Source organism: Aliidiomarina halalkaliphila (assembly GCF_007096385.1).
Lineage (GTDB): Bacteria > Pseudomonadota > Gammaproteobacteria > Enterobacterales > Alteromonadaceae > Aliidiomarina > Aliidiomarina halalkaliphila.
The window spans coordinates 1-57671 of the sequence record NZ_VJWL01000002.1 but is presented as its reverse complement, the minus strand read 5'-3'; the positions used below and the strand labels follow the sequence as shown (position 1 = coordinate 57671).

Annotated in this window: 56 protein-coding genes (1 of these 56 running past the window's edge); 26 read left to right on the top strand and 30 right to left on the bottom strand. The window is 50.3% G+C overall.

Annotated features, from left to right (window positions below):
• From FM042_RS06870 to FM042_RS06855, 4 genes are all read left to right on the top strand, one after another.
• Window positions 1-442, top strand: partial view of an ABC transporter ATP-binding protein gene (locus FM042_RS06870; RefSeq protein ID WP_143235688.1) — the end only. It extends 485 nt beyond the left edge of the window; the window shows 442 of its 927 coding nt (coding positions 486-927); its start codon lies beyond the left edge, outside the window; it ends in the stop codon at window positions 440-442.
• Complete coding sequence (locus tag FM042_RS06865) at window positions 439-1200, top strand: ABC transporter permease (protein WP_143235687.1); 762 nt, start codon at window positions 439-441, stop codon at window positions 1198-1200. Before FM042_RS06870 ends, FM042_RS06865 begins: the two co-directional genes overlap by 4 nt.
• Window positions 1201-1425: 225 nt before the next feature.
• Window positions 1426-2304: a hypothetical protein gene (locus FM042_RS06860; RefSeq protein WP_143235686.1), complete on the top strand. Its 879-nt coding sequence runs from the start codon at window positions 1426-1428 to the stop codon at window positions 2302-2304.
• Complete coding sequence (locus FM042_RS06855) at window positions 2301-3356, top strand: hypothetical protein (protein WP_143235685.1); 1056 nt, start codon at window positions 2301-2303, stop codon at window positions 3354-3356. Before FM042_RS06860 ends, FM042_RS06855 begins: the two co-directional genes overlap by 4 nt.
• Window positions 3357-3414: 58 nt before the next feature.
• Here the strand turns inward: FM042_RS06855 and FM042_RS06850 are convergent, their stop codons facing one another.
• Window positions 3415-3843 carry a hypothetical protein gene (locus tag FM042_RS06850; RefSeq protein ID WP_143235684.1) on the bottom strand — a complete coding sequence of 143 codons (429 nt, stop codon included), beginning with the start codon at window positions 3841-3843 and terminating at the stop codon, window positions 3415-3417.
• A gap of 358 nt (window positions 3844-4201) precedes the next feature.
• On the opposite strand from FM042_RS06850, the gene FM042_RS06845 reads away from it, so the two are divergent.
• The 3 genes from FM042_RS06845 to FM042_RS06835 all read left to right on the top strand — a co-directional run bounded on the left by FM042_RS06845 (window position 4202) and on the right by FM042_RS06835 (window position 5753).
• Complete coding sequence (locus FM042_RS06845; RefSeq protein ID WP_143235683.1) at window positions 4202-4948, top strand: hypothetical protein; 747 nt, start codon at window positions 4202-4204, stop codon at window positions 4946-4948.
• A gap of 88 nt (window positions 4949-5036) precedes the next feature.
• Window positions 5037-5378 (top strand): hypothetical protein, encoded by a 342-nt coding sequence (locus FM042_RS06840; RefSeq protein WP_143235682.1) that lies wholly within the window; start codon window positions 5037-5039, stop codon window positions 5376-5378.
• 24 nt (window positions 5379-5402) lie between these two features.
• Window positions 5403-5753 carry a DUF2200 domain-containing protein gene (locus tag FM042_RS06835; protein WP_143235681.1) on the top strand — a complete coding sequence of 117 codons (351 nt, stop codon included), beginning with the start codon at window positions 5403-5405 and terminating at the stop codon, window positions 5751-5753.
• A gap of 4 nt (window positions 5754-5757) precedes the next feature.
• On the opposite strand, the gene FM042_RS06830 is transcribed toward FM042_RS06835, so the two are convergent.
• The 3 genes from FM042_RS06830 to yghU are packed head-to-tail and all read right to left on the bottom strand — an operon-like array spanning window position 5758 to window position 8363.
• On the bottom strand, window positions 5758-6837 hold the full coding sequence (locus FM042_RS06830) for a metal-dependent hydrolase (protein WP_143235680.1): 1080 nt from the start codon (window positions 6835-6837) through the stop codon (window positions 5758-5760).
• A 3-nt stretch (window positions 6838-6840) separates the two neighbouring features.
• Window positions 6841-7446 (bottom strand): TetR/AcrR family transcriptional regulator, encoded by a 606-nt coding sequence (locus tag FM042_RS06825; protein WP_143235679.1) that lies wholly within the window; start codon window positions 7444-7446, stop codon window positions 6841-6843.
• A gap of 53 nt (window positions 7447-7499) precedes the next feature.
• On the bottom strand, window positions 7500-8363 hold the full coding sequence (gene yghU, locus FM042_RS06820) for a glutathione-dependent disulfide-bond oxidoreductase (RefSeq protein ID WP_143235678.1): 864 nt from the start codon (window positions 8361-8363) through the stop codon (window positions 7500-7502).
• Between the two features lie 278 nt (window positions 8364-8641).
• Between yghU and FM042_RS06815 the strand changes: the two genes are divergently transcribed.
• Window positions 8642-10312 (top strand): DUF7379 domain-containing protein, encoded by a 1671-nt coding sequence (locus FM042_RS06815; RefSeq protein ID WP_143235677.1) that lies wholly within the window; start codon window positions 8642-8644, stop codon window positions 10310-10312.
• A gap of 29 nt (window positions 10313-10341) precedes the next feature.
• On the opposite strand, the gene FM042_RS06810 is transcribed toward FM042_RS06815, so the two are convergent.
• The 14 genes from FM042_RS06810 to FM042_RS06745 form a co-directional block, all read right to left on the bottom strand.
• A complete protein-coding gene (locus FM042_RS06810; protein WP_143235676.1) occupies window positions 10342-10737 on the bottom strand; it encodes a hypothetical protein in 396 nt (131 codons plus the stop codon).
• A 101-nt stretch (window positions 10738-10838) separates the two neighbouring features.
• Window positions 10839-11801 carry a vWA domain-containing protein gene (locus FM042_RS06805; protein WP_143235675.1) on the bottom strand — a complete coding sequence of 321 codons (963 nt, stop codon included), beginning with the start codon at window positions 11799-11801 and terminating at the stop codon, window positions 10839-10841.
• Window positions 11801-12823 carry a vWA domain-containing protein gene (locus FM042_RS06800; RefSeq protein ID WP_232366395.1) on the bottom strand — a complete coding sequence of 341 codons (1023 nt, stop codon included), beginning with the start codon at window positions 12821-12823 and terminating at the stop codon, window positions 11801-11803. Before FM042_RS06800 ends, FM042_RS06805 begins: the two co-directional genes overlap by 1 nt.
• A gap of 42 nt (window positions 12824-12865) precedes the next feature.
• Complete coding sequence (locus tag FM042_RS06795) at window positions 12866-13639, bottom strand: MotA/TolQ/ExbB proton channel family protein (protein WP_143235673.1); 774 nt, start codon at window positions 13637-13639, stop codon at window positions 12866-12868.
• 160 nt (window positions 13640-13799) lie between these two features.
• Window positions 13800-15884: an SUMF1/EgtB/PvdO family nonheme iron enzyme gene (locus FM042_RS06790; RefSeq protein ID WP_143235672.1), complete on the bottom strand. Its 2085-nt coding sequence runs from the start codon at window positions 15882-15884 to the stop codon at window positions 13800-13802.
• Window positions 15871-17310 (bottom strand): tetratricopeptide repeat protein, encoded by a 1440-nt coding sequence (locus FM042_RS06785; protein WP_143235671.1) that lies wholly within the window; start codon window positions 17308-17310, stop codon window positions 15871-15873. Before FM042_RS06785 ends, FM042_RS06790 begins: the two co-directional genes overlap by 14 nt.
• 8 nt (window positions 17311-17318) lie before the next feature.
• Window positions 17319-18587: a hypothetical protein gene (locus FM042_RS06780; RefSeq protein WP_143235670.1), complete on the bottom strand. Its 1269-nt coding sequence runs from the start codon at window positions 18585-18587 to the stop codon at window positions 17319-17321.
• Between the two features lie 37 nt (window positions 18588-18624).
• Entirely contained in the window at window positions 18625-19209 is a 585-nt protein-coding gene (locus tag FM042_RS06775) for a hypothetical protein (RefSeq protein WP_143235669.1), read from the bottom strand.
• 230 nt (window positions 19210-19439) lie between these two features.
• Complete coding sequence (locus tag FM042_RS06770) at window positions 19440-20660, bottom strand: ATP-binding protein (RefSeq protein WP_143235668.1); 1221 nt, start codon at window positions 20658-20660, stop codon at window positions 19440-19442.
• A gap of 3 nt (window positions 20661-20663) precedes the next feature.
• On the bottom strand, window positions 20664-21365 hold the full coding sequence (locus FM042_RS06765) for a response regulator transcription factor (protein WP_185960732.1): 702 nt from the start codon (window positions 21363-21365) through the stop codon (window positions 20664-20666).
• Entirely contained in the window at window positions 21365-21796 is a 432-nt protein-coding gene (locus FM042_RS06760; protein WP_143235666.1) for a DUF3019 domain-containing protein, read from the bottom strand. Before FM042_RS06760 ends, FM042_RS06765 begins: the two co-directional genes overlap by 1 nt.
• Window positions 21756-22679, bottom strand: a complete 924-nt coding sequence (locus FM042_RS06755) for a MipA/OmpV family protein (protein ID WP_185960731.1) — start codon at window positions 22677-22679, stop codon at window positions 21756-21758. Before FM042_RS06755 ends, FM042_RS06760 begins: the two co-directional genes overlap by 41 nt.
• A gap of 156 nt (window positions 22680-22835) precedes the next feature.
• The gene (locus tag FM042_RS06750) at window positions 22836-23399 is read right to left on the bottom strand and encodes an NADPH-dependent FMN reductase (RefSeq protein ID WP_143235664.1); all 564 of its coding nucleotides are present in this window, start codon (window positions 23397-23399) and stop codon (window positions 22836-22838) included.
• Between the two features lie 26 nt (window positions 23400-23425).
• On the bottom strand, window positions 23426-24526 hold the full coding sequence (locus tag FM042_RS06745) for an AI-2E family transporter (RefSeq protein ID WP_143235663.1): 1101 nt from the start codon (window positions 24524-24526) through the stop codon (window positions 23426-23428).
• A gap of 287 nt (window positions 24527-24813) precedes the next feature.
• On the opposite strand from FM042_RS06745, the gene FM042_RS06740 reads away from it, so the two are divergent.
• Both FM042_RS06740 and FM042_RS06735 read left to right on the top strand, forming a co-directional pair.
• A complete protein-coding gene (locus FM042_RS06740) occupies window positions 24814-25254 on the top strand; it encodes a hypothetical protein (protein WP_143235662.1) in 441 nt (146 codons plus the stop codon).
• 12 nt (window positions 25255-25266) lie between these two features.
• Window positions 25267-25566, top strand: coding sequence for a helix-turn-helix transcriptional regulator (locus FM042_RS06735; protein ID WP_143235661.1), 300 nt, complete (start codon window positions 25267-25269; stop codon window positions 25564-25566).
• A gap of 5 nt (window positions 25567-25571) precedes the next feature.
• Here FM042_RS06735 and FM042_RS06730 read toward each other — a convergent pair whose 3' ends face one another.
• Complete coding sequence (locus FM042_RS06730) at window positions 25572-26471, bottom strand: DMT family transporter (RefSeq protein ID WP_143235660.1); 900 nt, start codon at window positions 26469-26471, stop codon at window positions 25572-25574.
• 10 nt (window positions 26472-26481) lie between these two features.
• Complete coding sequence (locus FM042_RS06725) at window positions 26482-27039, bottom strand: glutathione S-transferase family protein (RefSeq protein WP_232366394.1); 558 nt, start codon at window positions 27037-27039, stop codon at window positions 26482-26484.
• A gap of 175 nt (window positions 27040-27214) precedes the next feature.
• Here FM042_RS06725 and FM042_RS06720 point away from each other — a divergent pair, with 175 nt between their 5' ends.
• Together FM042_RS06720 and FM042_RS06715 are read left to right on the top strand one after the other, a co-directional pair.
• The gene (locus tag FM042_RS06720; RefSeq protein ID WP_143235659.1) at window positions 27215-27751 is read left to right on the top strand and encodes a phosphatase PAP2 family protein; all 537 of its coding nucleotides are present in this window, start codon (window positions 27215-27217) and stop codon (window positions 27749-27751) included.
• On the top strand, window positions 27748-28791 hold the full coding sequence (locus FM042_RS06715) for an MJ1255/VC2487 family glycosyltransferase (RefSeq protein WP_143235658.1): 1044 nt from the start codon (window positions 27748-27750) through the stop codon (window positions 28789-28791). The genes FM042_RS06720 and FM042_RS06715 overlap by 4 nt, the downstream gene beginning before the upstream one ends.
• Window position 28792: 1 nt before the next feature.
• Here the strand turns inward: FM042_RS06715 and FM042_RS06710 are convergent, their stop codons facing one another.
• The gene (locus tag FM042_RS06710) at window positions 28793-30466 is read right to left on the bottom strand and encodes a M28 family metallopeptidase (protein ID WP_143235657.1); all 1674 of its coding nucleotides are present in this window, start codon (window positions 30464-30466) and stop codon (window positions 28793-28795) included.
• Between the two features lie 178 nt (window positions 30467-30644).
• Window positions 30645-31037 carry a DUF4168 domain-containing protein gene (locus FM042_RS06705; RefSeq protein ID WP_143235656.1) on the bottom strand — a complete coding sequence of 131 codons (393 nt, stop codon included), beginning with the start codon at window positions 31035-31037 and terminating at the stop codon, window positions 30645-30647.
• 276 nt (window positions 31038-31313) lie between these two features.
• Here FM042_RS06705 and FM042_RS06700 point away from each other — a divergent pair, with 276 nt between their 5' ends.
• Together FM042_RS06700 and FM042_RS06695 are read left to right on the top strand one after the other, a co-directional pair.
• On the top strand, window positions 31314-32840 hold the full coding sequence (locus FM042_RS06700; RefSeq protein ID WP_143235655.1) for a sensor histidine kinase: 1527 nt from the start codon (window positions 31314-31316) through the stop codon (window positions 32838-32840).
• Window positions 32841-32859: 19 nt separating this feature from the next.
• Window positions 32860-34245, top strand: a complete 1386-nt coding sequence (locus FM042_RS06695; RefSeq protein ID WP_143235654.1) for a sigma-54-dependent transcriptional regulator — start codon at window positions 32860-32862, stop codon at window positions 34243-34245.
• 6 nt (window positions 34246-34251) lie between these two features.
• Here the strand turns inward: FM042_RS06695 and FM042_RS06690 are convergent, their stop codons facing one another.
• The 3 genes from FM042_RS06690 to FM042_RS06680 form a co-directional block, all read right to left on the bottom strand.
• Window positions 34252-36348: a TonB-dependent receptor family protein gene (locus FM042_RS06690; protein WP_143235653.1), complete on the bottom strand. Its 2097-nt coding sequence runs from the start codon at window positions 36346-36348 to the stop codon at window positions 34252-34254.
• 21 nt (window positions 36349-36369) lie between these two features.
• A complete protein-coding gene (locus tag FM042_RS06685; protein WP_143235652.1) occupies window positions 36370-37518 on the bottom strand; it encodes a PQQ-dependent sugar dehydrogenase in 1149 nt (382 codons plus the stop codon).
• 161 nt (window positions 37519-37679) lie between these two features.
• Window positions 37680-38594 carry a hydrogen peroxide-inducible genes activator gene (locus tag FM042_RS06680; RefSeq protein ID WP_143235651.1) on the bottom strand — a complete coding sequence of 305 codons (915 nt, stop codon included), beginning with the start codon at window positions 38592-38594 and terminating at the stop codon, window positions 37680-37682.
• Window positions 38595-38747: 153 nt separating this feature from the next.
• Here FM042_RS06680 and FM042_RS06675 point away from each other — a divergent pair, with 153 nt between their 5' ends.
• Complete coding sequence (locus FM042_RS06675) at window positions 38748-39305, top strand: peroxiredoxin (protein WP_143235650.1); 558 nt, start codon at window positions 38748-38750, stop codon at window positions 39303-39305.
• 63 nt (window positions 39306-39368) lie between these two features.
• Window positions 39369-39896: a carboxymuconolactone decarboxylase family protein gene (locus FM042_RS06670; protein WP_143235649.1), complete on the top strand. Its 528-nt coding sequence runs from the start codon at window positions 39369-39371 to the stop codon at window positions 39894-39896.
• Between the two features lie 192 nt (window positions 39897-40088).
• Here FM042_RS06670 and FM042_RS06665 read toward each other — a convergent pair whose 3' ends face one another.
• Window positions 40089-40745, bottom strand: a complete 657-nt coding sequence (locus FM042_RS06665) for a hypothetical protein (RefSeq protein WP_143235648.1) — start codon at window positions 40743-40745, stop codon at window positions 40089-40091.
• Window positions 40738-41472, bottom strand: coding sequence for a hypothetical protein (locus tag FM042_RS06660; RefSeq protein ID WP_143235647.1), 735 nt, complete (start codon window positions 41470-41472; stop codon window positions 40738-40740). The genes FM042_RS06665 and FM042_RS06660 overlap by 8 nt, the downstream gene beginning before the upstream one ends.
• A gap of 247 nt (window positions 41473-41719) precedes the next feature.
• Between FM042_RS06660 and FM042_RS06655 the strand changes: the two genes are divergently transcribed.
• The 7 genes from FM042_RS06655 to FM042_RS06625 all read left to right on the top strand — a co-directional run bounded on the left by FM042_RS06655 (window position 41720) and on the right by FM042_RS06625 (window position 49831).
• On the top strand, window positions 41720-42517 hold the full coding sequence (locus tag FM042_RS06655) for an undecaprenyl-diphosphate phosphatase (protein WP_143235646.1): 798 nt from the start codon (window positions 41720-41722) through the stop codon (window positions 42515-42517).
• A gap of 22 nt (window positions 42518-42539) precedes the next feature.
• Window positions 42540-43583 carry an FAD:protein FMN transferase gene (locus tag FM042_RS06650; RefSeq protein ID WP_143235645.1) on the top strand — a complete coding sequence of 348 codons (1044 nt, stop codon included), beginning with the start codon at window positions 42540-42542 and terminating at the stop codon, window positions 43581-43583.
• 371 nt (window positions 43584-43954) lie between these two features.
• Window positions 43955-45301, top strand: a complete 1347-nt coding sequence (gene mgtE / locus FM042_RS06645) for a magnesium transporter (protein WP_143235644.1) — start codon at window positions 43955-43957, stop codon at window positions 45299-45301.
• Window positions 45302-45404: 103 nt separating this feature from the next.
• The gene (gene ccoG / locus FM042_RS06640; protein WP_408608851.1) at window positions 45405-46838 is read left to right on the top strand and encodes a cytochrome c oxidase accessory protein CcoG; all 1434 of its coding nucleotides are present in this window, start codon (window positions 45405-45407) and stop codon (window positions 46836-46838) included.
• Between the two features lie 9 nt (window positions 46839-46847).
• On the top strand, window positions 46848-47834 hold the full coding sequence (locus FM042_RS06635) for a serine/threonine protein kinase (RefSeq protein WP_143235643.1): 987 nt from the start codon (window positions 46848-46850) through the stop codon (window positions 47832-47834).
• A 43-nt stretch (window positions 47835-47877) separates the two neighbouring features.
• Window positions 47878-48510 (top strand): thiol:disulfide interchange protein DsbA/DsbL, encoded by a 633-nt coding sequence (locus tag FM042_RS06630; protein WP_185960730.1) that lies wholly within the window; start codon window positions 47878-47880, stop codon window positions 48508-48510.
• Window positions 48511-48514: 4 nt separating this feature from the next.
• Complete coding sequence (locus tag FM042_RS06625; protein ID WP_232366393.1) at window positions 48515-49831, top strand: mechanosensitive ion channel family protein; 1317 nt, start codon at window positions 48515-48517, stop codon at window positions 49829-49831.
• 54 nt (window positions 49832-49885) lie between these two features.
• Here FM042_RS06625 and FM042_RS06620 read toward each other — a convergent pair whose 3' ends face one another.
• Both FM042_RS06620 and FM042_RS06615 read right to left on the bottom strand, forming a co-directional pair.
• Window positions 49886-50275 (bottom strand): septal ring lytic transglycosylase RlpA family protein, encoded by a 390-nt coding sequence (locus FM042_RS06620; protein ID WP_143235641.1) that lies wholly within the window; start codon window positions 50273-50275, stop codon window positions 49886-49888.
• Window positions 50276-50390: 115 nt separating this feature from the next.
• On the bottom strand, window positions 50391-51299 hold the full coding sequence (locus FM042_RS06615) for an acyltransferase (protein WP_143235640.1): 909 nt from the start codon (window positions 51297-51299) through the stop codon (window positions 50391-50393).
• A 136-nt stretch (window positions 51300-51435) separates the two neighbouring features.
• Between FM042_RS06615 and FM042_RS06610 the strand changes: the two genes are divergently transcribed.
• The 3 genes from FM042_RS06610 to FM042_RS06600 are packed head-to-tail and all read left to right on the top strand — an operon-like array spanning window position 51436 to window position 56554.
• On the top strand, window positions 51436-52059 hold the full coding sequence (locus tag FM042_RS06610) for a hypothetical protein (RefSeq protein ID WP_143235639.1): 624 nt from the start codon (window positions 51436-51438) through the stop codon (window positions 52057-52059).
• Window positions 52060-52079: 20 nt separating this feature from the next.
• Complete coding sequence (locus FM042_RS06605) at window positions 52080-53456, top strand: Y-family DNA polymerase (RefSeq protein WP_185960729.1); 1377 nt, start codon at window positions 52080-52082, stop codon at window positions 53454-53456.
• On the top strand, window positions 53456-56554 hold the full coding sequence (locus FM042_RS06600; RefSeq protein ID WP_143235637.1) for an error-prone DNA polymerase: 3099 nt from the start codon (window positions 53456-53458) through the stop codon (window positions 56552-56554). The genes FM042_RS06605 and FM042_RS06600 overlap by 1 nt, the downstream gene beginning before the upstream one ends.
• A 54-nt stretch (window positions 56555-56608) precedes the next feature.
• On the opposite strand, the gene FM042_RS06595 is transcribed toward FM042_RS06600, so the two are convergent.
• The gene (locus FM042_RS06595) at window positions 56609-57163 is read right to left on the bottom strand and encodes a gamma carbonic anhydrase family protein (protein WP_143235636.1); all 555 of its coding nucleotides are present in this window, start codon (window positions 57161-57163) and stop codon (window positions 56609-56611) included.
• Between the last annotated feature and the right edge of the window lie 508 nt (window positions 57164-57671).

The following is a 57671-nucleotide window of genomic DNA, read 5'->3' as shown; positions in this document are numbered from 1 at the left end:
TACGGCGGGCGTGGATGTGGAGTTGCGGCGCGATATGTGGGGTCTGATTCGCCGTCTTCGCGACAATGGCGTCACCATTATTTTAACGACCCACTACATCGAAGAAGCCGAAGAAATGGCGGACCGTATCGGGGTAATTAATAAAGGTGAGCTGATTCTGGTCGAAGAAAAAAACACCCTAATGACCCGGTTGGGAAGCAAAAACCTGATTTTGGAACTGGCTGAACCGATTCAACAGATACCGGAAGCGCTGGCGCCTTACGGTCTCACACTGAGCAAAGACGGCGCGCAGCTTGTGTACACTTACGATAGCCATGCGGGACATGAAATCAGTGTTCTTCTGAGGGCACTGCAAGAGCAGGGAATCGAATACCGAGACCTGCACACGAGGCAGAGTTCGCTGGAAGATATATTTGTTAATTTAGTGGCGGAGGGCGTATGAATCATCATGCTGTTAAGGCCATTTATCACTTCGAGATGGCACGTACCTTCCGCACATTAATGCAGAGTCTGGCTTCTCCTATCTTGTCCACGTCATTGTATTTCATTGTGTTCGGAGGAGCGATTGGTTCGCGGATGATGGATATCGACGGGGTGAGCTATGCCGCTTACATTGTCCCCGGATTAATTCTGATCACGGTACTGACGGAAAGCACGTCAAATGCCTCGTTGGGTATTTACATGCCGAAGTTCACCGGCACGATTTATGAGGTGTTATCTGCCCCTATTACCCCTTTCGAGATTATATTGGGCTACGTTGGCGCTGCGGCGACGAAATCCGTGTTGTTGGGGCTTCTCATTCTCGTGAGCGCTCGGCTATTCGTGGATTTTTCCGTGCTCTACCCGCTGTGGATGTTGCTCTTCCTCGTGGTTATTTCTGTCACCTTTAGTCTATTTGGGTTTATTCTCGGGCTCTGGGCCGACAGCTTTGAACGTCTTGGGATAATTCCCACCATGGTCATTACACCGCTGGTATTCCTTGGTGGAAGCTTCTACTCCATCAGTATGCTCCCGCCCCTATGGCAAACCATCACCATGTTTAACCCGGTGGTTTACTTAGTCAATGGTTTTCGTTGGAGTTTCTACGGCGTGGCCGATGTGCATGTGGGCTTTAGCTTGGCCATGATCACTTTGTTCCTTGTCACTTGTTTTAGTATTGCCTGGTGGATGTTACGGACGAGTTACAAGATTAAAAATTAGCGTCTGAGAACGTGTTGAATATCAGGCTGAACCTTAGAGTCTCTAATTTTCGGCCTGTTTTTTATCCATTGATCGCAAAGCGACTTGTCGTTTAAATCGAACCCTCGCAAAACCCACGTCAACGTCCCTCATTCTATGACTTTGATTTACTAAATAACTTTGATCCTCCGAAATTGCTACCAGATACTATACTTTTAGTTGAGTTACGCAAATGTGGAGGCCTGTATGAGTAACTTCATTAAATACGGCCTGAGCGTGTTCTCAGTACTTTCGGTGGTTGGGTTACTACTTGTCAGTTGCGGAGGCGGTGGTTCTGGCGGTGGCAGTGATACAGGTGAAGATCCTTATAACGGAGGGGATCCATTACAACCCACCCTAAGCTCTATACAATCTCAGGTATTTACACCTATTTGTTCCGTTTGTCATTCTGGAGCGTCGGCTCCTGAAGGCTTGCGTCTTGAAAGTGGCGTATCTGCTGACATGCTGATTAATGTTCCCAGCGCACAGGTTCCAAGCCTGTACCGAGTAGATCCAGGTAACGCCGACGATAGCTACATCATTCATAAGCTCGAAGGCACGAATGAAGTCGGAGAACGCATGCCAGAAGGGGGTCCCTATTTATCCCAAAATGTTATCAACGTGATACGACAGTGGATCAATAATATGGACTCAAGCACACAACATTTATTTTCTGCCTCAATGGGCGCCCCACAAGTTTCGGCGGGCTGGCCTGTTGAGGGTACGCGACTCACCATGGATAGTGTTCCAAGACAAATGATTATTCGGTTTTCGGAGCCTTTGGAGCCTGCGTTCCTATATCAGCAAAGTATTCGATTGCTCGTGTTGAATCAGCCGGAGCCTGCAACTGGATTGGCAACGGAAATTTATGAGTTAGATTTTCAATTTGATCCCGAATATCCCAACCGAGTGATAGTGAATGTGGCGGAGCACGTTTGGTTGGCAGGGGGTGTCTATGAACTGCATGTTGCAGGAACGGGGCCTTATGCATTAATGGGATACTTCGGTGAACTAGTCGATGGACAAGGCACTGGTCAACCCGGCAGTGATTGGTCAATAGTTTTCAGTGTGGAGCCTGAAAAGTGAAAACATCGCGAGTGACGCTGACATTATTGATCGTGATTAGTCTTGGCATGGGTGTCGCGAAAGCAGAGCCATGGATTGCTGTGAAAACTGGCTACAACTGTAGCATGTGCCATACCAATCCTAATGGCGGTGGGATGCGCACCGAGTTTGGTAATGCTTGGGCTCAAATGAATATGTCGGCACGACCGATATCAGACGATAGCAAGCCTTGGTCTGGGTTACTGGGCCCGGGCTTGCGTATCGGTGGCAATGTGCGTGCTGATACCACCTATCACACTATTGATGGTCAGGAAGATCGGGCTGATATGGCGTTGTCCGAAGGACGCGTATACCTGCAAATTCAGCCATTACCTGACCTTGAAATCTATTTTGATCAACGTATTGCGCCCGGTGGAAGTTTAAACCGTGAAGCCTATGCACGGCATTGGTTTGGTGAACGGCAATGGTATATAGCGGCCGGGCGAATGTATTTACCTTACGGGCTTCGACTAGAAGACGATAGCGCGTTCGTTAAGCAGATATCCGGATTGAATTTCACCACACCAGATACAGCTGTTTTGCTTGGCAGAGAAGCTCGGCAGTGGAATCTTCAACTTGTTGTTAGTGAAGGAGCCCAAAGCTTAAGAGGAAAAGCACTGACGGCTCGAGCTGAATTTGTACATTCAGCGTGGCGAGGTGGAGCGAGTATTCATAGTAATCAAACGGATTTTGGTGAGCGCAATATGCTCAGTGTGTTCGGCGGATTCCGAACGGGCAATATCGGCTGGCTCGCTGAGATCGGACGGGTTGAAGACACGTCCCTCCCGGATCAATCACAGGAGCACGATATTGGTTTGTTGGAAGCCAATTGGTTTTGGCGTGATGGTCACAATTTGAAGTTAACAACGGAGTTGTGGCAGTCTGACATGGGCTCAACGAGCCGCAGGCAAAGTATGGTTTGGGAATATACCCCTTGGCCATTTACTCAAATCAGGGTTGGGGGTCGTGTTCTGAGTGGTCGGGATATACAGGAACATGAACTGTTGTTTCTACAACTGCATGCGTTCTTTTAATGCCCACGGTGTTCGCCAGATTTCTTAACAATCGAAGACCCAGAAGCCCGTCAATGTGTTACTGAAAAAGGAACTCTTTAGGCAATATTTGCTCCGGCTCAGTTTGGAAAAACATAGACGTTGCACCTACTCCTTTAGAACCACTGTAATAATTTGCTACTGCAAACGCGGGTCCATTTTCATATTCCAATATGCCAATGATATAGCATGATTTGGACCCTAGCTGTCTTGTACTCAACACTGACGCCGTTTCGATAGGGCCGAAAAATTGTTCAATTTGCTCAAGAACCTGCGCTTGTTGTAGTGCTTGTGCGTCATTTTCTAAGGGGCCATTCTTTATAACTTCTCTCATAAAAGCAGTCGCGCCGTCCTTCTTGTATGCCGCCACCGCATTTGAAAACTCCTGATTTGCTTTATCGCAAATGCTGCCTGCGAACGTACTGCTGCTCACCAGAGCTAGGGCGATTAAAATGAATAACTTTTTCATGGTTCCTCCTATGGGGGCAATCTTGTTTAAGTGTCTGACTTTATCTGCCTTTTTCGATGGAGGCAATATTTTGCACCGTCCTCGCAGGCCACAGAAAAATAAGGAAATTAAGAATATAACGGTGACGTACAAAAGTGCTTTGAGCCCGAATATTACCTTGCCTAATCCTGCAATCTCTCTTAAGTTTTAAGCGTTTAGGAACGAACAGGTTTCGTGATCGTTAGCCTGGTTGGGTATGATTCACCTAGAAATATCTAAACATTGATTGGTTCAGTTCTCTAGATAGAAAGATTAAACGTTTTTGCAGTTGGTTACCTAATGTGCATAAAAATACAGTCACAAAGGAAATAAAGCACGGATGAAGACACTCCTACTGGTCATTGTCGCCATACTCAGCGGATGCGGGAGTACCGTTAATGCCCCCGATTTTGCGAATGAGCCGTCCTACGCAGGCATCAAGGATGGGCAATTGGTGTATACCGGGTCTCTCTCGGAGGCGTCGAACAAGGCGCTTTTCGAAGCCTATGAACAAGCCTCGAATAAACCGACTCGACTTTTGATTTCAAGTACGGGTGGCGAAATTCGGCTTGGACTTGAGCTGGGGCGTTGGATTGTTCAGCATGAACTCGATGTGGAAGTTCTCGATCTGTGTGCCTCTTCTTGTGCAAATTATGTATTCCCTGCGGGTAAAACCAAATACCTGCGCAAAGATTCGGTGTTGATCTGGCACGGTAGTGCATGGCAAGAAAATTGGAAGGTAGCCGAGGACACGCAGAAAGTTTTTGATCAATGGTTAGATGTTATCCGGGCTTCGGAAACAGAGTTTTTTGCCGAACTCGAAGTCGATAATATGCTCGCGGTCTATGGTCAGCGTAATAGGCCCACATTGTTGCGACTCGTCGTTCACAACCTAAGGCACGGGTCCGGCCCGAAACAAGGTGTCGATTATTCTCTAGCGGATATGAAACGGTTTGGGTTACACAATATTGTTCTCGTTGATGGTGAATGGGATTGGCGAAAGTATCGGCCAGGCGTAAGAGGAGATGTTGTGCGCATTCCTGTAAGTAACGATTATGAGTTTACGCTGCGGCGGTTTGAGATCTAGCGTCACTTTTAAAGGCGCTGCAATTTTCGCGTGGAAGCACGATGTTGAACATACGACGGCCCAAGACGATTCTAGGAATGGCTTAGATATGGATAAAGGCGAATATATAACAACCCTTTCGAAAATACAGGCTGGGCTCTATCCAGTGAGAATTGATTCAGACAAGTTTGTTTCGCGCAGATTCATCGCTGAATTGATCGAAAAAGGGTACGTGAGCGCAAAGATACAAACCCCAAACAACAGCACCTTTGTGAATCTCTCATTAACTGCAGACGGAAGAGTAAAGTTAGCTAAGCTCAAGCGTGAAAATCCGTGGTTAACAAAAATGCTGTTGTTGAAGTCGATTAAGATCAACGGCTTTCATATTTTATTTGGTTTATTGTCGGCGTATTTCATCAATGCTCTGATGAAGTTGTTCTTTGGCCGCTAGCTGAACATTTAAACAGGAGGAACCATGTCGAAACATCCAATTTTTGCGATGGCATTTGCCAAGGTTTATCCCATGTATGTGCAAAAGGTAGAGCGTAAGAACCAAAGCAAAAACGACGTAGATCGGATTATTTGCTGGCTAACGGGCTACGATCAAGCGGGTCTTGAGGCGCAAATCGAAAAGCAGGTCGACTTTGCGACCTTTTTCGGCGAAGCGCCATCGATGCATCCTAATTGCCATCTGATTAAAGGTGTGGTGTGCGGTGTTCGCGTGGAAGAGGTGGAGGATCCACTGATGCAGAAAATTCGCTGGCTCGACAAACTGATCGACGAGCTGGCAAAAGGCAAAAAGATGGAGAAAATATTGCGAGAGTAAATGTTTAACGTGCTATCGAACGACGATTAAACAGATTCACAGAAGGTTTGCGCTCCACCGTGAACCTCCCATCAGGATGCTCGCAAAAGCCGTAAACAAACGGCGGTGTTTGCTCGGGGATGACATAAAGCAAATCGGTAAACCAAACACAGCCGAGGGCGTCCTGTTCCATAAATATCGGATAGGTTTTAAAGTCGCGCACTGGGCTAAACGCAGGATGCTCCCAGGCTCGTTTTGCATCGGCGTTGGGTGCCGTGGGGTAGAATTGCCAGTGCAGATTATGGGGCGGAGTAAAGCCATCGACGGTGTCCTGAATCAGCGGCAATGGCCACTGTAATGGCGCGCGATTGCTGATACGCACATGTGCTTGCCAAAACCCATCGTGGCCTCCTGTCACTAACTTCCAATGAAACACTGAGAATGGTTGCGGCCATGCGGCCAGTTGCTGCGGCAAATTCGGATGTGTTTTATGGGCAATCTGGATCGCTTCTTGTTTCTGCACATAGGCAAAACCGAGCCACGCCATGGCAAAGGTTAAGCTACAGATGAGTATCCAGGGTTTCCACTGTCGGTATACCGCCCACAGGCCAAGCAAGATACTTGCGCTAAAGATCAGATCAACCAGGAAAATAAGACCGAACGACACCCGTTCTTGACTGAGTGGCAGCCAAATACCGACATCCCAAGCGGTAATCAGATCAAGGGCGATGTGGGAAAAAATGCCGGCGAGGCCAATCCAATAGATGATCGAAAATGATGGTCGCGCGCGAGCGGAGCAGAGCCCTCTCTGAATGACTATCAGGAGTAATGCAAATAGCCCTGCCCACAGAGGCGCGAGTAAGAGGGAATGGGTATAGGTACCGTGCCAATAGGCATGGTAATGCAGCGGGCTAATAACGTAGCTGAGAATATCCATATCGGGAAGCAAGCCGGCAAGGGCGCCAATAAAAAGCGCCTGATTTTGGCTTATATCCAGGCGGCCTATCGTTGGATCGTTCGACTCAGGTTGGCGCTGTAATCGCAGTAAGCGCCGTACTGCACTTCCCGCAAGGGCACCGGCCGCAGCATGGGTAATGGGATCCATGGGTTATGTCCACAGACTTATACGATCACCCCGCCGTAACGCTTTTTGCAATTGCGCCCGAGTATTCAATTGATTGGGTGATTTATCGTTTAACCAATACACAAAAATGCCAATAAACAGACTACTTAAGGCAATTTCTTGGCCAATACGTTGGATATGACTGGCTTTCAGCTCGGCGGCTTCCCGAAACCATTGCACGGTGCGACTGATCCGCAACAAGCCTGCCGCCTGTAAATGAAAATGGCCGGGTTCAAGTTTGTATAACAGCATGTCGCCGGTGAGCTTATGATAAGGCGCGAGGGCATCGAGCCAGCTTTGCATGGCCAGTTGCAATCGCTCGGTGGTGGTCAAAGGGCTGTTTGGGCTGTGGTCGTCGCCCACATGGACATCGCTGGAGTGTTTTGGAAACTGCGCGAGCATCTCTTGATCGGCTTGGTCCAGCCACGCATCGACGATATCGTCTTTTTGCGGAAATTCCCGATGAATTTGCGCCAGAGAAATATGTAAATAGCGGGCAATCTGATGCAGTGTGAGCTTTTCCCACCCTAAGTCGCTACCTAGGGTGAGGGCTGCATCAAGAATGTCGTCACGGCTTACCGCTTTTTTCATATCAGCCTCAACATCTAATGGGTGTACCCATGAGTATAGTTAAGGCGCGCCAATCATTCCTTCTTGTCTTCCGTGCGCAGTTCAAAATCACTGGCATCGTGGCGCTCAATCAATTGCTCATGGGGCTCGCCCCACGCGCGGTTTACCATTTGCCCCCGTTTCACGGCCGGACGCTGGGCAATTTTCTCGGCCCACTTCACCACGTGTGTATAGGTATGGGCTTGTAGAAATTCCGCTGCTTCATAAACTTCATTGCGCACCAAGGCGCCATACCAAGGCCAAATCGCGATATCTGCAATGGTGTACTCGTCGCCAGCCACGTAGGGGTGTTTGGCTAACTGTTGGTCGAGCACATCAAGCTGGCGCTTCACTTCCATGGTGTAACGGTCGATAGGATATTGGTATTTCTCAGGGGCGTAAGCATAGAAATGACCAAAGCCGCCGCCAAGAATCGGTGCGCTGCCCATCTGCCAAAATAGCCAGTTCAAACATTCGGTGCGCTTCGCCGGATCTTTGGGTATGAATTCGCCGAACTTATCCGCTAAATAGAGCAAAATCGACCCTGATTCAAACACACGGATCGGCGGTTGTGTGCTGTGATCAACCATCGCGGGGATTTTTGAATTCGGGTTTGCGGCAACAAAACCGCTACCAAATTGGTCGCCCTCCATAATGTTAATCATCCAGGCATCGTATTCAGCGGCGCTAATACCCCGCGCCAGCAGCTCTTCCAGTAACACCGTTACCTTCACGCCATTGGGGGTTGCGAGCGAATACAGTTGCAATGGATGCTTGCCTACAGGCAAATCCCGCTCGACTCGAGCGCCCGCAGTGGGTCGATTAATATTGGCAAATTTACCGCCGTTTCCGGGTTCCCATTTCCATACGTTAGGTGGGGTGTAATCCTGCTCTGCCATGGATACTCCTGCTATAGAAAGTGTGAGGTATGTGCTCAGATACGCGTTTTATAGAGAAATTGTTTCATTCCAGCGTGATCTAAATTTATCACGTAATCAACTTAGTATCGCGGGTTTGCGAACACTTGAGGGAAAACCCTCTGGTAAACGCTCCGTGCTCTTCTAATGTTAACTACGAGTGTCGTTCAAATCGTCAGGGTGCGGCATGGATCTCTCGTTAAGGAAGAACGGTTTTGGGGTGGAAAGCGTGGTTCCTCGCTAAAACCTAGGAGCCTATCATGAAAATTAAACTGAATGCGGGCGGAGCCATGCTCTCGTCGTCCCGCGATGAACAACGGTATATTCCTTTGGGTGTGCGCCGTAACGACCGTGTATCGCGTCGAGATCGGCGTCGATTGAGGGGTGAGGAAGAGGGCGTTCCCGACGGAATTTGGGGTACCTTGGGTGGCTGGGATACGGAAATGCCACCTTTGCGCGGTACCATTATGTGCTCTGATTACGGCAGCGTGCAATCTTCTGCAGAGCTCGCCGGCGAAGCCACGATGGAAGAGATTCGCATGGTACGGATGGGGCGAGCCGAGCACTTTAATCAAGATCCCGAAGCGGCTGTGATCGAGCGCTACATTAGTTTTACCCCCAAACCTCTGCCGGAATTGCGCGATGGGTTTACCCTCGATGAGCTGCCTAAAATGCGTCTTACCCTTTTTGTGAAGCCGGATGAAGGTGCCTTGGTGTTCTATCAACGCACGGCAACAGGTGCGTGGAAAAACAAGATCGACGACCCTTTCGACACAGAAATTGAATACCTACTTCCGGAGCCCACGGCCAATGGTGATTGTGAAAATCGGGATCGACTGAATTACCAAATTCCAGTGTATCCATCGGCAGATTTCGAAGCAGTGGAAACAGACAATGGAATCGTGCTGAAAAGTACGAGCCGCAGTGCCTCGAAGCTGGTGATCAAAGCGCTGGTTTTTAAGCGCCAAAATAGTACGTCTCAGGATGTATTGAAACGGGTGGCGGAGCGCTTGGCCCTAAATAGACATAACTTACAAATTTGGAATACGGCACCGGGCTCTTATTATTTTACCGACGTGACCGCCAACGATATCGACTTTAATAAACGCACCTTGTTGCTGCTTCACGGCACCTTTTCGTCGACCCGTGGTACCTATGGTGGTCTTTTCGAGCGTAAGAAAAATGACGCCAGTACTCAGGCCGTGTTTTTGCAACAACTGATCGATAACGGGCACTTTGAGCAGATTCTTGCTTTCGATCACGATACGGTATTCCTATCACCGGATAAGAACGCCGAGCGTTTGGAAGCCATGCTGGGTGACAATGAATTTGCGCATCCCATTACCGCGATGGGCTTCTCCCGCGGGGCGCTGCTACTCAAATGCTTAGCCTGCCGTGGAAATAAGTTTAAGATTGCCCGAGCCGTTACCGTCGCGGGGGCGAATCATGTGGAATATACGCGTTTACCGGGTCGCCTGTCGGCACTCTGTAACGCCTTAAAACGCATCACCCCGCCCAGTGCTATGCTCACCTTCGTGAATGCCTTAGCGCAGCACTCAGGCCATGTACTGAGCTTTCTTGATGGCATTCGCTCGATGAATAAAGACGACCCGCTTAATCAAGCGATTTTAAATCCTGCGACGCCACCGGATACGGTACTGGTACCCATCGCGGGACGCTTTACGGTAGATACGGTTGAGGGCGGTCGTATTCGGAAAATCGGTGCCGTGGCTCTGCACGGGGTGCTGTCGGTGATTCTGCAAAGCTTACGACATGATTGGGTCGTTACGGAAGAGCGACAAAGCGCGGTAGAGCCCTGCCAAGCGTCGCCAACGATGCGGGTTATTAAAGTGAAGAGCCGGCATACCAGCTTTTTTGGCAATAATTTAGATAATGATGAGCTATTGCGTGCACTCACGGGTGGCCCTTAGGCCACCTTGTTGTGTTTTATCAGCGCTTGTTAGCGCGCCGCGCCACGGCCAACGGTATGGGCCACCAAAATAGCGATGGCGACCACGCCATTAACTACCCAAATCGGATAGGCATTCAGTGGGCCAAGATCCAGAGGGATGCGGTTTAGCCCGTAAATTACGGATACCTGAAAATACGAAGCAACGAGCGTGTGCATAAATGCACTGGTAAAGAAATAACTGCGTTCCCGTAGAGCGCCGATCAATGCCATGATCGGTAAGATGATAAAGAATAACCGTAATAGGCTATCCACCACGGTGAGCCAATCGCTAAAAAAGACAGTGGGATATTTCATGGGAAAGGTATAGATGCCAAACCACGGGATTGCGCTTAGCAACAACACTGCGGCAAAAATCACCATAACGGCCCAATAAATGCGTTTCATCCTTCACTCCTTTACCTGACGTGATCGTCATTTTGTTATCTTTATCCTAGCGGGATTTTTACATCCTGCCATGGATTTACGCATTTTAAACGCAGTTTCATTTAATTTGGCAATGCCACGAATGAGCCGCGATTTCGCTCAGTAACGGCTTTCATAAAGGCAGCGAATTGGGGGGCATCGCCCCAACGTTCCCGATGGAACCCTACTCCATGTATACGCCAACGTGGCTCACCATCAAGACCTTGGTTCAGTCGGGTAATCTCCATCACGACCTCATCCAAGGTGCCTGGGCGGAAGTCGTCTCCAAACACATACATGCTGGTTTTTCCTTGGTGATTTCGATATTGCCGTAATGCTTGCATCATGCCTACTTCAGGGGCACTTCCGCCACCTCGAAAATTCTGCAGACCTTGGATGGCGCGGCGGCGCATGGACGGCGAATCTGTAAGCCAACGCCCTTGCTGGTTGGAGAACATGTATTTTCCGTCGGCATCAATAATTTGAAAGCCCTTGAGTTCAGGATGATTGCGAATAATATCGGTTAGCACGTTCGTGACTTGCTGCCAACCGCCTCCAACCGACATGGATCCTGAGGTATCAATCACGAAAATCACATACTCGGCATCCGTGGGGATGCCGCCTACCATGGAAGACGGCTCTTCCGGCGCACTAGGCACCTGAATACGTGCCTGCTCGCGGCGTATTTGTTCGCGCAGTGACTGAGCTTGCCCTTGCAGACGAGCGATACTTTGTTGTGCCCGTGGCAGCGAGGCTTCGAGCGCGTCTTCCCCTTCAAGAATGCTCGCAGCTTCCGCTTCCGCCATCTGTAAGGCCTCTTCTTCGGCTAACAGCCGTTCTTGTAGCTCATTGACGCGCTGTTTCACCGCCATCAATCGCTCAATGCGCACCATTACATCTTCAGCAGACATCTCCGCGGGCACTTCGTTGTTTTTGGCGAGCAACACTAACAGCACAATGGCGCCAAAGGCACAGGCAATAATATCCAGAAACGAAAGATTAAAAATCTCGATGGGTGGACGCTTGATCCGTGGACGTCTACTCATTATGGCCACTCATCTGCTGGGGCAAGCAGAATGCCTTTGCTTGCGTTGGTCCATTCCCAATACATCGATGCGGCATAGGGATCGCCCTTCAGGGGCAGCAAAATCACGTTCATGCGATAGCGACCGGGCACCCGTCGAATGGTTTGCACGGTAAGTTCACGACGACAATCAGAGCTGATGGAGCGATTGCGGGATATAAAGTTGCGGCAGCGTAAACTGAGCCCTTCGCCGAGAGTGGGTAAACCATCGGTGATCAAATACACATCGGTAATGTTGGGGTTGGCTGCAAGCAAGGTTTGCATGCCTAATAGCAAATTGGTACCGCCATCGGGCACGACCTCTTCAAACGCTTTTGAAATCGCATCTAAGGCATTGCCGTCTCGTGCAGCGTTAATGGTATTGGGGCCAAGTACTTCTGCAGTGTTGGAAAATGATACCACGGTAACATTTGACGACTCTGGAATGCGGGCGAGCAACCACTGACCAACGCGCACGGTGCGTCGCCATTTTGCGGTAAGTTTGCGCTGCTCGGGTGGGTACGCTAACGCCCTTAGTATATCAATGAGGTTGTCGTCCATCATGGATGCGGAGCGATCAAACAAAATGCCAATCTCACGCCCTTCCACGACCATGCCGGTAATGTAGTTTTCCTCACCGGTACCTTCTAACCGCACCGCCGCGTCGGGTGTTTCCACCGCGGCCAGGGCGGCAAGCTCATCTTGTAGCTCAGCGATCACCGCTAATTGCTGCGACACTTGCTGCAATAATGCTTGCTGGCGGGCCCGACTTTCTTGTTGTGCCTGTTCCGATTCTTCCTGCATGGCACGGGCATCCGCGAGAGCAGAAATTACATCATCCACGGCCTCTTCAATCTCAACTTCCGCGGCAGCTAGTTCGGCCAGCTCGGCCTCAAGGCGGTTAATTTCATCGCTCGGGTCAATGCGTGCGGCGTAAAAGTCGATGAGAATAAAAATAAGAATAACAGCGCCAAGGCCACAGGCCATCACGTCGATAAACGACATATTAAATCCATCTGAGGAACGGCGCCGAAATTTCATACGGGCTTACCGGTGCAAGTGCGACAGTAAGCTCTTTTCACAGGAGCTTTGGATATTCAACACCATGGTGTCTTGGCGGCTATTGAGCAGATGCATCAAATACATCAACAGGAGTGAAATCAACAAGGCCACCAGCGTAGAGTTAAACGCCAAACCCAAGGATGCGGTCATCCCCGAGATATCGCCCGCTAGGGCTTCATCTGCTTGGGCAAGCGCCATCCCAATCCCGCGCACCGTACCCACGAATCCAATACTGGGAATCGCCCAAATCATATAGCGAATCATGTTGTTGCCGTTTTCCAGTTGCGAAGCCACGTTATCCACTGACGAGGCAATGGCATCCGCGGCGTGCTGTACATTATTGGTATTTTGAAAACGGCGGATACACATAATCCACGTTGCCAACGCGGGGTTATCACGATATCGCGAGCTTTCTAATTGATCGAGAGCGCGTTTGGTGTCGAGGGGCTGGGCTTTGTCATGATCCGAGAGAAAATCGCGACTATAAATGGCCTCTTCGTCGATTAATCGCCAAATCTTGTAACCCATCAAAAAGATGGCGACCAACATCAAGGAAATACAGATTTGTTGTTCAATGCCATTGAGAATCACCCAAATCGACGATACCGACATGGTGCCTTGAGTGGCGACCGCATATTCTGCGTTGGGTCGAATAATCCCCGCGTATAACAGCTGCACGAGAGTAAATGAAATGGCCACCACGATGAGGCTCACAAGCACTCCCGGGTTCATTGTGCCATCAGTACGATTGGGTTCCATGGGTGTATCCCTCATCCAAACTTAAATGTTAGTTGGAAAATCCTGCGGCGCGTCTAACGACACGAAGTACGCAGCGGCGCTGGCTGCCGCAAGTAACAGAATAATGCCAAGCACGATTAGAAGTCGCTTTTTCATGTCACCACCTCCAAGAAAAACTTAGTTAATCATGATATCGGGCAATGCGAAAGCCAATGTCGCCCTCCGGCTCGGTGCCTTGGTAACGAACGCTCGCGCGCAGCAAGTGCGCTTGTCCGGTTAAATAGGAAGCCCCTTTCACCACGTTGCCGCGGCCACTGTCTGGGCCCAAATAATCAGTTTTAGCGTCCGCCAGCGCCGGTGGCGATGCCGGAATTAATCCATAGCGGTCGTGTACCCATTCCCGGACATTTCCATCGAGATCATAGAATCCATTCCGATCGGCAGCGTAACTGCCTACCGGCGCAAGGTCTTTATGGGAGTCTTTATAGTTGGCGAGCACAAAGGTTTGCTCACCCCGTAAGGCTTCATCAGCAAAGTTTGCGATGCCTTCGCGTAGATTTGATTGATTGCCCCAGACATAGGTGGTGCGCGCCGCGCGCCGATAATGTTTGGCAATAAACTCCCATTCGGCCTCGCTAGGTAACCGATACCCGCGGGATTCTTGGCGCACGCCCACGAGGGCATTGTTCTGAATGATATAAAACGGAATCAAGCCTTCTTGTTCGCTTAACCAATTGGTAAAACGCGCCGCATCGAGCCAGCTCACATTGGTTACCGGCAGTGTGCTTTCGGTGTCGCCTGCATTTCGAAAGCGGGCAAACTGCCCTTCGGTGATGTGCTTCTCGGAAACCCAAAAATTGCGGGTAAAGGAGACAGGTCGCTGAATCTCATTGCGCAGACGCCCGGTTTCCGTCATCGGCGACCCCATGGTGAAGCTGCTCGGCTGCACCGGCAGCAATTGGATACCGATGGTATTGGCGAACAGGGGTTTGTTTTCTGCCCGGCGCGCATCGAACTCTTCCATCAACTCGCCATGCACCGCTCGGGTAGTGGCGGCACTGGGGGTCACCGAAACCCGTTGGCTACGGTAATATTCGCGACGAAACTCAATTTGTTGGGGTAATGCTTGCAAAGTAAGCGTCAGCGGTGTGGTGCCTTGTAGTTGGCCGTTTATCCACACTTGTGCGGGCTTATTGGCAGTGATGCGCACCTGACCCATTTCCGGTTCTAACCGAAATTGCACGGTTTCACGGCTATCTGGCGCCAGCCGCAGTGTCTGCTCTTGGCTTTGATAACCGGCTTTTTCGTAGCGCACGCGCAAGGATTCATTCGCGTTCACTCGCGCAGGATTGCTTACCGGCTGATCATTGACCACAAGCACACCGCCGCTAGGGGTTACATTGGCGACGAGCGTTGCTTTAAGTAGATCAAGTTGGTAATTCCGTTGGTCCACCGGTCGTTGTTGGCGAACGGTGAGGGTATCCACAATGGGCTCGTAACCCTCGGCGCGCACGACGACCTCATATTCACCACCGACGCGATCCAGTTGCAAGGGTGTGACCCCTGCCTCTTCGCCATTAATGGTCACGCGAGCGCCTGCGGGTGACGACGCGATCTCTAGGCGGCCAAGGATCGGCTCTAGGGCAAAGGTATGATTTAACTCCGCCCCTTTGTCTGCCTCAATAATGGTGGACGTGTCATGAAAAAATGGATGGGAGAACGTAAGTTCGTAGGTGCCTTCGGGCAGTTCGAACTCGGCGATTGCTCCGGTAAAACGGTAGGTACCATCAATGCGCCATTCGCCATCAACGAGGGCCGGTTCGGTGGTTGCCGTGAGCTGGGCCGGTAACGGCTCGAGCAAGATATCAATGCGCGGCGGGCTTTGTTGGTTTAGTTGTACGCGCTGACTGTAATACAGAGGGGCCGATGCTTCAATCTCCAGTGAGCCACCTAAGGTATACACGGTGGTGCCTGCAACAAAACCAATACCGGAGACGCGCTCTACTGTGGCATGGGGATGGGCATCCTCGGGGCCGATTACAATGGCATAGCCTTCCAGCAACGTAATCCAGCTCAAATACAGTAACAGCAACACCGCCATGATTGCGGCGCTTAGCACCACAAAGAGACGATGTTTTTTGATACCCGAGTCTATACCGTCGTCGATGGCATGACGTTTTGGCGGCGTCTCGGTTTCGCCCCCACGGTTCTCCGATTGCTCTTGCTCGGGTGCATTTGGGTTTTGCTTATCGTTAGACGCGTTCATCGCACACCAACCTCACTCTTACTGGTGCAGCATCACGTGCTACGGTCACGGTGATGATCTTTGAACGGTAGCCTTCGCGGCGCCCTTCAAATTGGTACACCCCAGGTTTCAAGGAAAAAGTGTATTCATTATGAATTCCCACGTTACCGACACCGAGAACCCGCACGAAAGTGCGGTTATCACTGCTAAGAATGACCTCAATCGGCTGATTGGCTTCTTCGATGAGTTCATGCAAGGTATCAAGCTCAGCGGCCAGACGGGGACTGTCGTTAGCAAAGACTTCGCCCGCTTTTAGAGTTTGCTGGGCATTAGCCAATACGGTGAGATCATTCAAGCGCTCCGGGCGCGCGATGTAATTGCTTACCCGAGAGCGCACCTGCTGAATCTGTTGCGCTTTTTCTAACGCTTGCTGAGATGCCGGGTGTCCTGGGTGGCGTTGTAAGGCGTTATTCGCAACCATGGCCACGGTTGACCATTCATCGGCGGCGGCAAATGCCACTAATTGCTGTTCGATAGTTTGTAATTCTCGGGCATTGATTGCCGTTTGAATTCGGCTGCGCAGGCTTACGGTTTCCGCTCGGTTAGGGATAATTCCATTAGCACGCTGCACAGCGGCTTGGGCTTGTTGCAACTCCCCCGCATCGAGAGCACGAATGGCTTGATTCAGCGCTGACAAATAGGCTTGCTCGGTGAGCTCTTGTTCAACCTCACGTAAGCGGTGTGCGGCATCATCATGGGCGGGATCTAAAAGAGTTATTTCCCGTAAGTAATCACGTTGCCGTTCTAACTGGTTTTCCATTTTGGCGACATGGGCACGTTCGAGTAACGCCTGCACATCCGTGTACACATCAATGCGAGCTTGCAGAGCACGGGCGTCTTCGTGGTCGGGATTCAATAACAAGGCCTCGCGATTGTAGCGATCGGCTTGTTCAATTTGCCCCAATGCAAAGGCCTCTGCGGCATTTATGTAGGCCTGAGTATAACGGCTTTCAAAATCAGCAATTGCTTGGTCGAGTGCGTTATTGATGCGCTCCAACTGATCATTGGCTTGGGCATGGAAACCCAAGGTATAGGTGGCAACGGCTTCGTCGAGATCGCTACGCAAACGGGTCAGAGTCGTCGCTTTTGTTTCGGCAAATTGGAGCTCGCGCTCAGCGCGTTGCAGTCGGCTGCGCGTAGCTGATAAGGCTTCTTGGGCTAAGCGACGTTGTTCAGGGTCGGTATCGTCAGAACCTCGTTCGCGGGGTTCTTCAACGACGGGGACTGGAGTTGGCCCGGGCGTGGGGGCAAAGGCATTCCATAACCCCCAAGCCCCATATCCAAAGGCGAGTACAATGAGTACCACCACACTACCTAATCCAATTTTTCTGAACTGCGCCTGCCGTTCCTGTTTATCCCGTGAGATAGAGTCATCAATGTTCGACACGGCGTACCTTACAGTTGCTGATCAGGAGTAGACTCAATGGCGTGAATTGCCTGCAATTGAGCACGTAATTGGGTGTACTGCTCACGCGCACTACCTTGCAGTTCAATGCGTTGATTATTAAATTCCACCACTTGTGGCGTGACTTTAATATCCAAACTTTGACCCATTTCGCTGAGTTGCTGACGCTGGAAGCGCAAGTTGCGATTCGACTCCACCGCACCAGATAGGTTGTACAAGGAAGTAGCTCCTAATACATAGGCCCCAACTTCACCGGCCGTTGAATCCGAGTTACGAATCAACAACGCGGTACCCACAGCCGCTAATACGGCAGTGATTTGCTGACTTGCCCGCCGCGCTTTTTCGCGGCGAATTTCCGCAGCGATGGGTAAGGTTTCCTGATGATAATCCAAATAACTGGAATCACTCTCTGCGTAGAAGGCATCGTAGTTGGTTTGCAGATTATCAATAAACGCCTGATCTTCTGCTTGAATTACCTGAATACGCTGGAACATCGGATCATTCTCTGCAGGGAAGCCGTTGAGGGTATAGCGATTGCCATTTCGAGTGCTGCGCTCATTGATGTAAGGTGCCATCGATTCCGGGCTGTACATGGCGGCATAACGCAATTGACCAACCCGCTGAATCGTCAGCTTTTGCTCGTCGGTTCTATCTAGCAGCAAGTCGTAAACATAGCTGGCAATGGTTTTAAACATAGGATCATAGGGGTTCTTGCCCTGATTAAAGGCATCGCGATAAAAGCCTTCGTGAACGCGGTACTCAAAGGTACGTTCGCCCCATAAGTGGTTGGTTGCGTCGCGTACTTGCACGGTAAGGTTAAGGGTTTCCGTATCGGAGTGGTTAATGGTACCGAGTACATACACATCCGCCGATGCATTGGCATCGGGGGTAACGCTCAAATTGCTAAAAGCATTGGTTTCGGCTAATGCGCGCTTAGTATCCACCGCAAATCGGTTCGCTTCTAAGCGACGCACTTGGGGCCAAATATCTAAGTCGTGCACTTTGCCGTAATCCAGATTTCCCTGTGAGTCCATGGGCAAGCCTGGGTCAAACACGGGGATGGCGACACTTAAATACACATCCGACGGATAGTTATAAGTACGGTTTTGGGTACCGGTAATGGTGGTTCCTCCTGGCCCAGTCGCATTTGGACCAACCGAATTTACATTCGTGGTTTGGCAGGCGCTCAGCGCCAAGGCAATGCATGCGCCGGCGACTAAACGCGTTATCGTTTGATAAACAGGCCATGGGTTATTCATAAGTACTCCTAATGTATTGCAAGCCGACTTGTGTTGTTTAAGACCGGCATCCATATTCTTTTGCTAACGCTTCAAAATGCTCTTTTTCGCTTTCGGTTGTGGCTTCATCGAGTCCTGTTTTGATGGCGTCGCATACCGCAGAACTTCCCGTTTGACGCTCACTACCCTGATGCTCTCGAGAAGGGTCGGCGGTGTCGCGTTGGGCTTGATCCCTTTGCTCCTGTGGGTCATCCTCAGCCTGCTGAGTCGGACTGGATTGTTGAACCGTTTGTTGAGCCGTATCGCTGCCGCCATTGGCGCCGCCAGTTGCACCTGCGTCACTCATGCGATCTTGGCCGGCGGCAGCGGCCGCAGCCATGCAGGCTTCATGTTTGCCCAAATTGGCTTCAATATCTGCGTTGAGTACTGCGATGCGTTCCGCCCGCGTGAGTTCTTCACCTTCCCGCGAATCAAACACTAAATGAGAACAGTCGGAAAAGAAGAACGGCGGTGGCTGCTTAGCGGCCTCGCTCGTGGCGGTCTCATTGGCTGTCAGTGCAAAAGGCACAAGGCACAGCAAGGCAAACGCGCCGACAAGCACGGGCGTGCGTTGTTGTGTTAGAACGTGCTGTATTGTGCGCATAGCCTCACCTCGTTCTTTGCCTATCTCTTTCAAGTAAAGCACTCAGAATGCATTTGTGCATGGGTGCTCCGTGTATAAGTTTAGGCTTATATTGATGAGTTCAGTTCAATAGCACAATATGGGGCGGCATAAGGAACACTCAGGAGAAGCAAGAAAAGCAATATTTTTCAATAGGTTGTCATTTTGTATAAAAGTGTATGAAAGGGCCTAAATGTGCAGATTTAAAGGAATTACTGTGTACGCCGCGGGAGTGTCATAGTAAAGCGAGAACCACCCAGAGGGCTGCGGGTGATGTCGATGCGACCGTGATGCCACTCCACAATGCGAGCGACGATGGTTAAGCCCAAACCCACCCCACCACTTTGGCGTGAACGGCTAGTTTCTAAGCGAACAAATGGCTGTAGCACCCGTTCTTTTTCGTGGTCAGCAATGCCAGAACCATCATCGTCGACGTGAATCTGGATGTGTTTGGGGCTGGGTTCTATATGCACGGCCACCTTCGCTAGCGCATGACGGCGGGCATTTTGTACCAAGTTTTGTATTGCGCGCTCAAGATAATGACCATCGCAGGCCACCACACATTGTGCGGGTAAATGGAGAGAAATCGGTGGCCCAGGTAGCTGCTCGAGTTTTTCAGCAAGGTTTTCGCATAACTCGGTAAGATTCACGGCACTAAGCTCCAGAAGCTCTTCTTGGCCTTCCAATCGGGCATAGTCGAGCAAGGTTTCTACCAGAGATTCCATCTCTTCCACGTTTTCAGACAGGGCTTCGCGGACTTCCGGGCTGTCGGGCATTTCAAGGATAAACTTCATGCGTGCTAATGGGGTGCGCAAATCGTGGGATACAGCGCTGGTCAGCTCCCGCTGTAAACCCAGTAAGTGCTGAATCTGGTTGCGCATGCGGTTAAAGCTATTGGCCAACCCCTGAATTAAACTGCGTTTGGGTAACTGTAGGGTTTGCGACTGATCTGTTGCAAAGGTATTAAGATGGCTCTCTAAACTGTGCAGATCACGGGCCAATGGGCGAATCCATAAGGTGGTGAGCAAGGCGAGTAATACAAAAAATAGAAGATGGTACCAATAGTTGGTGGATTCGGTGCCATCGGCAATAGGACCAATGCGCCAGACCACGTCGTCCTTCTTCAGGTACAAATACAAGCTTTGGTCGGCACTAAATACGGGCAATGCCTCTCCTTGCTGCAGGCGACGTTGCTCCGCTTCTGGCCAACCCACACGACCATCACCCACAACCACGACGGCTAAGCCGATTTGTTCGCTTAATTGATCGGGTGATTCGGCTTGCGCGGTGAGTGAACTCACACTTTGGGTAAGGGCTGAAAACCAAGGAGGAATCTCAGGTTGGTAATCCCGCCAGACCTGCTCGAGGCTCCATCCTAAGCCAATAATGGCGAGGAGCAAAAATACATAAAAATGGGTGAGCAGGCGGCGCATGACTTAATCGTTCCAGGCGTCGGGTACAAACAAATACCCCTTGCCCCACACGGTTTTTAATCGAGTGGGTTGTTTTTGGTCGTCGAATACTTTGCGGCGCAGATGTGACACCCGCATATCGACGGTGCGATCTAAGCCATCGTATTCGCGGCCGATCACATCTCGGTGGATGGATTCTCGCGTGACCACACTGCCCGCACGTTCCGCCAAATACCAAAACAGTTCAAACTCATGGCTGGTCAGGACCACTGGCTCGCCGCGAAACTCCACGGTTTGTGCCCGGGCGTTCAGTTTAAGGGAACCAAAATTGAGTTGCTGTTGGGCGTTGGCATTCCCTACGCCTCCAGAGCGTCGCAGCAACGCCTGTACTCGCGCTAATAACACCCGTGGCTCTACGGGCTTAACGACATAGTCGTCGGCACCTAATTCAAGACCTAAGACCTGATCGATGTCACTCTCGCGTGCAGTAAACATTAAGATAGGTCCGCGAAAGGATCCTCGAATGGCTCGGCACAGATCAAAGCCGTCCCGGCCCGGAAGCATGACATCCAGGATCAACAGATCCGGTTCATGACGTTTTACCGCTGGCAATACGCGATTACCATCGGCTTCCCAGAACACTTCGAATTGCTGCTGGCGCAAATAGTCTGAGATCAGCTTGGCAAGCCGTGTATCATCTTCTGCGATTAGAATTCGTTTCGACATTAAAAGATACTCCATGGCGAACCGAGTCGACGGCGCTGACGCGGTCGTAAACTCTGGGTAGATATTTCTAAATACACGATCACATCACCATAGCCGTTAAGCAGGGTTAAGCGGCCTTGACGCGGCCATTCGAATTGTCCTTGATAGCTACCTTCATCGCTGTTTTGCCAGCACTGTAATTCGTGCTCGCCCAAGGCTAAACAAACCGGTTGAATCTCTTGAGTTACCCAATGAACACGCAATTCTTGTAAGCACACCTCATCGGCTCGCTCAACAATGCACACTTCGGGTTTTGCCGACAAACAGGCTTCAGCCAAACACGGTTCGGTTTGGTTGTCTGTTGATTCAGTGGTGCCGCTTGCTATGAGCAAGAGCACCGCAGGAAGCAGACTAGAAGCGATATTGCACCCCCGTAAAGAAGGTGAACACATGGCGTCGCTCCACCAAGGGGCTATCGCTCATGCCCGACCCTAACCATTGCATACGACCACTACTCACCCAGCTCCATTTTTCTGCAAGCGGGTAGTGCCAAGACAGGGTGAGCGCAGGCTGCCACACCGAGCTACCTTGGTAATAGTACGCCGGGGGCACGCCTTGGTCCCGCGGTCCAATACCGTAGTAATAATCAATCAGATCGTCGCTTTTCCAGTGCAGCTCGGCGCCTAATTCAATCAATCCAAAGCGGCCTTGCAGTGGTGTTGCCACACGCACATTGGCTTGTTGTCCATTGTGTACGCCAGTGATATCCGTCAGTACTTGGATACGAAGGTGCAAATTCTGATAGGGATACGAGTCGAGCTGAATTCCCGCATCGACCGCCCATTTGCGCGACGCAACGTCGTCAATGTTTAACGTTAAACCACTGCTGCCGGACGAGCCTGTGGGATCGCTGTCGTCGGGAGGAGGTGTGAAGCCAATATCGCCACTACCGGACACCACTTGATTACCGAGCCAGAAACCAGTGAGATTGCTGGCGAAATAAGCGCGTTCAAGGTTAAATTTGGTGATTGCGCTTAGTTCGAACCGTGACCGTTGACGCAGACTGTAGCCCAACGTGCCGTTATCCAAGAAAAAACGGTCGCCGTAATAATACACATCAGGAATGACATAAATCGGTAGGTTTTTGGCACCATGCAGTGGATTACTGCGCTCTCCATAACCCGCAGATAATTTGAAATGCCAAGTACGGGTATCGACACAGCCTTTCCCATTCTCAGCGCATGCATCGATATCGTCTTCAATATCGGACGCGAGAAGTGTGAATGAACTCCAGAAAAGAGCATTCACCAGAATAAAACGACTGAGAAAATTCACGTTGGCTGCCTTATATACGCTTATAAACGGAAAATACTGAGAGTAGATCTCGGCTAAAACTTTATCAGAGCAATGCGCGAGGCGCATCGACAGCTGACAAAGTTTTACAAACTAGTGACTACTCTCAGGTACCCGTTTTATATACCGCAGAATAGCCTATTGATGAGATTTGTGGAACGACATAACGCTGCGAATGACCGCAAGGATGCGTTCGTGATGATCACTTTTTAGCGAATCGTCGTCGTGAAACTGCTCACTGGCTTTGCTCAGCGCAAATTGCGTGGGTGCGACCCACATGCCTAATTTGGCAAGTTGATCACGCAGAAGCAGTAGAGCGCGCAAGCCGCCTAGAGCCCCAGGTGATGCTGAACAGATACCCGCCACTTTCGCTTGAAAGAGTTGGCCACCGGAGTCGCCATTTTTTTGTTTACGGGACATCCAGTCTAACGTGTTTTTTACGACCGCGGGAACCGCGCCGTTATACTCGGGTGTGCTTATCAAGAAGCCATCCGCGTTGCGCATGAGTTCTTGTAAGCGATGTACATTTTCCGGCATGCCTTGGTCTTCGATATCGCCGTTATACACGGGTAATGGATAATCATTCAGATCGAGGTATATCACTTCACAACCCTCGGCTTCTGCTGCTCGGGCAATATGTTTTGCGAGTTTTCGATTGAGCGAGGCTTTTCGTAAACTTCCTGCAAACACAAGTAACTTCATGTATCCCTCCAGTTGATTTGCACACCTTAGGTGCGTGCTTTTTCTCGTCGACTTTTCTTCTTATTCACTATGACGTTGTACACGGGCTTGAGTTGTGGAATATGGCTGATAAACACCATAATGACCGTCATTAGTGGAACCGCGATCAAGACACCAATGGGCCCCCATAACCATCCCCAGAAAAAGATCGACACAAAAATGATCACCGGATTTACGGCTAATCGTTGTCCGTGAATATAAGGCTCAAGGAAAAAACCGACCGTACTGGTGATTACGGCAAAGCTCAATGGAGCGATCAACATCATCGCGTAGGTATCAAAGGTGGCTACCGACACAACGGTGAGTAAACCAAAAGCGATAAACACCCCGATATAGGGAATAAATCGTGTGAGCGCGGCCATCACGCCCAATACGATCGGATTGGGTAAGCCAATGGCCCAACTAATCAGCCCCACCGCGACACCAATACTGCCATTTACCGAGGTGATCACCAATAGGTATCGGGCAATCTGTTCTTGCCCGCTGCGCAGAATGCGTAAGGTAATTTGTCGCTTAGGTCGTTTCATTTGTCGCGCTAGATTGCGCACCAAATGGTCGCCACTGACCAGCAAAAAATAAGTTAAGGCTAAGGCTAATGCAAGTCCAGCAATCCCTTCGTAAACACCGGTGGCAAGTTGACTACGCCAGGAGTCTGTTTGCATTACAACGGTTTGGGTACTTGCCACATCATCGTTACCTAGTTGTTCGTCGAGCTCATCCTCAAAGCGCTCCGCCGATTCGGTAATTTGGTCGAGCTGCTGCTCGAGGGCGCTATCACCGGGCAACAACTGACCAATGGTGGCGGGCACGCGCTCGGCCCATTCACTGATGGGCTGTAGCATGGAATAGCCAATGGCGGTCATTCCGGTAACTAACGCCACTAACAAGGCCAGCGACGAAATGGCACGGTGCAAATTGAGTTTTTTCTCAAGCCACACCACCGCTGGAGAAAACAGCAAGGTCACCAGGATCGCGAGCACGATAGGAAGTAAAATGGCATGAGCCAAATAGAAGGTGTAGAGCAGTGCAAGGATAAATAACCCGTAGATGGGTGTACGTAATTGCTGGGGAACCGTAGACTCAGACATGCAGGGCACTCCTGTATTCAGTTCTGCACAGTTGAAAGATTCAGTTTGGCCTATTTTCAACGAAATTTCATGGCGATGTGGTTGTAGTAAGGCAGTGGCTTGTTTATTCGGGAGGTTGGGTGTGTCTCTGCGCATGGCGCTAACGCATTGATTTTATTACACTGAAGCAAGTTTGGCGGCTGATTGGCGTACGCCAGTTTTAAGTCAGTCATAAAACTGACGACGTATTTCCCCCCGGTGTCTGCTCAAATGGACGGGTCTTAACAGCGCAACCGCAGGAGTTTTCAATGACACAGCAAGAGAAATCATCTGAATCACAGATACCCAAAAGTGGCTACACCGTGAGTTCAGGAGGCAATGTTTATTTTGATGTGGATGGGCATCAAGTACGTATATGGTTTTCCGGATGGAATGTTGGGGAACGTGTGTACGTGGACGACGTGGAAGTTTCGCAACTGCGCAGTTGGCGCTTTGTATCAAGCCACGATTTCACTATTGATGGCACCGCCTACAAACTCGAACTAGGTATTAAAGGATGGCGAAATCTATTAAAAGGCGTGTATTTTGCGCGTCTCTACCGAGGCGACACGCTTATCGATCAAGATTGGGTACGGGCCTATGAAGGCGCCAATAAACCATTCTCGTGGAAAACCTTTCTACTCCTGGTGTTTGTGGGTGCAGGTGTTGGTTACGTTGTGGGTGGGCAAGTCGCTCGCTGGCTCGGATAAGCGGAGGCGACTATGGAAATCCAAGCGACGGTGGTTCGCGAAACGCGTGTGAGCAAGGGATGGACCCAGCAACAATTAAGTGATGTGTCTGGGTTGAGCTTACGCACAGTGCAGCGAGTGGAGAGTCAGGGACAAGGCTCATTAGAAACCTGTAATGCCCTCTGCGCAGTACTTGAAATTCCGCGGGAAAGTTTACTGCAAAGAGAAGCGAATGAAAGTGACGATGGTAAGGGGATACTGATGCCCATTGTAGTGATGTCGGTATTGATAGGATTCGTTGCGGGTATTATGGTCACCTTGGCCTTTCGTTAATCGGCTTAACCCTCTCCGGCGACGCGTGTCCGGCGTCGCCATTGTTGGATCACTAAACCGGTAATGATTAATAGCAGTCCAAATACCGTGGAAGGGTGGATGATTTCACCAATGATAGCGGCGAGCAGCAACAGCGATATAAACGGCGAGATAAATATCAAGTTGCTTATTTTCGCGGTATTTTTAGTAAGTTTCATGGCTTTTAGCCACAACACAAAGGTGAGACCCATTTCAAACAGCCCCACATAACTTACCGCGACCCACCCCTGCCATGGTACTTGTGACCAATCACTCCAAATAAAGCTAGCCCCCAGCGCAAAAGGAATGGCAATACTAAAACACAACGCTAGGGTTAGTACCGGCTCGGCGCGATGGCGGGTGTTTAAAATCCAATAGCCGGCCCACAAAAAGGTTGAGAGCAACGCTAAGGCCACGCCGAGCGGGCTGGTAAAACTCAGGCTGAAAATATCGCCTTGGGTGGCAATAAAGAGCACACCGAGATAGCCAAAGGCACAGGCAATCCAATCCCGTTTACGGATTTTCTGACCAAGAAAAATGCCCGCCATCAGTGTCAGGGCAATGGCCCAGGTGTAGTTGAGCGGTTGAGCTTGTGATGCCGGTAATAGTCGATAGGCTTCGAATAAGATTAAGTAGTACACGAGGGGGTTGAGTAAGCCTAATAGCAGATAGTAGCCACGATATTGACGCCATTCAGGCAGCAGCTCACGCAGTCGCCCTTGGACGAGGAGGATCCCCATGAGAAATAGCCACGACACCACACTCGCCGCCGTGACCATTTGCAGGGGTGACATATAGTTCAGCGTGATTTTGAACGCAGTGGCCACGGTTGACCAAAGCAATACCGCAGCGAGGGCGAGCAAAAACGCCTTGCGTTCCGTAGCCATTACAACACGCTTATTGCGGTGGCGCGGTAGCTGCGAAATCTGGATCCGATTTGGCGTGATCCAGTAATGCGAGAAGCTTAGGGTAAGGCGATAAATCCACGCGGTTGCGGAAGATGGCCCAATCTAAATAGCAGCAGAGACGCAATACGCCATCGTCGAGGGGGACGTTATCCCAGTTTTGTTGTTCTAACAAACCCAGTGTTGCCAGTATCCGTGCGAACTGACGTTTCAGGTAAGGCGCGGCATCGAGAGTGAGGCCGTCACGTTCCAAGAGAAATAAGTTAATGGTGGTATCGAGCAAGGTATTGGCGAGGCAATACAACTCACACTCGGATAAATCTGGCAAAAAGGTGTGCCCTTGGGCCTCACGCACAAATTTCAGAATGCTGGTGGAATCGCTGAGCTGTTGATCGTCGATGCGAAGAAAAGGCACGCGTTGTGTCGGTGAACCCTCGGCACTTTGTGCGTAGTCGGTTTCAACAAACTCAAAAGGCAGTTGCACTTGCGCAAAGGCAATACGGCAGTGACGAACAAAGGGTGAGGTGTAGCTACCAAATAGGCGAATCATAATTACTCCAGAGCACAACGAATCATGCCTCGCATCATGCCTTGTCGCATTCATTTGAACAAGCCTGATGAGGGCTCGAAACGCTTAAATTATCATCAAATTATCACCACGCCGTAACAAAAGTGTCACCGCTGCGCCCTACACTTGCGTCAAGGTCGACAGTGAGGATACGGCTATGAAATGGGTGAACCAACTGCAACGCGCCGATGAGATCGCATTTTTTTGGCTCAGTATGCACTTACGTCGCCCCAGCGGCGGTTGTCTTGCGCGCTGGATTTCCCGCAGTGGTGATGGCTACGGCTATGTGGCCACGTGCCTGCTCGCCTTTCTGCTCCAAGATCCGATAGCACAGCCTCTGTTCTTATTACTTCTCGTTGGATTTGCCATGGAGTTGCCGGTTTATTGGCTACTTAAAAACACCTTAAAACGTGCCCGCCCCTGCGACCGAGTCGCCCACTTTCGGTCACTTATTCAAGCCAGCGATCGCTTTAGCTTTCCTTCTGGACACACCACGGCAGCATTCTTGTTTGCCGGGATCACCGCCGCGTTAATGCCAGCGCTCGCGCCTTGGCTGTATGCATGGGCTGCGGCCATTGGATTGTCGCGGGTGGCCCTAGGCGTGCACTACCCCACTGATATTCTCGCGGGTGCCGGTTTAGGCATGGCTCTCGCCGCGCTCACACGTTGGTTAGTAAATGGAGTGTACTTGTGAAAATTCTGATTGGTGTGCAAGGTACGGGAAATGGTCATATCAGTCGCTGTCATGCGTTGGCTGAAGCACTACGTAAGCGCGATGATATTAAAGCGGACTATCTGGTGTCTGGGCGGGCCCAGAACAAACTTTTTGATATGGACATTTTCGGTGACTATGCGTGGCGGCCAGGCCTGAGCTTCGCAGTACGCGAAGGCCGAGTATCGTTTCTAGACACCTTGAGCAATAATCCCTGGGCACAATTTTGGCAGGATGTGCGGGCGCTTGATTTATCCAGTTATGATCTGGTGGTGACCGACTTCGAGCCTGTCACGGCCTGGGCCGCGCGACGCCAAGGTGTGCGCTGTATCGGCATGGGACGCCAGTATGCATTTTTCCGATCCACGCCAACGTTATCGCCAAGTTTGTTACAACGCGCCATGCTCAAGCAGTTTGCGCCCTGCGATACCATGTTAGGCATGCATTGGGAAAATATCGGGGAGCATGTGATTCCGCCGCTTATTCACGGCGAACAAACAGCGCAACCGTCGCTACAGCGGGAGGTTTTGGTGTACCTGCCATTCGAACCGGTATCCCGGATTGCTGCCTTGCTGGCTAATTTTCCTGAATATAACTTTTCGGTGTATCACCCCGATGCGGTGCCCCACATCGATGGCCATGTGCGTTATTACGAACCGTCGCGGCCCGGCTTTGCGCAATCCTTCGCAAAAGCGGAAGGGGTAATTACAAATGCCGGTTTTGAAACGAGTAGTGAAGCGTTGGCGCGTGGGAAAAAGCTTCTGGTGAAGCCGTTATTGGGTCAGTTTGAGCAATTGGCGAATGCGCGTTGTTTACGGGAACGTCGGTTAGCGTCGGTGATGGAAAATCTAAATGTAAATCACGTGGAAGAGTGGCTAGAAATGAACAGGCCAGTCCGCATGGACTGGCCTGATGTAGCGCCTGAGTTGGCGCGATGGTTGGCAAACGGTGCGTTAGAACCGGTCGCCACCTTGCATCAACGCTTATGGAAGCAATCCCAGCGAATCGCTGCCGTTGCCTAATTTAGCGCTGGCGACGATCTTGAGTTTCTAAGCGTAACGCTTCAAACTCATTGCCGGCAGCCCAAACGGGCCAAGCACGGCTGTTTGCCAGTTCATGACCCACGCGGAAGTAGATCCACAGATCTTGATGTACGCCGCGTAAATCCCAATCCGGATTATATTCGTCGGCGGGCTTGTGGTACTTCTCCGAGTACAAACGTGCTTGGTTTTCCTGACCGTACTCGCGACCATGCTCAAAGTGGTCTAAGCCGCCTTTTGCATACAGAACTGGAACGCCCTTTTTCGCCATACTAAAGTGATCTGAGCGGTAGAAAATTCCCGCCTCAGGGTTATTCTCGGGCGCAAGATAGCGATTTTGTGCAACCACATAGGGTTCCGCGTAGGCCTGCATGTCTGAGTTATTCCAACCTACAACAACAAAATCGCGCACCGGGCCATACATGTTTAGCATGTCCATATTGATACCCGCAACGGCCTGATCGAGGGGCAGTAATGGATTTTCAACATACCAAGCAGAACCTAGCAAACCGCGCTCTTCAGCGCCAACTAAGGCAAATACCACGGTACGCTCGGGTTGTGGACCTGCAGCGAAACGCTCGGCAATAGACAATACGCCCGCAGTGCCGCTCGCGTTATCTTGAGCACCGTTGTAAATCTCGCCGCTGACGGGATCGACACCGAGGTGATCCCAGTGAGCCATATAGATCACATGCTCTTCTGGATAGGTTGAACCTTCGATATAACCGATGATGTTGTGAGTGTCGATATATGCAAATTCATTCTCGACCGTCATCGACAACGAAGTGTTTAAATCAACAGGTGAGAAGTCTGAAGAGAGTGCTAACTCGTGTGCTTCGGCAAGCGACATTCCCGCGTTTTCGAACAGCTTCTCGGCACTATCGGCAGTCACCCAGCCTTCTAGTTCTACGCGATGCATGTTGTTGTTGTCGGTTTTCATGGTAAAGCGCACCGGTGAACCACCGGCAATTACGCCCCAGCCATACCCTGCAGGGCCATCTTCGTGAATGATAATGGCGCCTGTGGCACCTTGCCGAGCCGCTTCTTCGAATTTATATGTCCAACGGCCGTAATAAGTCATGGAATTGCCGTTAAACAAGGCTGGATCTTGCGTGGCATAGCCTGGGTCGTTAACAAACATCACCACGGTTTTGCCTTCAACATCCAAACCTTCGTAATCGTTCCAGTTAAACTCTGGAGCCACGATACCGTATCCAACGAACACGAGATCCGAATCGGTTACTTCAATGGAGTCTACAACGCGATTGGTCCAACCCATCATTTCTGAACGGTACGCTAATTCACTTTGCTCGCCGTTGTGTTGCAATGCCATATTGGTGACACGGCTTGGAGCAATGCGTACTAAGGGCACTGGTTGCGTGTAGTTTTCGTTGGTAAACGATTGAATGCCCAATTCACGGAATAAACTGGCAATGTAGTCAATGGTTAGTTCTTCACCTTTGGTACCTGGTGCGCGGCCTTCAAATTCATCAGATGACAAAGTACGCAGGTGGTCGCGATAGGTGTCACTGAAGTGACTATCAACATAACCGTCCGCATCGACTTGAGCCGGATACAGGGGTTCATCGACTTCAGGTGCCGGTGAACATGCTGTGACCAGAAGCAGCGCCGATACGCACATTATAATGTGACGCATGGGTAATTCCTCTTATTAGAATGGTGTGCTAAATGTGCCGAAACATCATAACGTAAATCGCCACACGCGGCATCTGTCTTATTTAAAGGCGCTGACAAAAGAAAAACCAGCCGGCGGGCCGACTGGTTTTTTCACGTTACCAGATGTGTCTCGATGAACCCAACAGGGTAATCACATCTTAGTAATCGTCTGATTCACGCATCTCTTCAACAGCTTGCTGAATTTCTGGATCGTTCTGCAAGCGATATGCGAGGGCATTGTACTCTTCTACGCTTAACCCAGTGTCTTCAACAGACTCAACCATTTCGCGCTGAGCGTTGATTTGCAGTTCCTGTGCTTCTTCTTGGGTCTCTACCGATTCCAAAGCAGTGACAAACTCATTGTTGATCCGCTCGATATGACCGATAGCCACCACAAACTTCTCAAGTTGCTCTTCCGTTACTGGCTCGTTCGCCATTTGCTCCATTTGCTGTTGAGCATACGCCTGAGGATCATCTTGCTGTTGGGCAAGCGCAGGCATTGAGAACATGGCAGCAGCGATAGCAGATAGTGCAAAAGTACGTTTCAACATAAATTCCTCCTTAGGAATTAAAAAACAAAACTGTCACTGAAATACATTGCGAAGACCATGCCAACTTTCGTAGTGATAATATAACTCACTGAAATTTAGTGGGTTCCTCGGGTATTTCCCATTTATTTACACGGCCACTCAGCTTCGAAAGCACGTCATATGTGTATACTTTTGTCCCATGTGACATTTTTGACTGTGTCATTTTGTGTCACAATGGCTCTGTTGTCTCTTTATTGACCAGAGGAACTGACTACTCACATTATCTTCGGGAGTTGTATGAAAACCGAAAAAGCATCGGCGGTTTGGCGTTTGACGGGCATTCAAAGGGCGCTCTTGCTCTACGTGGTGCTTCCTATCCTCACCATTGTGGGCATGGGATTGGGTTTGGGGCTCGAGCGCATGAACACCCAAGAAACCCAACGCTTAAAAATGGATTTAGAACTACTCGGGCGCGCCATTCGTTTGCCGGTAGAAGAAGCCTTATTGGCGGGTGACTTTGATGCGGTGGAACGCTCTCTTGATTCGGTGTTCGAGATTGGTCGAGTGTATGGTGCCTCTGTATACGATGTGGACGGAAACCAAGTGGCTGCGACAGGTATTGTGTCGGGCGACTTATCCCGCAGCCGTGTGGCCCAAGAAGTTGTAATTACCGGTGAGCAACAAGAACGGGTGCGCCCGATCTCCGGTGTGGATATGTATTCCCAATTTTTACCGATCTTTGATGCCTTGGGTCAGCCTAATGGTTTTATTCAAATTAATCGGCAGGCCAGTGATTTTGATGCCAGCTTTCGACGTTTAAGTTTATGGGCGTGGTCGATTTGGGGCATTATGGCGCTGCTTACGCTTACGATTGTGATCTTTGGTCACTACCGGGGTGTGGGACGCCATATGAGTGCGCTAATTCATACCATGAATCAAGTAGAAAGTGGTCAACGCGAGACCCGCGCCCCCGAGCGTGGACCAGGTGAACTTGCGGAAATTGCCCGTGGGCTCAACCAAATGCTCGATAGTATCGAACGTAAAGAGTCGGAGCTGGCGCAATCACGACAGCAGGAAGCCGATATGGCAGAGCGCCTTCAGCATCAAGAAAAAATGGCCGCGATTGGTCGGGTAACCAGCGGTATTGCCCATGAACTTGGGGCGCCCCTCACGGTTATCGATGGTCGCGCGCGACGTTTACAGAAAAGTACCGAAGATGCCGAGAACTTGCGCCAGTTGCAGGCCATTCGGGGGCAAGTGGCTCGGCTCACGCGCATTGTGCAGCAGTTATTAAATTACTCGCGACCAGGGCATGTGCAGGCGGAGATAAGTCAGGCGGCTATTGATTTGCCCAAATTACTCGAGAATGTATTAGAGAGTGTGCGCCACGAATTACCTGGTGATGGGCCGGAGCTCAAACTCCATGTTCCGAAAGGCTACATGCCAACCCTGCAAGGCAGCGAGTCGCGCCTTGAGTTGGCTTTGGTGAATTTGGTGCGCAATGCCGCGCAAGTGGCTCAAGGTCAGGTAGATGTTGCCCTTGAAGTGACCGGTAACGGCGCCAGCTTGCACGAGAAGCGGGTGCAGGAATTATTGATTTGGGTGGTCGATGACGGTCCGGGATTGCCCGAAGGCATCGCGTTAGAGAAATTGACGGAACCGTTTTTCACCACCAAGGGACAAGGCGAAGGCACCGGTTTGGGTTTGGCCATCGTCGATAATGTCGCTCAAGAACATGGTGGCCGTTTGCAATTGCGTAACCGAGTCGACCGCCATGGCTGCGAAGCAGTTATGCGCTTCCGCTTGAATGGCGATAACGAATAACACAGCTCAAAGAGGACACATGGCAGAACGTATTTTGGTTGTTGAAGATGATCCAGGTCTTGCAGAGCTTCTTGTTGAAGAGCTCGAAGCAGAAGGTTTTTCTGTACGCCACGCACTATCGGTGGAAGACGCATGGCCCTTGGTAGAGTCTTGGCAGCCAGTATTGGTCGTGAGTGATTTGCGTTTGCCCGGTGCTGACGGCATGACATTGATCCCGAGGCTAAAAGCGCTGCCTGACGCTCCTGCGGTGTTACTGATTACAGCTTTTGGCACTGTGGATCAGGCCGTAGAAGCACTCAAACAAGGAGCCGATGATTTCCTTACTAAACCTCTGGATATTGAGCATATGTTGCTCACGGTTCAGCGCTTGCTGAATCATCGTCGGCTGCGAACCGAGGTTGCAACAATGCGCGAACAACAACGCGCCGACGACTTTCATGGCATGATTGGCCACAGTCGGGTGATGCGGCAACTCTACCAACGGATTCGCCAAGTGGCGGCATCGGATGCGCCAGTATTGGTATTAGGTGAAAGTGGCACCGGTAAGGAATTGGTTGCAAAAGCCATTCATCAAGAAAGTGAGCGGGCCGAGAAACCATTTCGGGCGGTAAACTGTGCTGGAATTCCAGCGGAATTGATTGAAAGTGAATTCTTTGGCCATGCGGCTGGTGCCTTTACCGGCGCTCAGAAAGCTCGTGGAGGATTGCTCAAGGAAACCGAGGGTGGCACTCTTCTGCTCGATGAAATTGGCGAGATGCCACTGGATTTGCAAGCCAAGCTCCTGCGCGTGCTGCAAGAAGGCACCATGCGTCCGGTGGGCTCGGATCAGGAAGTAAAAGTAAATGTTCGTATCGTGGCCGCCACTCATCGGGATTTAGAATCCTTGGTGGATCAAAGCAAATTCCGCGAAGATTTATTTTATCGACTGGAAACATTAAGTATTGCTGTGCCCGCATTGCGTGAACGTGGTGATGATCGCGAACTGTTGGCCCAATCCATTCTCGCGGAATTAACTAGAAACAACGAACACAAACCGGTGTTTAGTCCTGATGCGATGGATCGCATCTATCGCTATCCATTTCCCGGCAATGTGCGGGAGCTGCGCAATGCAGTGGAGCGAGCCGTTACCTTTAGTGAAGGCCATGCGATTGAGGCGAAGCATTTACCGGAGCGCATGCAAAAAGATATTGATGTGGCCGAGCCAAACACACCATCGTCGGCAAAACAGCCCCTGCGTAGCCTTAACGAAGTGCAGCAAGACTACGTGCGCTATGTACTGCGAGAAACTGGCGGCAATAAACGCAAAGCGGCTGAGATTCTTGGGGTAACGCGTCGTACCTTGTATCGCTGGTTATCCGATAGCACCGCCGAAAATGCGGATAACGCCGATGCGTCGGATGCTTAGATGGCGTTAAAAGGCGCGACTTAGGGTAAAGCCCGCGAGCCAAATTCGGCCTGGAGCTGGCTCGAATGAACGTCCATTCCCTTGATTTACGACCACCGACCCCACATAGGTTTTATCGCCTAGGTTATTGATGCGCAGCCAGGGCTTGAGCGACCAGTTTGCGATGCCGTAGCTGCTTTGAATGGCTGCGTTCCACACGCTTGCCGCTGGAGCATATTCATTATTGCTGTCGGTCGTCGGTACCCGCGAGCGATATTGGTTCTCCAGTGAGATACGGATGCGCTGGTCACCCCATGGGCGCCACTCCAATTGTGAATACAAATTGCTGCGGGCCAGTCCGGGTAATCGGTTGCCATCGTTTTCGTCACCGCGATAGCGAGCATCCAGCCAAGTATAGGCGGTGCGAATCAACCAATAGTCGTTTGCTGCCCAATACGTACTTAACTCAATGCCCTGACGTTCGGTGCGCGCTGCATTGCGATAGGTAGTGCGACCATCGATGCTTTGGTCGACAACGAGGTCATCGCGGGTGTCGATAGTAAAGGCAGACGCTTGCCCACGCCAATTGCCACGGAACCATTTGAGGCCCAATTCATGTTGCTCTAATTTTGCGGCACGCAGATCCGTATTCAGCCCGGTTCCTTCGTTCTGGTAGGCCATTTCCGTGAGGGTGGGTGTTTCAAAGCCGCGTCCCGTGGCAATAAAGCCACTGAGATTTGGGTTAATTTGGTAATTCACACCAGAGCTCCAGGACCATTCCTGATAACTGGTCTCGCCGCTATCGTCGGGATTGCCCGGTACAATAAAGCGGTCGTCGACCTGGAAATCCAAATCGCTGTAGCGTAAGCCAAACAGCCAGGTCATTCGCGGGTTAATTGCATAGTCACTGATGAGAGCTACATCCTGACTACGCACGCGGCCCGTTTCGTCACGACGTAAATCGCCGCGCGTTCCCATCTGATTCACATAACCTTTGCGCTCGTCGGTTTGGCGCTCAAAATCCACACCAAGGGTCACACGCCAATCGTGCTCGTGTAAGGGTAACCAACTGTAGGTGGCGTTTACCCCTGCAAAGCTCCGCTCAAGATCGACGACCCCACCAGAGGCGGTAATCGCAGCGCCGGGAAAGGCAAGGTACTGTTCAATATCCCGCTGACCTGTCCAAGCGGCAACCCGCCACTCGGTCGCATCCAATTGGTCGCGCAGGGTAATGGACTGTTGGCGGTGGCGTATGGTTTTGCGCGTATCAAAGGTTGTTGCTTGACTGGCAGTTTGGCTCGGATCCTCTCGCCATTGTTCAGGGGTGAGCGCGAGTGGATCTTGTAGCAGGGGCGCGTCGTTGTCGTCCCAACGCAGGATTAATTCCATGCTATCGGTCACATCCATATACCAACGGGCGGCCCATTGGTCGCGCTCTACTTGACTGCGGGGTCGATCACCGTCGGTACGAAAGCGCGCATAATCAAGGCTAAAGGAATGCTGCTCTTGCGCATAAACCCCTCGTAAGCGCTGGCGTTCGCGGTTGGCAGACCCAGCACTGAGATCCGCCGTAAGCTCGCTACGAAGTGGCCGCTCGCTTTGCAAATCAATCACACCACCGGCAGAGTTCCCGTAAATGGCCGCAAAAGGCCCGCGAAGCACTTCGACTCGGGCGGGTTCATCTAACAAAATACTGGAGGTTTGGGCTTGGCCATCAGGCATGGATAAGGGAATACCATCAAGGCGCATGCGCACACCGCGCACGCCAAAGGCCGCTCGGGTACCAAATCCGCGCAGTACCACGCGGGTATCTTGGGCAAAGTTATATCGCGTATCGGTTTGTACTCCCGCTAACCCTTGCAATAGCTCAGCGGCATCGGTGCGTTGCCCCGGTAATTGCTGGGATACATCGACCCGCTCCACCGACGCCGGCGTGGCGATCCACGGGCGCTCTGTGCGGGTCGCGGTGACTACCACGTAGTCATTAATCGCAGCGGTATCTTCCGTTTCGGTGGTGTCGACGGTTTGCGCCTGAACGCTAGAAAGAAATAGGCTCGCCAGCACGGCGAGCCTAATTGTATTGAGTTGGAAACCATCGTCACTAAAAGGCACTACATTCGCCATTTAATGGTCCTCTCATTTTAGTTATTGGGCAGGGCGTAAGCGTAATACTTTGGCGTTATCGCGCTCGTCGGTGAGCAAATAGAGATAACCGTCGGGCCCTTGACGAATTTCCCGAATACGATAATCCACTGCCATGCGCTCTTCATGAATCACGCGGTTGCCATCAATTTCCAAGCGCGCAATCACTTGTCCGCGCAGGCCTGCTGCTAACACATTGCCCTGCCATTCTGGGAAAGCATCACCGTCGTAGAAGGTCATGCCTGATACCGCAATGGATGGCGTCCAATGCCACACGGGCAGCTCCATACCATCCTTATTAAAACTAATGGTTTCACTCATTTGGCCACCACCATAGGCTTCGCCGTGAGTGATTAAAGGCCAGCCATAATTTTTGCCCGGTTCAGGCAAATTCAGCTCATCACCACCCTGTGGACCATGTTCAACGGCCCACATCAGACCGGTACTGGGCTGAATGTCGATCCCTTGAATGTTGCGATGACCATACGACCAAATTTCTGGCAACGCGCCCTCTTGGCCCACAAATGGGTTGTCCTGCGGAACTTCACCATTGGCATACAGGCGAATCAAAGTGCCCGTATGGCTATCGAGATCTTGCGATTCTTTCATTTGATGACCGCGGTCACCTAAGCCTACATAGAGATAGCGACCATCGTGGCTAAATACCATACGTCCGCCGTAGTGACGCCCGCCCTCAACTTTTGGATATTGGCTGAAGATAGTCGTCAGATTATGCAGTTCGCCGTCACCGAGTACGGCGTGGGCAACCGCCGTGCTTGTCACGTTGCTACCTGAAGTTTCCGCTTCAGACCAGGTTAAATAAATGCGGTTGGACGTTTCAAAATCCGGTGCAAGTGCCACGTCGAGCAGACCACCTTGATTGCGGACAGTGACTTCAGGAACACCGCGGATGGGTTCGCCTAAAGAACCGTCTGCTTCAATAATGCGCAAACGCCCTTCCATTTCCGTTACCAAAAGCCGGCCTTCGGGGAGAAATGCGATACCCCAAGGGCGAACGAGTCCTTCAGCGACAGTTTCTACTTCTACGTCGGCCCACCGTGTTTCGATGGTTTTCGCTTCAGCGGTTGCTGTAACTAATGCCGATGCGCCTAGCGCCATCGATGTAGCAAGCGCAACAGTTGCGAATTTCATGGTTCACTCCTTGTTAACTCAGGGTCAAAATCACTACCAGCTTCAGCAAAATTCACGGAAGCGGGGAATTTATAAGCGTAGATCAATACCATGCGGGCGCAAGAATCGATCACAAAAGACGTTTACTCGCCATAATCCCGAGACGACTTGCGTTATTCCTCTTAACGCAGCGTTGCAATGGGTAAAAGCTCCGCAAGGGTTTCGGCAAGTTTACGGAATGTTTGCCGTCGACTAGTGGTCGGTCGAAATACTAGGCCGATTTCTCGAAACGCTTCGCCACCACTTGGATCCACCGTCACTAAATCGCTGCCGTTTAAAATCCCTGCATCAATGGCCATTTGCGGCACAAAGGTAGAACCGTTCAGGGATTCTGACATTTGCACCAAGCTATGCAGGCTTGCTGCCGTGAACGGATTAATTTTCTCGCGGTTCCCGAGTCGGCAGGCGGTAACGGCATGCTCTGTTAAGCAATGTTCTTTCTCGAGTAAGAAAATGCTTTTGTTTGGAAGCTTTGCATAATCCACGGGATTTCCCGCCAGCGCAGCCATTTTTGGCGACAATGCCATTTTGAATGGGTCTCGCCCCACGACCCATTGTTGGTTGCCTTGTAAATCCACAGGCAATGCCAGAATCAATACATCAAGCTCACCGTCGCGGAGTAGATTCAGGAGCTGCGCAGTGGTGTCTTCACGAATCAACAACTCCAACTTTGGATATTGTTCCTGCAGACGTTTGCTCAAAATACCCAACAAAAATGGCCCGATGGTCGGGATACAGCCCACACGGAGTGGTCCTTCCATAATATTGCCTTGGCTCTGGGCAAAGTTCACCAGCTCTTCGGTACTGGTTAGAATCATACGGGCGCGTTCAACAATCTCCTCACCCATTCCGGTAAACAGAAAGGACTTATGATCGCGCTCAATAAGTTGGCAGTCTAATTGCTCTTCCAGATTCTGGATACCGCTACTCAGCGTAGACTGGCTTACAAAACACGCTTGGGCGGCGCGGTTGAAATTCTGATGTTGATGGAGCGCCAGCAAATAGCTGAGATTTTTTAAACTAGGTAACTTGCTCATAAAGGCCTCACCGTTGCCGCGGATGACACCGCCGGGTCTAATTAGATAATTCGATTATAATAATAGCTTTTATTCGCTTTAATCAATAGCCCCGCATCCGTACCATGCTCTCCGAGATTAACCACAACCATTAATTTTTGGAGAAATTACAATATGTTAACAATTGGTGATACGTTGCCCGAGTTTTCTGTAGTCGCCGCTAAACCAGGTTTTAACATGCCTGAAGAAAATGGTGAGAGCGCTTTTGAAACTATCACGCAGGATAGCTTTGCAGGGAAGTGGAAAGTAATTTTCTTCTATCCAAAAGATTTCACCTTCGTGTGCCCTACCGAAATCGTTGAGTTTGCAAAGCTGAACGAAGAGTTTGCCGACCGCGACGCAGTGGTTCTTGGTGGCAGCACCGATAACGAATTCGTAAAACTGGCTTGGCGCCGAGAGCATCCAGACATGAAGAGCCTGAACCAGTACTCTTTTGCTGACACCGCTGGTGATCTCGTTGATGGTTTAGGTGTTCGCGATAAGGCAGAAAATGTTGCCCTGCGTGCCACCTTCATCGTAGACCCACACAACGTGATTCAGCACGTGTCTGTGAATGCATTGAACGTTGGTCGTAACCCCGCCGAAGTATTACGCATCCTCGACGGTTTGCAAACGGATGAGTTGTGCCCGTGTAACCGTCCTGTTGGCGGCGAAACCTTAAACGCAGCGTAAGCATTGCGAGCGTGGGCGCTCTGCGCCCACGCACCTTCTCGAGATTAGAGGTACGGAGGCAATATGACCATAGCAGATTACAAACAGCGTCTGGGTGATCACGGTAAAGATACTAAGCTGAACTTATCGAACCTTTTCGGAAACGTAGATACATCGGGTTTAACTGCGGATCAATTTTATGGAACTGCGCTGTCGTTGGTGTACTCGCTAAACGACAACGAATTGATTGCCGCTGTCGAAGCCGAAGCGGAAGGTAAAGTGGAAGCCAATGTGTTTTCCGCTGCCAAGCTTGCCGCCACGCTCATGGCCATGAACAACATCTATTATCGCTTTGTGCATCTGAGCAGCGACAAACAATTCGCAAAAATGCCCGCAGGCTTGCGCATGAATGGCATGGCGAATCCAGGAGTGGATAAAACAGATTTCGAACTGTTTTCACTTGCGGTATCAGCCCTGAACGGCTGCGGCATGTGTATCGATTCACACGTAGGTGTGCTCGTAAAGCATGGTGTGAGCGCACAAGCAATTCAAACGTCAATTCGCTTAGCGGCCGTTTTGAACGCGGCAAAAACAGCGCGCGCATTGTCATAATTTTGCAATCTCAGGGGGTTACTCTCTCCACGAATGTTTCCCCCTGGGGCAAAACCACGGTTTTCCCCTAAAAGACCGTGTTGGCCCGTCATTCCCCATGGCGGGCTTTTTTTTTGTGGCTTGCCAGAAAGCTTCGATAGCTGCGTTATCATTGAGACGTGGTACCCAACGCACCGCGTTGGCAAGCGAAGATTACCAGAACACCAAAATGGATTGTTGCTTGTCGCGTTGGATTAAGTGTGTTTCCGGTTGATCGATGCCGCTTTGGTAGCCAGCGTCTTCAATTAAAGCGCGATGCAGCTTCATAAGTTGACGACCAGCAAGCTCGGTGTTCTCAGCCAGTGTGATTTTGCAACTTGCCCCCGTGCATTCGATAGCATCGATCTCAAGTGTCCGCAGTTGTTCGTGGGCGAGTATAAAGTCTTCTAATCGACGTGTTTGTTGGGGGGAAGCGGTTCCACTTGCGTCAAAGCGATCGCCAGGATTGTCACGCAGCGCCAGATCCTGTCTTATTTGATGGGCACTGCGTTCGACGGCGCTCATTTCCGCCGCGTCGTCTGCGCCATGCTCGGAACGAAGTGTTTGAATTTCTGTTCTTCGGGTTGCAATCTGGTGTTCCAAATCGGCGATCTGAGACGCCATTAGCGCGAGCTCGTCATCGCTATCTAATATTTCACCAACATCGAGTGCTTCATCATAAGCCATCTCGCGCTCAATGTGATTGTGAACAGTGTTGTGCACGGTACCGGCGGATGCAGGTTCGCTTTTTTGGTGTTGTAACCAAAGCATGGCGCTGAGCGCGAGAATGAGTGGAATAAAGAGTGCGTGAATCATTTTAGAATTAGTCATTGCCCCGCCCTATAAAGATACGAACCTGCTCATTTTCGGGAGAGGTAGAAATGGTGGCTTTAAAATCGTTGTCGTGCCGAAACGGCGCAATAATCGACTGAAAGTAGCTCTGAATCGCAGCCTGATCATCCGAAGGGATCTGCTGCAACGACACTTCACAAATACTCTGATAACAACTAAAGGATTCAAAGTGTTCGCTATTCAGGTGCTCTAGCGCCAATAGGCTATTAAGAAGCTCTTGCTCTTCGTCGAATGTCCATTCATGGGGGTTTGCTTGAAATGCGTCTGCAAAAGCTGTACCCAATCCGAAAAGCGCTAGAATTTGCGGTAAGTGGGCGTCGAATCCTCGCGCTTCGGAATGCTCGTCATTGATTTTCTCGAGTACGCGCTCCGCCCGCTCTTGTGCTGTCCAATCCGATGCGGATACTTCTCTGGACAGTCGACTCCAACGCGCATCCAGTGCGTGCAAATCCGCTTCTAAATCCTGAATACGTTGTTGTAATAAATCGCGCTGATGGGTGTCGCCGCTTTCGGTGCCCGTGATATGGGTCACGTTCGGCTCAGCACCGTTCTGCAAAGGTGCGGTAGCGATGGGGGTGAGTGCGTATTCGTTGTCTGATTGCGAGTACCAACCGGTGTAAATTCCGATTAATAATGCAATGCATATAAGCGAATAAATAATAACGGTAAGCCGATAACGCTGCGGTGTTACTGATACGTCTGACACGCGGAAATTCCTTATCCGACAGTAGAATGGAACATTGAAATTACCATTTAGGTTTGCAGCAATCAATGTATCGACGCGTACCCAACGCACCGCGTTGGCCGCGAGTCAGATAAAATCCCCCAAGCCCTGAACCAACGCAATGCGTTGGCTACCCATTCATTAATCTATGGGGCTCTGGTACACTTTGCACTGATTTTGTATGGAGGGCAGCCTGCTTGGCTGCTCTTCTCGTTGCGAAGAGATGATTATGGATTATATCACCGCCTTTTGGCTTGCCTTGGTGCAAGGGATCACCGAGTTTCTCCCGATTTCCAGCCAAGCCCATCTCGTGCTTGCTGGGCAATGGTTGGGCGAGGTCTATCAAGGCCTCGATTTTGATGTAATTCTGCATGCCGGCTCGTTGGTTGCGGTAATTTTCTATTTTCGAAAAGAAATTTTCACTATGACCCGAGACTGGATGGGGTCAGTAAGTGGTGGCGAAAAAACCAAAGACTCCAAGCTGGCCTGGTGGGTCATCATCGGGACGATTCCGGCGGGTGTATTGGGTCTGATTTTTAAAGATGCAGCGGAAGGCTTATTGCGAAGTGAAGTGATAATGGGGGTTGCTCTGATCGCTTTTGGTTTACTGCTTGGCTTAGCAGACTGGAAAGGTCGAGGTGAACGAGACGAATACTCACTCACATTAAAAGATGTGTTAGTCATTGGCTTTGCCCAAGCCATCGCCTTGATCCCAGGTACCTCGCGCTCGGGGATTACCATGACAGCGGCTTTGTTCTTAGGAATGTCTCGAGAAGCGGCCGCGCGCTTCTCATTTTTATTGTCGATTCCGATTATTGCCGCAGCAAGTTTACTTTCGGCGGTAACCCTCTTCCGTAACGGTACCGAAATGCCGTGGGATATTTTATTACTCGGCTTTGTTGTTTCGGCGCTGAGTACCTATGCTTGTATTCACTATTTTCTTGCGTTCATTAAGCGCATTGGTATGCAACCGTTCGTAATATATCGGTTGGTGCTAGGCGGCTTGTTGTTGTGGTTCTTCTTGTAAATTTGAAGTGAGTAAAGGTTCTATGATCAAGGTAAAGCAAGTTGTTGTACTCCTTCTCGCCGTATGCGTATTAAGCGCATGCGGACCGCGCATGGAGCCGGCGCCGAAAGTTCTGGAAGGTCGTATTTTCGGGACCTTCTTTCAGGTAAGTATAGGGACCCAGCATGAGTTTGATGAAGACGAAATTAAAACTGGCGTGCTGACGGTGCTCAATGAAGTGGATCGGCAAATGTCGACTTATCGAGACGATTCAGTTCTTAATCGGGTGAATCGTGCCCCCCTGGGTGAGCCAGTCACTGTGCCACCAGAGCTATTCTATGTGCTCGAACTGGGCTATGAGATTGCTGAGTTGTCCGGCGGTGCTTTTGATTTTACCGTGGGCGGGCTGGTGAACTTGTGGGGCTTTGGTCCAGAAGGGCGTGTCACTACAGCTCCGGATGACGATGTCTTACAGCAGCGGTTACAAGAAGTGGGCTATCGGTATGTGAGCTTAGATGCGGCCAACCAAACCGTCACGCGCCATGCAGATGTTTTTATTGACCTCTCTGGTATTGCCAAAGGATACGGGGTTGATGCAGTAAGTGAGTATTTACTAACAAAAGGGATTGATAACCACTTGGTGAACATCGGTGGCGATTTGAAAGGCAATGGCATGCGTAGTGAAGAACGTGCCTGGCATGTAGGTATAGAAGCACCGAATGATGCGCAGCAAATTATTCGCCACATAATGCCCATATATAACCTCGGCATGGTCGGCTCAGGCGATTACCGTAATTATTTTGAAGAAGATGGTGTGCGCTATTCTCATACCATCGATCCAACGACAGGGCGTCCAATTGCACATCGGTTGGCGGGCGTACATGTGATTGGCGAAAACACCACGGAAATTGATGCGTTAGCCACGGTGTTTATGGTGCTTGGGGAAGAAGTCGGTCTGCAGTTTGCGAATGAGCATGATATTGCAGCGATTTTTCTATATCGGACCAATGGGAACTTCGATGCGGTGATGTCGGATCGGTTTGAGCGGAATCACGCAGATGCGATGAGCATTCCTGAGGTTCGCTAAAGTGCCTGATATTTCGGCAGAAGGGTTGTTTTTATAGCAACCCTTCTCTAAAATTTATCGCGTTATTATTACCTAGGAGAGAGTACGTTTTGGACAGTTCACGACGACGAACAAGCGGTTCAGGTCCGTTAAAGTCCCAGTCTCTCTGATTCAGTGATACTGCGACTTTATCGAGCTTGGTACCGCTCGGTGGAGTTGCAGCCTTCTATTCAGCAGTTTTTGAGTATCTTCGCTACAACACTCCTATCTTAATCTAGTGTTTTGTCTTTGCGTCTATTTCACCATTGGCAGAAACCAGTGCATCGATGTTAGCAGTATGCAATTTGCGCACTCTAGCGTTTTACGCAGCATGACTGAGGAGCAGAAATGTCATGACTTACGAAGGCTACGAGCATCTTATTGATCTGATCGCCCAAGGCGATGAGCATTCTTTACGTGCAGCACTGGAAGAAATTCCACCGGCGGATATTGCCGAATATATCGATCAGAATTTTGAAGTGTATAGCACGCTCGCACTGCTCGAAAAAATGTCTTCGGAACAGCAAGCGGAAGTATTTGGTTACTTGCGCCCTCAAAACCAAGAACAGCTCGCCTCGCATATGGAAGTTGCCGTGCTAGCACAGCTGTTTCGGGATATGTCGCCGGATGAGCGGGCCGATTTATATGCGTTACTGGATGTAAAACTGCAGGATGCAGTGATGCGGCGCTTGGCAAAGCGAGACCGTGAAGATTTGTTGCGTTTGGCGAGCTATGAAGAAGGGACTGTGGGCTCGGTTATGACGTCAGATTACGCCATGATTCCGGCAGGTAGCAAAGTAGACGATGCGGTGCGGCGGTTGCGGCAATCGGCCCCAGACAAAGAAACTATTTATCAGATCTACGTGGTGGATAAAGATAACCGTTTGCAGGGCGTCGTATCGCTACGTGAACTGATCACCGCGGCACCCACGGAAAGCATCGACGATTTAATGACGCGAGATGTGGTGCTCCTCAAGCCCGAAATGCCCCAATCGGAAGCGGCGCGTATTATCAGCCGCTATGATTTGCTGGCTATTCCGGTCGTGTCAGAAACCGATGTATTGCTCGGCATCGTCACCTTCGATGACGCCATGGATGTTGTGCAAGAAGAAGACACCGAGAGCATGCATAAATCAGCAACCGTTGGGAAATTGGAAGGCGGTATTAAAGATGCCAGCCCGGTCTTGATTTATCGAAGCCGTATTAACTGGCTCGTGCTCTTGGTTTTTGCCAATATTTTCTCGGGTATGGGGCTGATGTACTTCGAAGCCACCATTGAAACCCATATCGCGCTGCTGTTTTTCTTGCCGTTGCTGATTGCGTCGGGTGGTAACACGGGCGCTCAGGCGGCTACCTTGGTGGTGCGGGGCTTAGCCACAGGGGATTTATCAAAAAGCGACTGGGCCTATATGCTCGGCAAAGAAATGCTGGTATCGGTAGGCCTTGGGGTAACCATGGCGGCGGCTATTTCCGCGGTGGCCTACTTCCGCGTCGATTCCATTATCGTACCGATCGTGGCGATGAGTATGGTGAGTATAGTACTGGTGGGCAGTTTTATCGGCGTGTTGTTACCCTTTGTTCTAAAACGGGTTGGCTGGGATCCGGCGACAGCAAGCGCACCTTTGGTGACAACTATCGCTGATGCGAGTGGTGTACTGATTTATTTTGGCTTCGCTGCGGTGTTTCTCGGCATTTCATAATCTGTCAAAACTTTGATCCTAATCCGGTTGCTTCCCTGATTTTTCATCAGAATGGGCGTATAATGAGGCCCATTCCTGGTGATGCAGAACGGCGGATAAACACGTGGTTGAGCAAAAGATAGAAGTACAGGACGCACCCCCAAAGAAGGGTGTCACGATTCAAAAACCGGAGATTAAAAAGCCAACGAGCGGTTCCGGTCCAGGCAAGAACCACATTTATGTACGTGAGGCTGAGGGGCGTGTGGAGACCACACGACGCGTGCTCGGTTTCGTGCTGATGGCGCTCTTTGTTGTACTTCCTTGGTTAACCTGGAACGGTGAGCAAGCCGTTTTGCTCAATATCCTCGATCAACGCTTTCGCATCTTTGGCATGACCCTTTGGCCACAAGATCTCACCATTTTGGCCTGGATCTTTATGGTTTCGGCGTTTGCCTTGTTCCTCATCACCACCTTGTTTGGCCGGGTCTGGTGTGGCTTTACCTGCCCGCAAACCACATGGACGTTTATTTTTATGTGGTTTGAACGCAAGATTGAGGGCAGTCGTCATCAACGCATGAAGCTCGATGAGCGAGCCATGGATGCGGATAAATTTGTGCGCAAATTTGCCAAGCATGGCGTGTGGATTATTATTGCCTGGCTCACCGCCATGACCTTTGTGGGCTACTTCACCGATATTCGCGCCCTCTTCCAGAACTTTTTCGTATTTGAAGCCAGTGCATGGGCCTTCGGTAGTGTGTTGTTTTTTACCTTTGCGACTTACGGCAACGCCGGTTGGATGCGCGAAGTTATGTGTACTCACATGTGCCCTTATGCGCGCTTCCAAGCAGCTATGTTCGATAAAGACACTTACATCGTGGCCTATGATGAAGCTCGAGGTGAGCCGCGTGGCCCACGCAAGCGTAAGAGTGACCCGCGGACGCAAGGGCTCGGGGATTGTATCGACTGTAACCTCTGTGTTCAGGTGTGCCCGACTGGGATCGATATTCGCAATGGTTTGCAATACGAGTGCATTAACTGCGGTGCCTGTATTGATGCCTGTGATAGCGTGATGGATAAAATGGGCTATCCGAAAAAACTAATTAGCTTTACGACACAGCGTCGGTTAGAAGGCGGTGAAACTAAGGTATTCCGTTTTAAGAGCGTGGGTTATGGCCTAGCGTTGCTCGTGCTCACTTTGTTGTTGGTTGCCGACATTGTGCTTCGGGTTCCTTTGGAGTTTGACGTCATTCGCGATAGAGCATCACTCTACCGTGAAAACCAAGAAGGTTGGATTGAAAACGTCTACACTCTGCGGGTGATTAATAAATCTCAGCAAGCACAGCGTTATACATTTAGCGTGGACGGGGTGGAAGACATGCAATGGTATGGGCCTCAAGAGTTGCTACTTGACCCTGAAAGTTCCGAGATTGTGCCGGTAACCATTGCCATTGATCCGTACTTTATTGATGCGCCGATCAAAGAAATCACGTTTACTATCCAGTCGATCGATGAAGCAAGTATTAAGCGCAACGTGCGCACCAATTTTATATATCAATAAGGACAATCATTGAGCGACTTTAGCTTTCAAGGGGTTACACCCGACTTAATTCTGGATGCGGTAGAGTCGGTCGGCTTTTACCCGATTTCAGGATTATTACCGCTCAATAGCTATGAAAATCGGGTTTACCAATTTCTTGCAGATGATCAAAAGCGCTATGTGGTGAAGTTCTATCGTCCGCAACGCTGGAGTGATGCGCAGATTCTTGAAGAGCACCAGTTTACTGCCGAACTCGCCGAGGCTGAAATTCCGGTGGTGTGTCCGTTATCGATTCAAGGAAAAACTGCGCTAGAGTGGCAAGGTTTTCGTTTTGCAGTGTTCCCCAGTATTGGTGGGCGAGCATTGGAGCCGGAACAATTAGAACAACTGGAAGATCTCGGCCGCCATTTGGGGCGTTTACACCTCACCGGTAGTGCGCGTCCGTTTAGCCATCGCCCACAATTATACACCCGCGCGGGCTTGGATGAAGCGGCACAAGAATTGCTTGAATGCGAACTTCTTCCCGATAGCCTACGCGAAGCTTTTCGAGCGATTTTGTTGCCCGTGGTGGCTCGAGTACAAGCGATTGACTGGGATGCTTATACTCACGTTCGACTGCATGGCGATTGCCATATTGGCAACCTATTGTGGCGGCCTGAGGGTCTCACCTTGGTGGATTTCGATGATTGTCGACAAGGTCCGGCGATTCAAGATTTGTGGATGATGTTATCGGGAGACCGATTACAGCAGCAAATTCAGCTAGAAACCTTGCTCGAGGGTTATGAAGAATTTATGGAGTTTAACCCACGCGAGCTGCACTTGATTGAACCTTTACGCGCTTTGCGTATCATTCATTATATGGCTTGGTTAGCGCGGCGTTGGGAAGACCCTGCGTTTCCCCATAATTTTAGCTGGTTTGCAGAGCCCCGTTATTGGGAACAACAAATCTTAGCTTTGAAAGAACAATTGTCTGCCCTGGATGAACCCCCTCTGCGCTTGCAGCCGGGTTTCAACTAGCGGCATAATGAGCCGTACGCGACTCGAAAACAACAGGAAATACATGATGCAAAAACTCGTAGTAACCGCCATGGCCGTTGTGCTGCTCTTTGTGGCAAGCGCCACGCAAGCGTCGTCTGAGCGTTTCCAAGAGGGTGTTCACTATAATGTAATTAGTGATCAAAAGAGCCGGAACCCAGAAATTATCGATTTCTTCTCATTATATTGTAACGCTTGCTATCAGTTTGCTAGCTTTAGCGACTCGCTTAAAGATGAATTTGGCGACGCGTTTCGTAAGTATCATGTGAACATCGTGGTACCGAATAACGCCATGCGTGAAAATATCATGCAAATTTGGGCGACAGCGATGGTGCTGGGTGTGAATGAAGAATTTGCCGAGCGTGTTTTTCAACGCCATTTCGTGCGCAATAGCTGGGTAAACTCGGTGAGTGATGCCAAAGGCGTGTTTGCAGAGTTAGGTGTTGATGAAGAGCGTTTTGATCGAGCATGGAACAGTATGCAAGTACGCAGCTTAACCAACCGGATGCGCACCGCACAAGATAACTTTAATGTGCGTGCAACGCCTACGTATATCGTGAATCGTAAGTATCAAATGAATCCACAAGGGTTTCAAAACTCAGCGAACTTTTTCAATGACTATATGGATTTAGCCCGTTACTTAATGAGCAAAGACTAAACTGATGACGCCACAACCGGAAGGCAGTGTAATGGATGACATGATCGAAACCCTCCAGGGCTCAATCAACTGGTTGGAGAAGCACCCTGATCTGCATATGGCAGCAGGACTCTTCGTGCTGATTATTGTGGCCTGGTTCGGAAACGCGGTGGTTAAGCGCCTGCTGGTTCGTGGCTTAATGAGGGCGTTGATGGCGTCTCCTCTTGGGCGCGATGAAACCCTTTCAAATAACACTGTCATTGCTCGCCTTTCGAATGTGATCCCGGCGTTGATTATTTCTGTGGGTATCACCTATGTACCTCAGCTTCCTGACGTCCTGATTTCGATTATTCAGAATGTGGCGAATGCCTTTGTGGTGCTTACCGTTGCGCTCGCCATTAATGGCGCGCTGTCGGTGATTAATATCATTTATGAGAAGCGTCCCGGCTCCCACCTCAAACCGATTAAGGGCTATATCCAAGTTCTCAAAATCATTGTGTATGTGGTCGCAGCCATATTAATTATCGCGACCTTGATCGATCGCTCCCCAGTGATTTTGTTATCTGGTTTAGGCGCCATGGCCGCAGTATTGATGCTGGTATTCCAAGATACGTTGCTGTCGTTGGTTGCCAGTATGCAAATATCCTCGAATGATATTGTGCGCGTGGGTGATTGGGTCGAGATGCCGTCGCTCAATGCGGATGGCGACGTGATTGATATTGCATTGCACACGATAAAAATACAGAACTGGGATAAGACCATTACCACGATCCCGACCCGCAAGTTTATTACCGATTCGTTTAAGAACTGGCGTGGTATGCAAGAGTCGGGTGGTCGGCGCATTATGCGTAATATTTTGCTCGATCAGCAAAGCATTGGCTTTCTAACGGATGAAGAGAAAAAGCGTTTACGCGGGTTTCGGTTGTTGCGGGATTATCTCGAAAACAAACAAAAAGAAATTGATGAGTGGAATAAAGCGCTGGAAGACGACGGCCACGTTGCGATCAATACACGCCGTATTACCAATCTCGGTACCTTCCGCGCTTATGTGTTGAACTACTTAAAGAACCACAAAGGCATTCATCAGGAAATGACTATGATGGTTCGCCAATTATCACCCACGCCGGATGGGTTACCGCTGCAGGTGTATGGTTTTACCAATACGGTGGCTTGGGCGGAATACGAAGGTATCCAATCGGATATTTTCGATCACTTGCTCTCCATTTTGCCGGAGTTTGGCTTGCGTGTGTATCAACATCCTAGTGGTTTAGATGTGCGTGAACTGCGGCATGTGATTACCGATTTGAACCAGCGTGATATGGATAACCCCTCTACCGAATAACGGAGAGACTTGTAGTCGGATAACGAAGTAAAGGGCTGCGTAAGTGGCCCTTTGCTATTTAATCACCTCTATTTTCACCTGAATAATCCCAGACTCTAAATTCCCAATCTGGCCAAAAGATGCCCGGCTCAAGTCAATAATGCGGCCTTCAATAAATGGTCCGCGATCATTTATTTTCACGGTAACATTCTTGTTATTTGCTAGGTTCGTGACCCGCACTTTCGTTCCGAAAGGGAGTGTTTTGTGTGCGGCGGTATGGGCGTATTGGTTAAATCGTTCACCACTGGCGGTTTGGCGAAATTGATATTTCATGGCGTAGTATGAAGCAACACCGGTTTCCGTATAACCGACGAGTTCCGGTGATGATTGTTTCGGCACACTAGAGCAGCCAGTAGTAATTGCGATGCTGATGGTGAGCAACAAAAGATAGATGGCGTGGCGCATGGTACGAGTCTCTATTTTTCATGATAGCGATGATGCTTGAACGGCAGAAACTTTAGCACTCTGTTGCATGGGGCACACGCACCTATACCAAATCTTCACACAGTCACATTGAGATTTAGCGGTGCTCGCGCTGATACACTTCTTTAATCCGCTGATCTTTTAATTCCCAGCGTTGATTCAGCCAATTTTGAAAATGGTCTCGGAACGCGGGGTCATTAAAGTAATCCCCGCGTAAATCATCGGTAACGGGAATGCGATCGATGTACACGTAGATTTTGGTGAGTCGGCCTGCCAACAAATCCAACACGATGGGCTTGTTGGTGTTGCGTTCAGGATATACCAAGGTGATGTCTAGGATTTCCTGAAATTGCTGGCCCATGGCTTGTAAGGTAAAGGAAGTACCTCCGGCTTTTGGGGGTAATAAATGAGTAAAAGGACTCTGCTTAGCTGCATGCTTTTCTGGTGTAAAGCGGGTGCCCTCACAGAAATTAATCACCGTGGTAGGAATATGGCGAAACTTTTCACACTTTATACGCGTGGTTTCGATGTCTTTGCCTTTCAGCTCAGGATTTTTTGCAATTTGCTCTTTGCTGTAGCGTTTCATAAATGGCATATCGAGTACCCAGCAACCCATACCGATCACCGGTACCCAAAGCAGCTCTTGTTTCAGAAAGAAGCGAGGCATAGGTAAGTGTTTGCGTGAAAGGTGCATCAAGGCGGGGATATCCACCCAGCTTTTATGATTACACAAGATCATAAACCAGCCATTCCGATCGTCGGGCACATCGCCTTCAATGACCCACTCCACGGGATAACTAATCTTGAACATCCAAGATACCGCATAAGCCCAACCGCGAAACATGCCATTCGCAAGGCGCGAAACAAAGCGCTGGAAAGGAGGAATCGGAATAAAGAATTTAAATAAGCCGAGAAAAATAATGGTTAAACCAACCACGAGGGTCGCGAGGGCACCCCACAAGAAATTAATGAGAGTACGCAGAGGCGCTGGAAGGAATCGAAACATGCGGTGGCGTTCTCCGTGGTTTTATTATTATTCCTCAATGATACCTGAAGTTACCGATAACGATAGCGATCCCCTTGCAAACGATGAAAATTTCTCTAGAATATACTGTATATACGTACAGTACTCGAGAGTTGGTATGCAGCCATTTTTGCAGCAGTTAATGGATCGTGGTGCCTTATGGCAAGGGCGGCAGAGCCATGTTCAAGAGTTGGCATGGGTGTCTGCGGCAGATCCATTATTGGATCAAGCATTAGGCGGTGGCTGGGTGCGCAGTCGCATTCATGAACTGCAAGTGCAGCAACGTTTTAGTGGTGAAATGCCATTGTTGGCACCGGCCATCAACAACGCAGTTGCCCGCGGTCTCTCCGTTTTTTGGGTAGCCCCACCTGCCATTCCAAATGCCCCGGCACTGGCAAGTACTGGTGCTGAATCTCGGCATATTGTGCTCACTCCGAATGATGAGAGTGATGCCCTTTGGGCGGCAGAAACCATTTTATATAGCGGGCAAGCCGGCGTGTTGTTGTTGTGGGCAAAAAAATTATCAGCCACCGCCACACGACGGCTTCATTTGGCAGCAAGCGACAGCGATGCGTATGTGTTTGTGATCACGGATTGGCAACCAGAAGAAGCGCGCAGCTATGGTACTCGGCTCCGTATCCATCATGAGCAAGGTCAGGTGCAGTGGCAGATTCTTAAACGTCATGGTGGTTGGCCGGTGCGTTTACCGCGGCGAGCCTTACCCCGGTGGCCGCACGGCTGAAATTGAGGTGTTTGATGTGGATGTACCTTCAATTTCCAACGCTGTTGTTGGATCGGATGCAAGTACTGCAACCGGAGCTTAAAGAGCGACCCGTAGTGCTTTTTCATGAGCAAGAACAACGCGTGATGCAAACCAATCCTGCGGCAGAAACTGTAGGCATTCAACCGGGCTATCCCTTATCCGATGCTTGGCTTTTGGCCGACACCCTGGGCACTTTCCGTTGGCGAGAAGCGCGACAACGCCATTTGCTGCAACAAGTCGCTACGGATTTATATCAGGTGTTTGCGGTCATCAGTTTAGATCCCCCATCAGGGCTTTGGCTTGATTTAGCGCCTATGCAAAAGCTCTATCCCGAGCCACAACAAAATAAGTTACAACTTCAGCAACAGTTGGCTCCGTGGGAACTGCGCTATCAATCAGGCGTTGGCGCAACTCCACTGCAAGCCAAAATGATCGCGCAATCACAGGTGAGCACAGTGGCGGATATTCCGATTGGCTACTTGCCCTGCCCGTTGCCATTGCAGGAAAAGTTACAACGCATGGGATTACATACTCTCGGTGCGTTGCAGGCGATTCCACGAGCATTGGCGGGCCGCCGTTTAGGCAAGGAGTTAGTGGTATTGCTGGCGCGAATTCAAGGTGAACAGAGAGAGTCCCTACACTTCTTCCGTCCGCCCGTATGGTTTTATCAGCGTTTAGAACTCACCGCAGAAGCGAACAGTTGGCAAGCGTTGCGTTTTCCTCTGAATCGATTACTGCAAGACTTAGAGCATTTTTTAGAGAGTCGCCAGCAGGAAACCCGACAACTACTTATTACACTCTATCATCGTGATGATGAGCCAACAGACATCACACTCGGGTTTGCTCACGGAAGCTATGTGGCGCAAGAATTGGCCCAGTTTTGCCAGTTAAAAATGGAAAACTGTGCGCTCGAGGCGCCCGTATTGGAGTTGAGTTTGCAGGCGCGGCAGTTGCAGCCACGCCATGGAGACCATGGGGATTTATTACAGGGGCCTCGGCAGCATAAAAAATCGTTGCCCCGGTTACTCAATGAATTGCAATTACGCCTAGGCCAGCAGCGCGTGTGGGGTGTACAAAATCATGCAGATTGGTTGCCGGAACATGCGTGGCGCAAAGTTCTTGCGGGCCAGCCCTTGGGTCAGGCTTATGTGCAGGATCGTCCCTTGTGGTTATTACCCGAACCACGGCCGGTGCAAATCCAGCATTGGGTGTTGCTGCAAGGGCCAGAGCGATTCACCTTGCCTTGGTGGTCACAAGACGGTGACCAGATATGTGATCGCGATTACTGGAAAGCGCGTCATCGAGATGGCCAGCCTGGCTGGCTATTCTACGAACATCAACACGGGTGCTGGTGGCAGCATGGGTGGTTTAGCTAATGTCTTACGCAGAGCTGCATTGTTTGAGCCATTACAGCTTTCAACGGGGAGCTTCTTCGCCTGAGGAGTTGGTGAATACAGCGATCGCTTTAGGTTATCAGGGGCTCGCGATTACTGACGAATGCTCGGTTGCCGGTTTAGTAAAAGCTTGGTTAGCGGCAAAAGAGACCCCCCTGAATTTAATCAGTGGTAGCGAATTTCACTGTAGTGAGTATGGACTGTTTGTGCTGCTCGCAAAAAATCGGGCGGGTTACGCTCAGTTAAGTCAGTTGATCAGTCGTTGCCGGCGCGCCGCAGAGAAGGGAAGCTATCAGTTTCATGGACACTGGCTGCTGGAACAGTCGCTATCTGAATGCATTTTATTGTGGCGGCCAGAAGCACAGGCAGCCGAAGGGGTTGCGGAACTGCAAGACAATCTAAAAACCGCTTTTATGGGTCGCCACTGGTTAATGTATCACCGCTATTTGCGCACCGATGATCGCGCTCATACACGTTGGATTAAAGCCTGTAGTGAGCAATGGAATTGGCCAGTGGTTGCCGTAGGTGGCGCACTTATCCATCACGAAGCGCGGTTGCCGTTACTGCATGTGATGCATGCCATTCGAGAGCACACTACGGTGGCGCAACTCGGTAGCCAACGCTTACCGAATGCCGAAGTGCGCTTACGGGAGCTTGATGCGCTTAATCAGGTATTCCCAGAAGCCTGGCGGCAGGCCAGTGCCACTATATGCGATCAGTGTCGATTTGATTTGGGCACCCTGCGTTATGAATATCCGGCGGAAGTGGTGCCGCAAGGCTTCACCGCAAATCATTATCTGCAACAGTTAAGCCAGCAAGGTTTGCGGTGGCGCTATCCACAAGGCGCGCCAGAGAAGATTCGGCAACAGCTTGAAATGGAATTAGCGCTTGTTGAAGAGCTCGATTACGCTCATTTTTTTCTGACTATCCACGATTTGGTTGTGTTTGCCCGACAACAGGGAATCCTGCATCAAGGTCGCGGCTCAGCTGCAAACTCTGTACTGTGTTATTGCCTGGGTATTACCGCAGTAAACCCAGCGCAATCAGATTTGCTCTTTGAGCGATTTATTTCTCGGGAGCGGAATGAGCCACCGGATATCGACGTGGACTTTGAACATGAGCGTCGAGAAGAAGTCATCCAGTATATTTATCGCAAATATGGGCGCGATCGTGCAGCATTAGCGGCAACGGTGATTACCTATCGCATACGCAGTGCGTTAAAAGACGTTGGTAAGGCGCTTGGTTTTCCCGAAGCGCGTATTCAACAATGGATAGACCGGCTGGATCGTCGTGATCAAGAAGAAGGTTGGGATGAGCAGTTACGTTGCATGGGTATTATGAATCACCCTCAAGGCGTACACCTTCTTAGGTTAACCCAAGACATTTTGCGCTTTCCGCGCCACCTATCTCAGCATGTAGGTGGTTTTGTGATTGCCGCAGGTTCGCTATCGGATCTGGTTCCAGTTGAGAACGCCGCCATGCCGGAGCGTACGGTTATTCAGTGGGATAAAGACGACATTGAAGCCTTGTGCTTGTTGAAAGTGGATGTGCTGGGGTTAGGCATGCTAACCGCTATTCGTAAAACCTTGGCCCTCCTCCCCGATTTTTACCACATGAACCATACCCTCGCGAGTATCCCGCAAGACGATCATGGGGTCTATCGCATGTTGCAAAAAGCAGATTCCGTGGGCGTGTTTCAAATTGAGTCGCGGGCGCAAATGAATATGCTCCCGCGCTTAAAGCCGCGCTGTTTTTATGATCTCGTGATTCAAATTGCTATCGTCCGCCCCGGTCCGATTCAAGGCGATATGGTGCATCCGTATTTGCGTCGACGTGAAGGCAAAGAGCCGGTGGACTATCCAGGGCCGGCAGTACAGCAAGTGCTTGAACGAACGCTAGGTGTACCTATTTTCCAAGAGCAAGTGATTAAGTTGGCGATGGTGGCCGCGGGATTTACCGGCGGAGAAGCGGATGCACTGCGCCGGGCTATGGCCAGTTGGCGCAGCAAAGGCAAAGTGATGGCATTTGAAGAAAAACTGATTCAGGGCATGTTGGGCCGCGGCTATAGTCGCGACTTTGCCGAGCGCCTGTTTGCTCAGATTTGCGGTTTTGGTGAATATGGTTTTCCTGAGTCCCATGCGGCCAGTTTTGCCAACCTTGCGTATGCATCCGCATGGTTAAAGTTTCACTGCCCCGCCGCTTTTTATGTGGGCTTGTTAAATAGTCATCCCATGGGGTTTTATTCGCCCTCTCAACTGATTCAAGATGCGCGTCACCACCAGATTGAGGTGTTGCCCGTGTGCATAAATAGCAGCGGCTGGGATCATCATTTGGTTGCCCGGGATGGGGAACCAGCCATTCGGCTGGGCTTTCGATTAGTCAAAGGCTTACAAAAGCAAGAAATAGAAAACGTACTTAACCTACGGCCTACAACAGGCTTTCAAAATATGGACGACTTCGAAAAGCGCTCAGAATCGGTCGTATTATCGGTAAGAGCGAAAGAGCAGCTTGCGAGTGCGAATGCATTTTCCAGCTTGGCCGGACATCGCTATCAAACTCGCTGGGATATGACCAAGCTCGACGTGAAGAAACCCACTGACCAACTGTCGTTGTTGGCCGTGACAGAGAACTTCAGTGGTGATTACACGCTGGATGCACCCCATGAAATTGCAGATATGAGCGAAGACTTCGCAAGCCTTGGGTTAACGCTCGGTCGACATCCGGTGGCATTACTGGATGAACAAGGTGTACTGCCCCACCATCGTAAAGCGATTGAGCTGGGGCAATTGCGGCATGGTCAACTAGTTACAGTGATGGGATTAGTGACCAATCGACAACGGCCAGGTACGGCCTCGGGCGTAACCTTTATGACACTAGAAGATGATACCGGGACTATTAACGTGGTGCTGTGGCAAGATTTGGCGAAACAACAGCGGCGAGAATGGCTTAAGGCTCGTTTGCTTCGGGTAAAAGGCGTATTAGAAATGGAAGGTGATGTGATTCATGTGATCGCGGGCGATATGAAAGACTTAAGCGCCCGCTTGCCGGTCGCCAAGATTAAGTCGAGGGATTTCCATTAATCAAGGCGGTCAGCGTTGATAGTCGAACCCGACTATCAACACGAGGATTGCAAACTAACCTTGGGTTTCCTTCAAGTATTCGTTCTTTAGGTACACATAATTCGCCGCCGACTTTTGTAAGAAGGCACGCTCTTCGTCAGACAACGGTCGTGCTTTTTTGACGGGACTGCCCACATACAGATGTCCGCTCTCTAAGCGCTTGCCTGGCGGTACTAAAGAACCGGCACCAATGATCACATCGTCTTCTATCACAGCTCCATCCATCACTACCGCCGACATTCCCACTAATATGCGATTGCCCACGATACAGCCGTGTAACATGCAATGATGGCCCACAGTCACATCATCACCAATCAACAGCGGGTAGCCGTGGGGGTCATCAGGTCCGGTACGGGTCACATGGAGTACGGAACCATCTTGAATATTCGTGCGAGCCCCAATACGAATATAGTTCACATCACCGCGGGCAGCGACCAAAGGCCAAATGCTGCTATCGTCGCCAATCTTGATATCACCCACGATCACGGCTGATGCGTCTATGTAACAGCGTGCGCCCAATTGGGGATATTGCCCTTTATATGGACGCCCTATCGATTTACTTGCAGTCATAATTACCTCTTTCGCAGAACCCGAACACCAAGTCATTCTATGACTAGCTTTATTGGGTGCTTATAAACTAGACCAATACTGTGTGATCTTACGTCAACTTGAATGATTTTTCTGCGCTTGAACAAAAAAACCTGAAAAACATGTAAAAAGTACTTGCTGCATTCCGTTACATCTCTATAATTCGCCCCACTTCGACGGCAGATACGACAAGCACTTAAAGTGCTGAGCCAACGAAATATGGGTAAGTGATGAAGTGTAAAGTTGTGAAAACAACAGTTTCTCACTAAAAGTGAAGGTAACGCCTCATAAAGAGTTGTTAACTTTCTAATAACAAGCCCAGATGGCAACCAGAAGCATAGGAAAACAAAAAACTTTCCGAAAGCGGTTGACAGAAAAAATGGGGCGTGTAGAATGCGCACCTCGCTTCGAGCAGAAGCAACGTTCTTTAACAATTTATCAAGCCAAGCAATCTGTGTGGGCACTTGCGATGAAAAGCATCAACCAACGC

What these genes read in the sequence shown, in the direction of transcription:
- FM042_RS06620 (WP_143235641.1), bottom strand. Translation starts at nt 50,275, where the DNA reads ATGCGCCACGCCATCTATCTTTTGTTGCTCACCATCAGCATCGCAATT.
- FM042_RS06655 (WP_143235646.1), top strand. Translation starts at nt 41,720, where the DNA reads ATGGATTATATCACCGCCTTTTGGCTTGCCTTGGTGCAAGGGATCACC.
- FM042_RS06690 (WP_143235653.1), bottom strand. Translation starts at nt 36,348, where the DNA reads ATGGCGAATGTAGTGCCTTTTAGTGACGATGGTTTCCAACTCAATACA.
- FM042_RS06835 (WP_143235681.1), top strand. Translation starts at nt 5,403, where the DNA reads ATGTCGAAACATCCAATTTTTGCGATGGCATTTGCCAAGGTTTATCCC.
- FM042_RS06795 (WP_143235673.1), bottom strand. Translation starts at nt 13,639, where the DNA reads ATGGAACCCAATCGTACTGATGGCACAATGAACCCGGGAGTGCTTGTG.
- FM042_RS06610 (WP_143235639.1), top strand. Translation starts at nt 51,436, where the DNA reads ATGCAGCCATTTTTGCAGCAGTTAATGGATCGTGGTGCCTTATGGCAA.
- FM042_RS06670 (WP_143235649.1), top strand. Translation starts at nt 39,369, where the DNA reads ATGACCATAGCAGATTACAAACAGCGTCTGGGTGATCACGGTAAAGAT.
- FM042_RS06705 (WP_143235656.1), bottom strand. Translation starts at nt 31,037, where the DNA reads ATGTTGAAACGTACTTTTGCACTATCTGCTATCGCTGCTGCCATGTTC.
- FM042_RS06600 (WP_143235637.1), top strand. Translation starts at nt 53,456, where the DNA reads ATGTCTTACGCAGAGCTGCATTGTTTGAGCCATTACAGCTTTCAACGG.
- FM042_RS06765 (WP_185960732.1), bottom strand. Translation starts at nt 21,365, where the DNA reads ATGTCGAAACGAATTCTAATCGCAGAAGATGATACACGGCTTGCCAAG.
- FM042_RS06725 (WP_232366394.1), bottom strand. Translation starts at nt 27,039, where the DNA reads ATGATTCGCCTATTTGGTAGCTACACCTCACCCTTTGTTCGTCACTGC.
- FM042_RS06680 (WP_143235651.1), bottom strand. Translation starts at nt 38,594, where the DNA reads ATGAGCAAGTTACCTAGTTTAAAAAATCTCAGCTATTTGCTGGCGCTC.
- yghU (WP_143235678.1), bottom strand. Translation starts at nt 8,363, where the DNA reads ATGGCAGAGCAGGATTACACCCCACCTAACGTATGGAAATGGGAACCC.
- FM042_RS06595 (WP_143235636.1), bottom strand. Translation starts at nt 57,163, where the DNA reads ATGACTGCAAGTAAATCGATAGGGCGTCCATATAAAGGGCAATATCCC.
- FM042_RS06745 (WP_143235663.1), bottom strand. Translation starts at nt 24,526, where the DNA reads ATGTCTGAGTCTACGGTTCCCCAGCAATTACGTACACCCATCTACGGG.
- FM042_RS06850 (WP_143235684.1), bottom strand. Translation starts at nt 3,843, where the DNA reads ATGAAAAAGTTATTCATTTTAATCGCCCTAGCTCTGGTGAGCAGCAGT.
- FM042_RS06760 (WP_143235666.1), bottom strand. Translation starts at nt 21,796, where the DNA reads ATGTGTTCACCTTCTTTACGGGGGTGCAATATCGCTTCTAGTCTGCTT.
- FM042_RS06840 (WP_143235682.1), top strand. Translation starts at nt 5,037, where the DNA reads ATGGATAAAGGCGAATATATAACAACCCTTTCGAAAATACAGGCTGGG.
- FM042_RS06720 (WP_143235659.1), top strand. Translation starts at nt 27,215, where the DNA reads ATGAAATGGGTGAACCAACTGCAACGCGCCGATGAGATCGCATTTTTT.
- FM042_RS06735 (WP_143235661.1), top strand. Translation starts at nt 25,267, where the DNA reads ATGGAAATCCAAGCGACGGTGGTTCGCGAAACGCGTGTGAGCAAGGGA.
- FM042_RS06770 (WP_143235668.1), bottom strand. Translation starts at nt 20,660, where the DNA reads ATGCGCCGCCTGCTCACCCATTTTTATGTATTTTTGCTCCTCGCCATT.
- FM042_RS06675 (WP_143235650.1), top strand. Translation starts at nt 38,748, where the DNA reads ATGTTAACAATTGGTGATACGTTGCCCGAGTTTTCTGTAGTCGCCGCT.
- FM042_RS06780 (WP_143235670.1), bottom strand. Translation starts at nt 18,587, where the DNA reads ATGAATAACCCATGGCCTGTTTATCAAACGATAACGCGTTTAGTCGCC.
- FM042_RS06710 (WP_143235657.1), bottom strand. Translation starts at nt 30,466, where the DNA reads ATGCGTCACATTATAATGTGCGTATCGGCGCTGCTTCTGGTCACAGCA.
- FM042_RS06700 (WP_143235655.1), top strand. Translation starts at nt 31,314, where the DNA reads ATGAAAACCGAAAAAGCATCGGCGGTTTGGCGTTTGACGGGCATTCAA.
- FM042_RS06650 (WP_143235645.1), top strand. Translation starts at nt 42,540, where the DNA reads ATGATCAAGGTAAAGCAAGTTGTTGTACTCCTTCTCGCCGTATGCGTA.
- FM042_RS06830 (WP_143235680.1), bottom strand. Translation starts at nt 6,837, where the DNA reads ATGGATCCCATTACCCATGCTGCGGCCGGTGCCCTTGCGGGAAGTGCA.
- FM042_RS06605 (WP_185960729.1), top strand. Translation starts at nt 52,080, where the DNA reads ATGTACCTTCAATTTCCAACGCTGTTGTTGGATCGGATGCAAGTACTG.
- FM042_RS06695 (WP_143235654.1), top strand. Translation starts at nt 32,860, where the DNA reads ATGGCAGAACGTATTTTGGTTGTTGAAGATGATCCAGGTCTTGCAGAG.
- FM042_RS06815 (WP_143235677.1), top strand. Translation starts at nt 8,642, where the DNA reads ATGAAAATTAAACTGAATGCGGGCGGAGCCATGCTCTCGTCGTCCCGC.
- FM042_RS06625 (WP_232366393.1), top strand. Translation starts at nt 48,515, where the DNA reads ATGACGCCACAACCGGAAGGCAGTGTAATGGATGACATGATCGAAACC.
- FM042_RS06775 (WP_143235669.1), bottom strand. Translation starts at nt 19,209, where the DNA reads ATGCGCACAATACAGCACGTTCTAACACAACAACGCACGCCCGTGCTT.
- FM042_RS06845 (WP_143235683.1), top strand. Translation starts at nt 4,202, where the DNA reads ATGAAGACACTCCTACTGGTCATTGTCGCCATACTCAGCGGATGCGGG.
- FM042_RS06685 (WP_143235652.1), bottom strand. Translation starts at nt 37,518, where the DNA reads ATGAAATTCGCAACTGTTGCGCTTGCTACATCGATGGCGCTAGGCGCA.
- FM042_RS06805 (WP_143235675.1), bottom strand. Translation starts at nt 11,801, where the DNA reads ATGAGTAGACGTCCACGGATCAAGCGTCCACCCATCGAGATTTTTAAT.
- FM042_RS06740 (WP_143235662.1), top strand. Translation starts at nt 24,814, where the DNA reads ATGACACAGCAAGAGAAATCATCTGAATCACAGATACCCAAAAGTGGC.
- FM042_RS06865 (WP_143235687.1), top strand. Translation starts at nt 439, where the DNA reads ATGAATCATCATGCTGTTAAGGCCATTTATCACTTCGAGATGGCACGT.
- FM042_RS06860 (WP_143235686.1), top strand. Translation starts at nt 1,426, where the DNA reads ATGAGTAACTTCATTAAATACGGCCTGAGCGTGTTCTCAGTACTTTCG.
- FM042_RS06615 (WP_143235640.1), bottom strand. Translation starts at nt 51,299, where the DNA reads ATGTTTCGATTCCTTCCAGCGCCTCTGCGTACTCTCATTAATTTCTTG.
- FM042_RS06810 (WP_143235676.1), bottom strand. Translation starts at nt 10,737, where the DNA reads ATGAAACGCATTTATTGGGCCGTTATGGTGATTTTTGCCGCAGTGTTG.
- mgtE (WP_143235644.1), top strand. Translation starts at nt 43,955, where the DNA reads ATGACTTACGAAGGCTACGAGCATCTTATTGATCTGATCGCCCAAGGC.
- FM042_RS06630 (WP_185960730.1), top strand. Translation starts at nt 47,878, where the DNA reads ATGATGCAAAAACTCGTAGTAACCGCCATGGCCGTTGTGCTGCTCTTT.
- FM042_RS06825 (WP_143235679.1), bottom strand. Translation starts at nt 7,446, where the DNA reads ATGAAAAAAGCGGTAAGCCGTGACGACATTCTTGATGCAGCCCTCACC.
- FM042_RS06730 (WP_143235660.1), bottom strand. Translation starts at nt 26,471, where the DNA reads ATGGCTACGGAACGCAAGGCGTTTTTGCTCGCCCTCGCTGCGGTATTG.
- FM042_RS06790 (WP_143235672.1), bottom strand. Translation starts at nt 15,884, where the DNA reads ATGAACGCGTCTAACGATAAGCAAAACCCAAATGCACCCGAGCAAGAG.
- FM042_RS06750 (WP_143235664.1), bottom strand. Translation starts at nt 23,399, where the DNA reads ATGAAGTTACTTGTGTTTGCAGGAAGTTTACGAAAAGCCTCGCTCAAT.
- FM042_RS06800 (WP_232366395.1), bottom strand. Translation starts at nt 12,823, where the DNA reads ATGTCGTTTATCGACGTGATGGCCTGTGGCCTTGGCGCTGTTATTCTT.
- FM042_RS06665 (WP_143235648.1), bottom strand. Translation starts at nt 40,745, where the DNA reads ATGACTAATTCTAAAATGATTCACGCACTCTTTATTCCACTCATTCTC.